This window comes from Pseudomonas sp. B21-019 (genome assembly GCF_024749225.1).
Lineage (GTDB): Bacteria > Pseudomonadota > Gammaproteobacteria > Pseudomonadales > Pseudomonadaceae > Aquipseudomonas.
In genome coordinates this window covers 751,611-809,281 of sequence record NZ_CP087193.1, presented here as the reverse complement: position 1 = coordinate 809,281, position 57,671 = coordinate 751,611, and the positions used below count along the sequence as shown (strand labels likewise).

The window sequence follows — 57,671 nt, the reverse complement described above, 5'->3', positions numbered from 1 at the left end:
CACCGCCATGCACGAAATGACAGCCACCGTGCAGGAAGTCGCGCGCAACGCCGAAGAAGCCTCCCAAGCCGCAGCCGCCGCTGACGGTGAAGCTCGCGAAGGTGACAAAGTGGTCAACGAAGCCATCGCCCAGATCGAGCGCCTGGCCAGCGAAGTGGTGCGTTCCACTGAAGCGATGAGCGTACTGCAGCAGGAAAGCGACAAGATCGGCAGCGTCATGGATGTGATCAAAGCCGTGGCCGAGCAGACCAATCTGCTGGCCCTCAACGCTGCCATCGAAGCGGCCCGTGCCGGTGAGGCTGGTCGTGGTTTTGCGGTGGTGGCTGACGAAGTTCGTGGCCTGGCCCAACGCACGCAAAAATCCACCGAGGAAATCGAAGGCCTGGTGGCCGGCTTGCAGAACGGCACTCAACAAGTGGCGGCGGTGATGAACAACAGCCGCACCCTGACCGACAGCAGCGTGGCGCTGACTCGCAAGGCCGGCGTATCACTGGAAAACATCACCCGCACGGTGTCCAACATTCAGTCAATGAACCAGCAGATCGCTGCCGCCGCCGAGCAACAAAGCGCCGTGGCCGAGGAGATCAGCCGCAGCATCATCAACGTACGCGACGTGTCCGAACAGACCGCCACCGCCAGCGACGAAACCGCTGCGTCCAGTGTCGAGCTGGCGCGGTTGGGCAATCAGTTGCAGATGATGGTGAGTCACTTCCGGGTTTGATATTCACTTTGCGGTGAATGAAAGATCCATTCGCGGGCAAGCCTCGCTCCTACAGGTTACTCACTGAACCTGTGGGAGCGGGCTTGCCCGCGAATGCTTTTGAACAGACACAAGTTATTTCGGGTTAGCCCTTGCTTCGCATTCACTGCCCACTCTTGCGATGTGGCAGATCCAACACGATCCCGCCACTAGTTTTGAATCGGTTGTTGATTCGTGTCCCCAATCCATGAGCACCATCCATCTGATCGAGAGCGCGCCTCAGAATCAAGCGAGCCTCTTCCTCCATGGACCTGCCATTGCTGCGCGCGTTGTTGCGCAATTGCTCATAAATCTGCGGGTCAAGATTGCCAATGGTAAGGCTGGCCATAAGCGCCCTCTGTGCTCGCTGAATTGATCGGACGACACTATCACGGGTTAAGCTTTTTCCTGCTGCCTCAAACACTAATCGCATTGGTAAACACCAACCGATTGCCAAACGGATCGGCCACGGTCATGTCCTGACTGCCCCATGGCATCGCCTGGATTTGTGGGTGCGCAAACTTATATTCCTTGGCCAGCAATTGCTGCTGGAACGCCTCCAGCTCATCGGTCTCGATGCGCAGGGCCGAGCCCGTTGTCGCGTCGCCATGGTGTTCGGAGAGGTGCAGCACGCATTCGCCACGGGAGATTTGCAGGTACAGCGGGAGGTTCGCCTCGAAGCGGTGCTGCCAATCAATCTTGAACCCCAGAAACTCGACGTAGAACTCCAAAGCCTTGGTTTCATCGAAAATCCGCAGGATCGGGGTGGTTTTGCCGAAACTCATGGGGGTAACTCCCTGACTGAATGAGCCCAGTGTGGCTGGGCTGGATGTCAGCGCTTCGGCTTGGCGACGGCTTTCTTTAACTGCAATGTGCCACCATGAGACCTGGGTCAAAAGATCGTCCGAACGCGGCCCGAACCTTTGGCAGCGTCTACGAAGGCGCGATCAATGAAACCCTTTACGCAAATCCCCCTCCCGCGCCAGAAATCGCCCTTCCCTTCTGCCGTTCGCCTGCCCGTCGCGATAACTCAAGACTCCGTTGATCCACACTCCATCAATCCCTTGCGCCGCCCGTTGCGGATCGTTGAAGTTGGCCACATCGCGAATCGTCGCCGGATCGAACAACACCAGATCCGCCCAATACCCTTCACGAATCTCGCCACGTTCCTTCAAGCCAAAGCGTGCCGCCGACAACCCGGTCATCTTGTGCACGGCGGTATGCAGCGGAAACAGGCCGACGTCGCGACTGAAATGTCCGAGCACTCGTGGGAATGCGCCCCACAAGCGTGGATGCGGAAACGGGTCTTCCGGCAAGCCGTCGGAGCCGATCATCGACAGCGGATGCGCGAGGATGCTTCGTACATCGGCCTCGTCCATGCCGTAATACACCGCCCCCGCCGGTTGCAGTCGGCGGGCGGCTTCAAGTAGCGCAGTGCCCCACTCGGCGACGATGTCCATCAGATCCCGCCCCCCCATTTCCGGGTGCGGCGTGGACCAGGTGATGGTGATGCGATGGGCGTCGGTGACTTGCTTGAGGTCCAGCGTCGAAGAACTCGCCGCGTAGGGATAACAATCGCAAGCTACCGGATGAGATTTCGCAGCCTCCTCAAGCGAGGCCAGCAGTTGCGGACTACGGCCCCAGTTACCGGCGCCGGCACATTTGAGGTGGGAAATGATCACCGGCGACTGTGCGTGACGTCCGATGCGGAACGCCTCGTCCATGGCCTCCAGCACCGGTTCGAATTCACTGCGTAAATGCGTGGTGTAAACCGCGCCGAATGCCGTCAACTCTTCGGTCAGTTGCATCACCTCTTCGGTGGAAGCCGAGAAGGCGCTGGCGTAGGCCAGGCCTGTGGATAAACCCAAGGCACCGGCCTCAAGGCTGTCGCGCAGTTGCTCGCGCATCGCGCTGATTTCATCGGCGGTCGCGGTGCGATACAGGTCGTCCAGGTGATTGCTGCGCAACGCGGTGTGCCCCACCAGCGCGGCCACGTTCAGCGTGGTATTGGCCGCTTCGACGGCGGCGCGATAGTCGCTGAAGCGCGGATACACAAACGCAGCGGCGGTGCCGAGCAGGTTCATCGGGTCCGGTGGATCACCGCGCAAACTCACCGGCGATGCGCTGATCCCGCAATTGCCGACGATCACCGTGGTCACGCCCTGGCTGAGTTTTGGCAGCATCTGTGGCTGGCGGATCACCACCGTATCGTCATGGGTGTGCACGTCGATGAAACCTGGGGCCAATACTCTTCCGGCAGCATCGATTTCGTCGGTGGCGCGAGCGTCGTGCAAGTTGCCGATTCGCTCGATGCGTCCATTCAGAATCGCCAAGTCAGCGGGGTAACCGGGGGTGTTGCTGCCATCGATAATCAGCGCATTGCGGATCAGCGTGTCGTACGTCATGTCAGTCTCCCAGCGGCAAGTGATCGTCGCCGCCGCGGTAGTCGTCCAGGGCCAGTTTGATCCGCCGCAGACGTTCTTGATTGTCTTCAGGACTGGCCAGCGCCAGCTCGGTGGCGAGCACGTCGATGGCCAGCAACATGCCGTAGCGCGCCGCCGTGGGTTTGTAGATAAACGAGGTCTCGGCGCTTTGCAGCGGCAACAGCACATCGGCCAGTTGCGCCAATGGCGAGTCGGCACGGGTGATGGCGAGAATTCGTGCGCCGTAGCTGCGCGCCAGCTCCACTGCTTCGAGCAGTTCGGGCGTGATACCGGTTAGCGAGCAGGCGATGAGCGCGTGTTCGGCGCCGAGGCTGGCGGCGGTGACGCGCATCATCACCGGGTCGTGGCACACCGCAATCGGGTAGCCGAGGCGCACCAGCCGCACTTGCAGTTCATCGCTGCACAGGGTCGAGCAGCCGCCCATGCCGAAGGCGTGAATCATCCGTGCCTTGCCCAACAGTTTCACCGCATCGGCGAAGCGCGACTCATCGAACGCCGCCAGGTGCTGGCGCAAGGTCGACTCGATATCGCCGACAATCTGCCCGTAGAACGCCGACTGTTCGGGCGTGCCCGCCGGGTCGAGAAAGCGGCTGCCGACACCGCTGGCCTGGGCCAGTTGCAGGCGCAAATCCCGCAAGTCGCGGCAACCGACTGTGCGGGCGAATCGCGACAATGTGGCGGTGCTGACTTCCGCTCGCTGCGCCAGTTCATCGAGGCTGGCGGATGCGGAAAATCCTACGTCGTCGAGCATCAGCCGAGCGATACGTCCTTCACCGGCACTGAAGGATTCCTGACGAGCGCGGATCTGATAGAGGATGTCCATGGCGGATGGCTCCGACTAAAGCAGGTGAGAAAGGCCAACGGTCAGGCCGAAGGCGACCACCGAGATCAGCGTCTCGAGCACTGTCCAGGTCTTGAAGGTCTGGGTGACGGTCATGTTGAAGTATTCCTTGATCAACCAGAAACCGCCGTCGTTGACGTGGGAAAAGATAACCGACCCCGCCCCCGTCGCCAGCACCAACAACTCCGGATGCGGATAACCCAGACCAATGGCCACCGGCGCGACAATCCCCGAAGCGGTGGTCATGGCCACGGTGGCGGAACCGGTGGCGATGCGCATCAACGCGGCGAACAGCCAACCCATCAACAGCGGCGACAACTGGAATTCATCGGCCAGGCTGACGATCTGATTGGTGACGCCAGCGTCCACCAGAATCCGATTCAAGCCACCACCGGCACCAACCAGCAAGGTGATGCTGGCGGTCGGCGCCAGGCATTCATTGGTGAACTTGAGGATCGACTCGCGATTGAAGCCCTGGGCCAGGCCGAGGGTCCAGAAACTCAGCAAGGTCGCCAGCAGCAAGGCGATCACCGAGTTGCCGATGAACAGCAGGAACTGATTGAAACCGCTACCCGGCGTGGAGATCAGGTTGGCCCAGCCGCCGATCAACATCAGCACCACCGGCAACAGAATGGTGGCCATGGTGACACCAAAACCCGGCAGGCTATCGCGCGGCTCACGCTCCAGGAACTGGCGTTCCAGGGGGTTATCGGCCGGCAGTTGAATGCGCGGCACGATGAATTTGGCGTATAGGGGACCGGCGATAATCGCGGTCGGAATACCGATCAGAATCGCGTAGAGCAAGGTCTGCCCCACCGACGCCTGATAGACCTGCACCGCCAGCATCGCCGCCGGGTGCGGCGGTACCAGCGCGTGGACCACCGAAAGCCCCGCAACCATCGGCAAACCGACCATCAGAATGGACACGCCCACCCGCCGCGCCACGGTAAACGCGATCGGCACCAGCAAGACAAAACCGACCTCGAAGAACAGCGGCAGCCCTACAAGAAAGGCGATACACACCATCGCCCAGTGGGCATTTTTCTCGCCGAAACGGTCGATCAAGGTGCGTGCCACCCGCTCCGCACCGCCGGACTCGGCCATCATCTTGCCGAGCATCGTGCCCAGCGCCACCACCAGCGCAATGTGCCCCAGCGTCTTGCCAACCCCGGCCTCATACGCCCCCACCACACCCGACGGCGGCATCCCCGCCAACAGCGCCAGGCCGATAGACACCAGGGTGATCACAATGAAGGGATTGATCCGGTAACGGGCGATCAGAACGATCAGCGCAATGATGGCGATGGCGGCGTAAACCAACAGCCAATAGCCGAAGGAAAGCGTCATGCGGTACTCCTCGAAAGGGTCACGTCGAATGGGTTGTGAAACTCATAAATCATTTCGACGAGATACTTTCAAACTAAGTGAAAGTAATTTTCGTGGAGGGGTAAGGGATGTCGTGCAGAGGTATGGGAGATCGCGGGTTATGAAAATCGGATAGCGGAATTTTCATCCCTCTGCGTGAGAACAATCGGCGTAGAGGGATGATAGTTCCACTATCGAGGCAGGCTTGACTCTGCTGTATCGAGATCAAGTCATCAGAGATTGCGCGATAGCGCCCTGCGTACGCTATCACTGTTCAGCCTAGGGCTTTCAGGCTCGGCAGGGGATTGCGTCGGTGCAGGACTTTCGACCTGGACAGAGATTTCGGTCTGGACCGGGCTTTCAACTTGAACAGGGCTTGGCGCCTGACCGCGACTGGCGACTCGATTGTCCAGGGTCTCGATGTAGGCGTTCAAATCGCTAATCAGCAGTTTCTTGCGCTGGGCGCCCCGATACCACGCGTAGAAAAAATAGCCCGCCGCCGCCAGGAAGCCTAGCCCGGCCGTAGCAAGACCGGCGATGCACAATCCAAGCACGATCAGCACTGTCTTCCAGTTAAAGGGCGACAGCTCCAGTTCGGTATTCAGTGCACTCGCGTCACGCAGTACCCAGCGTTTGGACGCTGTGTGGTTCTGCAAAATGGTGTGCAGAGGCGAACCATCCTTTTTCAAGGCACTGATCAAAGAGATTTCCTGACCTGTGCGCAAAGGAATGTCCATGCCGCGCAGCTTTACATCGTGCTCGATACCGTCCGGGGTTTTGACCCAGATCTCATGATTGATAATTGAAACAGAACTGATGCGCACAGGCGTCACATCACCGTCGTTACCGTTCACCTGAACGCCGCCCGTGGATGTCACACGGGTCTCGCTGATTTTTTCGCTGCTCACCACTTCACCGCTCAAGACAGTGAAAGAAACGGTTTTATCGCCATGGGTAAAGTTGTGCATTTCGATTCCTTGATAGACCCACGTCGATCGACGCGCAGGAGAAAGATCCGTATGCAGCGGATGCTACTAAGTAGCCATCACACTGTCCATAATTCGCCACCACTCGTGACACAGAGCACAGGAACGACCCCCATCGATGTCAGTCGTGATGCTCGCTGGCGCGTTTGAGCAGTTTCTTGCAGCGATCGGACAAGTGCAGTACGCGTAGCTGCTTGCCAGCCTTGGTGTAGCGCTCGCGCAACGTCTTCAGTGCGGCGATGGCCGAGTAATCAACGAAGCTCAAGTGGCGACAGTCGACGGTGACCACAGACGGATCATTGGCGGGATCGAACTGGTTGAGAAAAGGCGTCGTCGAGGCAAAGAACAACGTGCCGTGCAGGAGGTAGAGCTTGCTGCCGTCGGCTTCAACGTGACTGTCGGCATACAGCTCGCGAGCGTGTTGCCAGGCAAAGTTGAGCGCCGCAATGATGATCCCGCACAACACAGCGATGGCCAGATCGGTGAACACGGTAATCACCGTGACCGCGATGATCACCAAGACATCGTTCAGCGGCACCTTGTTCAGTACCCGCAATGAAGCCCAGGCGAACGTCTGCTGCGACACCACGAACATCACCCCAACCAATGCGGCCAGCGGAATGCGCTCGATCAGCGGCGAAAGGAACAGCACAAACAGCAGGATCATCCCCCCGGCCACCGCACCGGACAGCCGACCGCGACCGCCGGAGCTGAGGTTGATCACGGTTTGCCCGATCATCGCGCAGCCACCCATGCCGCCGAACACACCAGAAACCATGTTGGCAGCGCCCAAGGCCACGCACTCGCGATCCGGATAGCCACGGCTCTCGGTGATCTCGTCGGTGAGGTTCAGGGTCAGCAGGGTTTCCAGCAAGCCGACCACCGCCATCAATATCGCGTAAGGGACGATGATGCGCAGGGTTTCCGGGCTCCAGGAGATGTCTGGCAGCGCAAAACCCGGCAAGCCACCAGCAATGTGCGCCATGTCGCCCAGGGTGCGGGTCGGCAGGCCGAGCAGGTAAACCGCCAGCCCAACGCCCAGAATCGCCACCAGCGCCGGCGGCACGGCCCGCGTCAGGCGCGGCATCAGGTAAACGATGGCCATCGTCAGCGCCACCAGCCCGATCATCATGTACAGCGGCGCCCCACTCAACCAGGCCTCACCGCTCTTGAAGTGCTCCAACTGGGCCAGCGCAATGACAATCGCCAGACCGTTGACGAAGCCGAGCATCACCGGATGCGGCACCATGCGCACCAGCTTGCCCAACCTCAACAGACCAAACGCCAACATGATCAGCCCGCCCAGCAACACCGTCGCCAGCAAGTACTGGACACCGTGCTGCACCACCAGCGCGACGATCACCACCGCCATCGAGCCGGCGGCACCAGACACCATCCCCGGCCGTCCGCCGAAGAGCGCAGTCAGGGTGCAGATGATGAAAGCGCCGTAAAGCCCCATCAATGGATTGAGGTGGGCCACCAGCGCGAAAGCGATACATTCGGGGAGCAGGGCGAAAGAGGTGGTGAGTCCGGCCAGGACATCGGCGCGCAGACGTTTGGGTTTCATGGCTTACCTAAAAATACAGGCGGGAAAAGAGGGACGCGGATGTTACGGAATTGACGGCGGGCGGGCCAGTGAATGGGTGGCCTGCTCGCAATGAACGATCACGCGGTCTGCAAATCAGCCCCTGAAATCGGCAATCGCATAAGCCGCCAATTTGCCCTGAATAAAGTCCAGAAAGCACTGGATCCGTAGGGCCAGTTGCGAGTTGCGGTAGTACACCGCGTTGATGGGTTGGCGATAACCGCTGTTGAACTCCGCCAGCAGCACCTGCAAGCGACCGGCGCGGATGTCGTCGATGGTCATGAAGTGCGACAGGCAGGCAATGCCTTGACCGGCCAGCGCCAGGTGCCTGATCGTCTCGCCACTCGACGCACTGATCGACGCTTGAATCGGCCAGCGGTCACCATGGACATAGCGCAGTGGCCATTGGTTGAGACCTTCATTATGGGTAAAGCCCAGCAGCGTGTGCTCGCTCAAATCCTCGACAGCGCTCGGTACGCCGTGTTGTTCCAGATACGCTGTGCTTGCGACGATGTGCAGCGGGCTGCAACCCAGGGAGCGGGCGTGCAGGGTCGAGTCGGCCAGCGTGCCGATGCGGATGGCGATGTCGGTGCTTTGTTCGAGCAGGTCGATGATCAAATCGTTGCTGTTGAGTTCGAGCTGGATGTCCGGGTAGAGACGGCGGAACTCATCGATGTACGGCACGATGGCGTGCAGCATGAACGGCGACGCGGCGTTGATCCGCAGTCGCCCGGACGGGGTTTGCTGGCGTGAGGACAGACGCTCTTCGAGCTCGTCCATCTGATCGAGAATCAGCTTGGCGTGCTCGAAGAAATATTTGCCCTCTTCGGTCAGGTCCATGCGCCGGGTGGTGCGATTGATCAGCGTGGTATCGAGCTTGGCCTCCAGCCGCGACAGCGTGCGGCTGACCGCCGACGGCGTTTGCCCGACTTGCTCAGCCGCAGCCGAAATCGACCCGCACTCAATCACGCAGACGAAAATCTGCAACTCATCGGATCTGGCTTTCACGTGTGTCCCTTATCGATAGTCCTGCACCGTTCTACTGTGGAGGGGCTTGTGTGGCGAGGGGGCTTGCCCCCGTTGGGGCGCAAAGCGGACCTAAAACCTGCAAACGCGTTGACTCAGGCAGTCCGCGATTACCAATATTACGACGGCTTCGCCGCCGAACGGGGGCAAGCCCCCTCGCCACACAAGCTCCCTCGCCATAGGTTCAGACTTTCGATAGTAGCCGAGCGTCATGCCTTAAGGCCAAACACCTCGGTCAAGTGCTGCTCATAACGCGCCACATCCGCTTCGATATTCGGGCGCTTCATCACATCGACGCACAAAAAGGTCGGCAAACCGGTCATGCCGAGGAAGGTGTTGGCCTTGTGAAACGGCAGGTACACCGCGTCCACGCCCTTGGCTTCGAAGAAGTCGGTCGAGTCGTCGAAGGCTTGCTGCGGGGCGTTCCAGGTCACCGACAGCATGTACTTTTTACCGTGCAACAAGCCGCCGCTGCCGTACTTCTGCGACGCGTCGGAGCGCGTGCGACCGTCGCTGGCGTAGAGGCTGCCATGGCCTGCAGTGAAAACTTCATCGACGTACTTCTTGACCGTCCAGGGCGCGCCCATCCACCAGCCGGGCATCTGATAAATGATCACATCGGCCCAGAGGAATTTGGCGACTTCCTCGGCGACGTCGTAGCCCTCGTCGATGAACGTGGTTCTCACATCCACACCACCGCGATCCAGCACGCTCAACGCTGCTTCGTGCAGCGTCGTGTTGTAGCGACCATCGGAGTGGGCAAATTTTTTGCCGCCATTGAGCAACAGGACTTTTTTCATGAGAAATCTCGCAAGGTTGGAATCGATGGCGGCAGCCTAACGATCAGCCTCGCGCGGAATAAGCGCTCCATCCGCAAAATTCATTTGACCTATACGCACGAATCCACAAGCGATTGTTGCCATAAACTTGCGCCGATTCTGACTGTTTAGGAGATTCTGATGAGCGAGCTGCAAGGCTTCATCCTGCACGCCAAGACCCGCCCGGAAAAAGCCGAGGCCTTCGAAGCGTTCTTCCGTGCCTATGTCGAACCGAGTCGCGCCGAACCCGGTTGCATCGAGTACCACATGCTGCGCGACAAGCAGGACCCGACGCTGTTTATCTTCTACGAGATCTGGCAATCCCAGGCCCATCTGGACGTGCACTCGAACCTGCCCCATATGAAGCAGTTCCTCGACATGCGCATGGAATATCTGGAGCAGGATTTCGATATCCGCCCGATCGAGATGCTCAGCACATCGTCCGCTAGCCGCTGATCAGCAAGTGGCCGCCGAGCACGCCGAGGCCGATGAAGAACACGCGCTTGAACAACACGGCGCTGATCCGCAGGCGTAGCCATTGCCCCAGCAACATGCCGAGCACCGCCGGGATCAGCGTCAGCAGCGACGCGCTCAACTCGCCACCGCCGAGGGCACCGCGCCATGACAGGCCGGCGGCCAACGCGAGAGTCGAGACAGTGAACGACAGGCCCAGCGCCTGCACCAGTTCATCCTTGTTCAAGCCCAGCGCTTGCAGATAAGGCACCGCCGGAATCACGAAGACACCGGTGGCCGAGGTGATCACGCCCGTCAGCACACCGCAGAGCGGACCGAGCCAACGCTCGGTGCGACCGCCGACGCGCAAGGTCGGCAGGAACAACCCGCTCAAGGCGTAAATCAACAGCGCCGCCCCCAGCCCCCGTACCACCCAATGTCCACCGGCCATGCCGATCCACACTGTGCCGGCACCAGTGCCAATGAAAATCGCCAGCAGCATCGGCCATAACCGGTTGAGCAACCCGCGCAAATGACCGCCGAATGCCAGTTGCCAGACGTTGGTCAGCGTCGCGGGAATGATCAACAACGCCGCAGCCTGCGACGGCGCCATAGCCAGGCCGAGCAGGCCCATGGCAATGGTCGGCAGACCAAGGCCGATCACACCTTTGATCATCCCGGCCAGCAGGAAGGTGGCGATAACCAATAAAGACAGGGCCAAGCCCAGATTTTGATAAAACGCGGCAAGTGTATTCATGGGGCTATCGTGGCCCCTGAAGGGCGCCTTGAAAATCTGCCATATACTGAGGCTGCCTCTTGCTTACCAAGAGGCAATGATCGTTCCCACGCTCTACGTGGGAATGCAGCCCGTGACGCTCCGCGTCACTTGCCGAAGCGGACGCAGAGCGTCCAGCGAGGCATTCCCACGCAGAGCGTGGGAACGATCCGGGATTCTGTATGCACTTCGACCTCACCGACCTGCGCCTCTACTTGAATATCCTCGACACCGGCAACATCACCGCCGGTGCCGCCCGCAGCCATTTGTCGCTGGCGGCGGCGAGTGCACGAGTCCGCGCGATGGAAGCCTCACTGGGCATCGAGTTTCTTGAGCGAGGTCGCCGCGGTGTCAGCCCCACTCCGGCCGGCAAGGCGCTGGCGCAGCACGCCCGGGTCCTGCTGCAACAGGCCGAGCGCATGCAGCAGGACCTGGTCGAATACGCCAAAGGCGTCAAAGGCCAAGTGCGGTTGCTGTGCAATACCACTGCGATCACCGAGTACCTGCCGGAATTGCTGGCGGACTTTCTGCGCGACCATCCGAACCTCGACATCGACCTGCAGGAGCTGCCCAGTACACGCATCACCCACGCCTTGCGCCAGGGCGCAGCAGACCTGGGGATCGTGTCCGACGCCGTGGATACCGACGGCCTGCAAACCCGCTATTTCCGCGACGATCCGCTGGTGCTGATCCTGCCGCGTGATCACCCCTTGGCCGACACCGGACCGCTAAATTTCAGCGCTACTTTGCACCACGATTACGTCGGCCTGAACGCCAACAGCGCCTTGGCCATTTACCTGGAAGAACAGGCCCTGCACAGCGGCTTGCGGATGCAGGTCCGCATCCGCGCCGATGGTTTCGATGGCGTGATGCGCATGGTTGCCCGGGGGGCCGGGCTGGCGATCGTGCCCTTGGCGGCGGTGGAACGCTGGCCGGCTGAAACGCCGTTCAAAAACGTCGCACTGGAAGAGCCGTGGGCTCGCCGCAAACTATTGCTGTGCGCCCGGGACTTCACCGTACTGCCCGGTTATGCCCAGGCCTTGCTGAACGCCTTGACTCTCCCCTGAGGGGCAGACTTTACCCTTGAGGTTTCATCTTCAGGGACCGCTACGGTGAGCAAACGAATTCTGGTGATTCTCGGTCATCCTTCGAGCAACAGTTTCTGCGGCGCACTGGCCGAACGCTACGCACAATCGGCGCTGCGTGCCGGGCATGAGGTGCGCCAGCTATGGCTGGGCACTATGAGCTTCGACCCGGTGCTACGTGAAGGTTATCAACAGGTGCAGCCGCTGGAGGCCGACCTGCGCCGCGCTCAGGCGGACATTCTGTGGGCCGAACACCTGACCCTGGTCTACCCGATCTGGTGGGGAGGCGTACCGGCGTTGCTCAAGGGCTTTTTCGATCGGGTGTTCCTGCCGGGTTTCGCCTTCAAGTACCGCGAAGGCAAAGCCTTCCCCGACAAACTCCTGCGCGGTCGCAGCGCGCATCTGCTGGTGACCATGGACACGCCCCCCTGGTATTACCGCTGGATCTACCGCATGCCCGGGCTGCACCAGATACGTAAAACCACCCTCGCCTTCTGCGGCATCGAACCCCGTCGCACACTCACGTTCGGCCCGATTCTCGGCGCAAGCGAGGGTCAGCGTGAGGCCTGGTTACGGCAAGCCCAGGCTATCGCCAGTCACTGAGTGTGCCGATAATGCGCCGGGTGTTACCACCGCGAAAAGGGACTTTTCATGTACATCGGCCAAGCCGCACAACGCTCCGGGACGACAATCAAGAGCATCCGTCATTACGAGTCGATCGGCTTGCTGCCTGCCGCTCAGCGACAAGGCAAATACCGTGTCTATGACCAACAAAGCGTCGACCTGCTGATCCTCATCAAGTGCGCTCAACAGTTGGGTTTCAGGCTCAAGGAATTACAGGCGATCTTTACCGGGCATCAAGGCCGGGCGATGCCCTGGTCATTGGCGCAGCAGGCCATCGATGCCAAGAAGCGTGAAATCAGCGAGAAGATCGCTGCACTCAGGCACCAACACGAGCAATTGGTCGAGTTCGAGAGCACCTTCCTGCAGGCCCGAATCGATTGTCCGCTGGAAAGTCTTTGAGGGTAGCGCGCGTTTCTGGACAGCTCGATGTCGAATACAGACAACTGAGCGGAGCATGGGCGCTATAGGGTGCGACTTCAGTTCTTCAGTACCACTTTCTATATTCCAAGGCCCGGAGTCCACATGACCGCACCGATTACCGTTCTTCGCGACACTCACCCGTTGCCCGTACTCGACGCCTGCAAATGGGAAAAGCTCGAAGGCGATCCGCACACCGTCAACCTCAACGCGTACACCAGCGAAGATGGCAGCAAGATCATGGGCACCTGGATCTGCACGCCGGGCAAGTGGTATGTGGAATACGTGAAGTGGGAATACTGCCACTTCCAGGAAGGCTACTGCATCATCACCCCGGAAGGCATGGCGCCGATCCACCTGCGCGCCGGTGACATTTTCGTCATCGAACCGGGCATGAAAGGCACGTGGGAAGTGGTTGAAACCGTGCGTAAGTATTTCGTGTTTGCCTGATACAAAAAACCGAGCGACCACCCGACGTGGTCTCTCGGTAAAGAGGCATGCATGAATCCTGTGGCGAGGGAGCTTGCTCCCTCGCCACAAACGCTTATTGGGGTTTGCGATAGCTGTTGATGATCGCCGAGAAGTCCTTGCCCCCTTCCCCACGCAGGCTCATCGCCTGATACAACTGCTGGGCCACCGCGCCGAGCACGACCGGTTGGTGCGCCTGACGTGCCGCCTCAGTGGCCAGCCCCAGATCCTTGAGCATCAGTTCAGCACCGAAACCGCCGGTATAACCGCGCGAGGCCGGCGCCGTTTCGACGATGCCCGGCCACGGGTTGTACATCTCCGAACTCCAGCAGCGCCCGGTTGAACTGTTGATGACGCCCGCCAGCACCGTTGTGTCGATACCCAGGGCGCTGCCCAGCGCCATGGCTTCGCTGACACCAACCATGGAAATCCCCAGCAGCAGGTTGTTGCAGATCTTGGCGATTTGCCCGGTGCCGACTTCGCCGCAATGGACGATGTTGCGGCCCATCTGCGCCAGCACCGGTTGCAGAGTGGCGAACAGTTCAGGCGTGGCGCCGACCATGAAGGTCAGCGTCCCGGCCGCTGCACCGCCAGTGCCACCGGAAACCGGGGCATCGGCCATGGCCACGTCCTGCTTTGCGGCCGCCGCGGCAACATCTCGCGCCGTCTGCGGATCGATGGTGCTGCAATCCACCGCTGGCACGCCTTTGGCGATTCCCGCCAGCACGCCGTCTTCCCCCAGCCAGACGCTGCGCACATGGGCCGCGGCCGGCAGCATGGTGATCACCAGTTGCGCGTCTTTCGATGCTTCCTTCGGTGAAGTGCTGATGGTGCCGCCGAGTTGAGCCAGTTCGGCCAGCACGGTTTGATTGAGATCAAACAGGTTCAGCGAATGGCCGGCCTTGATCAGGTTGCGCGCCATCGGCGCGCCCATGTTGCCGAGACCGATAAAAGCAATTTTCATGTCCGGCTCCTTAACGCAAGTGGATGGTGGTGTTCACACCGTGGTTGATGCTGTCGTCATCGAACCAACGCGCGGTGACGGTCTTGGTTTGAGTGTAGAACTGCACCACTTGCTTGCCATACGGACCGAGGTCGCCAAGTTTGGAACCACGGGAACCGGTGAAGCTGAAGAACGGCACCGGCACCGGAATCGGGATGTTGATGCCGACCTGGCCAACGTCGATTTCCGTCTGGAATTTGCGCGCCGCCGCACCACTCTGGGTGAACAGACCCGTGCCGTTGCCGAACGGGTTGGCGTTGACCAGGGCGATGGCCTCATCGAGGGTGTCGACTTCCAGCACTACCAGCACTGGGCCAAAAATTTCCTGGGTGTAGATCTGCATCTCAGGGGTGACGCCAGAGAACAGGGTCGGGCCGACAAAGTTGCCCTGTTCGTAGCCCGGAACAGTGATGTCGCGACCGTCCAGTTCCAGCTTGGCGCCTTCCTTGATCCCGCTTTCGATCAGGTCGAGAATCCGCGCCTTGGCTCGTTTGGAAATCACCGGACCCACATCAGTGCCTGGCTCGCTGCCGGCATTGACCTTGAGTTTCTGCGCCAGCGCCTTGAGATCCGGCAGCCATTGTTTGGCCGCGCCCACCAGCACCACCACCGAGGTGGCCATGCAGCGCTGCCCGGCCGCACCGAAACCGGCGCCGACCAGTGCATTGAGCGCTTGCTCGCGATTGGCATCGGGCAGCACTACGGCGTGGTTCTTGGCGCCCATCATCGATTGCACGCGCTTGCCGTGTTTGCCGGCCAGATCGTAGACATGCGTGCCGACCGCGGTCGAGCCGACGAACGAAACAGCCTTGATGTCCTTGTGGGTGCAAAGCGCATCGACCACATCCTTGCCACCATGAACGACGTTGAGCACACCCGGCGGAATGCCGGCTTCAATCGCCAGTTCCACCAACAGCATGGTCGACATCGGATCCTGCTCGGAAGGCTTGAGCACGAAGGTGTTGCCGCAGGCGATGGCCATCGGGAACATCCACAGCGGAATCATCGCCGGGAAGTTGAACGGGGTAATACCGGCGCAGACGCCGATCGGCTGACGCAGGGTGTAGGTATCGACACCGCCAGCGACGTTCTCGGCGAACTCGCCCATTTGCAGGCTGCCAATGGAGCAAGCGTGCTCGACCACTTCCAGGCCACGGAAGATATCGCCTTCAGCATCGGCGATGGTTTTGCCCTGCTCATTGCTGAGTACCACGGCAATACGCTTGGAGTGCTCGCGAATCAGCGCTTGAAGCTTGAGCATGATGCGCATCCGCGCGCCGATTGGCGTCAGCTTCCAGGTCTGAAAGGCACGATGAGCAGCGCTGATGGCGGCATCGACTTCAGCAGCGGTCGCGAAGGGGACTTTGGCCAGCACTTGCTGGGTCGCCGGATTGACGATGTCGTGCCATTCGGTGGTCTGGGATTCGACCCACTCGCCATCGATCAATAACTTGACCTTTTGTACGGTGGTTTCTAGCGATGCGTTCATGTCGGGTCTCCGGGACGTTGTTCTTATTTAGAGAGCTATCTTGGGAGCCAAGGCGAGAAAGTCGCCTTGAGATGAGGCGTGTGTCGCGATTTGGTTGTCGGACTGTTTTTGGAGTATAGATGTGCAAACTTCTAATAAGAACGCACATAAAAGCCGGTCCATCATGCAAAAAAACATCACGTCTTTAGGCTCGTTGAACTGGGATGACCTCAAGTTTTTCCTCGAGGTTGCCCGCACACGCAAGGCCAGCACCGCGGCCAAACGCCTGGCGGTGGACTACACCACCGTGTCGCGGCGCATAAGTTCGCTCGAGGCCTCGTTGGGCACGCTGTTGTTCGAGAAGTCCCGCACCAGCGGTTTCGTCCTGACCGCTGAAGGCCAGCGTCTGCTGGGTTATGCCGAGTCGATCGAAAGCACCCTGCACATGGCCTGCGAGCAGGTTTCGGGCTCAGGCGTCGCGCTGTCCGGGCATGTGCGCATGGGCTGTACCGAAGGGTTCGGCAGCTTTTTCATCACCCCGCAATTGAGCCATTTCGTCGACGCCTACCCGGCGATCTCGGTGGACATCCTGCCACTGCCGCACTTCATCAGCCTGTCCAAGCGCGAGGCAGACATCGTCATTGCGCTGGAGCGACCCGAACACGGCCCTTATGTCTGCTGCAAACTCTGTGACTATCGATTGCAGCTGTACGCGACCCAGGATTATCTGGACAAGCACCCACCGATCCGCCGCCCGGCAGATTTGAGCAAGCATCAATTCATCAGTTATGTGGACGATCTGGCGTTCAGCTCGGAGCTGCTGTACCTGGCAAATGTGCTGCCCGGTGCCAGTGCCAATCTGCGCAGCACCAGTGTGATCGCGCAGTTCGTGGCGGCGCAGCAAGGACGGTCACTGGCGATTCTGCCGTGCTTCCTGGCGGCTCAGGACCCGCGGTTGCTGCCAGTGTTGCCGCAAGAAATCACCATCACCCGGCAGTTCTGGATGTACTGCCGGGAGGACCTGCGCAAGCTCAAGCGGATCACGTTGTTGTGGGACTACATCCGTACCGTCACCGAGCAGAATCATGCGCTGTTGATGGGGGAAAGCCGGGAGATGGTGTTCGCCGATTAATCGGCACTCACCACGATCGACACCCGGCGGTTCTCGGTGCGCCCGGCCGCGGTGGCGTTGGAGGCGACGGGCTTGCTGCTGCCCAGGCCGCGTAGCTGGATGTTTTGTTCTTTTATGCCGACAGCGGCCAAGACATCGCCGACGCTTTTCGCGCGACGCAGGGAAAGCTGTTCGTTATAGGACTCTTTGCCCGAGGCATCGGTGTGACCATCGACCCGCACGCGCTCGATTCCCACACTCAACAATGCCTTGCCAATACGCTCGACGATCTCGGTACTGCTGGGGTTGAGGTGTTCGACATCACTGCCGAACAGCACTTTGTCGGACAGGCCGAACGACCAGCCATCGTCAGTCATCTCGAAACCTTGCTGCTTGAGCACAGCGATCTGCTCCGGGGTCAGTCCTTTCTGCGGTGTCGTCTGGCAACCGGTCAATGCCAGCAGGGTCATGAATAAGGTCATCGTAAAAAATCGCAGAGAACGCTGAGTGAATGTGAACACAGAAATTAGCTCCTGGTTTGAACATCGGCGACAGAGTGCTCCGACCCTGCCGTGTGGTGAGCGCCTCGGGAAAGGCGTTTGGCCTGATACATCGCGGCATCTGCAGCATCGAGCAGCGCACCGGGCGTAAGCCCATGATCCGGGTACACGGCGATGCCGATGCTGAGTGAAGTCAACACCTGGGTACCGCCCGGCAACGGGATTGGCGCGTCCATACTGGCAATGATTTTGTCAGCAATCCGTTCGGCGTCTTCTATCTTGTGCAGCGGCGTCAACAGCACGGCAAACTCATCGCCGCCCAGACGCGCAACCAGATCCTCTTCACGCAACTGCGCACGAACCCGGGTCGCCACGGCGATGAGCACTGCATCACCGGCAGCGTGACCGAAGTTGTCGTTGATCTCCTTGAACCGGTCGCTGTCGAGAAACAGCACGGCCACTCCCTCATCCAGCTTGCCCGCATTGCGCAAGGCGCGCATCAGGCGGCCTTCGAAAAACGCCCGATTCGGCAACCCGGTAAGGCTGTCATGGCTGGCCTGGTGGGCCAGGGTTTCGTTTTCGCTTTGCAGATGGGTCTGCCAGGACTCGAGCTCGTCGAGCAAAGCATTGAAGTCGTTGCCCAGGTTGTCGAGTTCGGCAATGTCGGCGGGTGGTACGCGCCGGTCGAAGGCCCGTTCGCTACGGGCGGCGTGAGCCACGGCAGCCAGGCTGCGCAACGGGCCGGTGATCCCTCGCAATTGCCGACGCGCCAGATAAAGCGCTACCCAGGCACTGACAGCGGTACACAAGACGATTCCGACCAGACCGCTGAGCAAAAAGCGCATCAGGCTGCCGCCGTGACCGATGAGCAAGATGCTGCCGATTTCCCGACCTTGATGAGTGATCGGCATGCTGATGGGTTTTTCCAGAATCGTTCGGGCGATCTGCATTTCAAGATCGGAGAGCCACCCCGTTTCCGGTCGTTGCCAACGTGCGAGCAACTCGCCTTGCTCGTCCATCACTTGTGCATCAGCCACTTCTTCAGTGGACGCGATCAATGCCAGCGCTTCGGTGGCGGCGGCCTTGTCGTTGAACACCACCGCGGCTTCCACGGTGTAGTTGATCGAACGGGCAATCAGATGCAGGTTGTGATCGGCATAGACCCGCAAAGCCAGAACACCCAGCAGAGTCAATGAAACACTGGCCATGGCCACGCCCACCAGGGCGACGATCAAATGTCCACGGCCGATAACCGACCCCAGGGTCGGACGTATACGAGGTTTGAATAGACTCATGGCGCCGCCGGCTTGCGGCGCGACAGTTGCAGCACACTGGGGTGAATGCGTACACCGCTGCGAGCGACCGAGTCGAGGTTAACCTCGAAGGACACCTGTTCATCACCGACCCGCAGGCAGAACAGGCTGCCGACGGTGCACTGATCGCCGCCTTCGCTGATGCTCACCACCGGGCGTCCCATCAACGAGGCGAATAGCCGACTGCGTTCATCGCCTGTCAGCTTGCCGATGTACACCGCATCGCATTCACTGGCGATGGCCGGGTTATCGGCCAGCAACCGTCGTACAGTAACCGGTCGACCCGTGGCTTGTGTGGTGCCTTTGACCAGGTCGTCGGTGTATTCAGTGGGGCCGACCACGCACAGACGCAGTTGTTGAGGCTCAACAGGCCATCGGGCATAACTGAGGATCCCGAGTACCACCTGAGTGACCGACCTGGCACGTTGGTCGGCTTTGCTCACGATAGTTTCCGACTCAGCACAGGCAACGCCCGTCAACAAACAGAGGAGGCCGGCAAGCAGCACTTGTTTGCAGCCAACGACGCGCCCTGTCGCCCAGACAGCCAACTTCATGCAGGAATTCTCTACGATCGCAACAAAATGATGCCGCAACGATAGCACAGCACCGAAACACCAGCGAGGCGACGCACCGGCACATCGGACAGATTCCCGCGGCTGGCACCGCCCCTCAATGGCTCGGCCAGGCACCCTCTTCCAGCTCCAGCATTAACCCGCTCAAGCGCTTGACCTTGCGCCGCACGGCCTCTTCGAATACGCCGGCTCGAGGCTCAATCAGGGTGAACCAGTCTTTGGCCCGGGTTATCCCGGTATAGATCAGTTCCTTGGTAAGCACAGGATTCAAAGCATCCGGCAGAATCAACGCCGTATGGGCAAATTCCGAGCCTTGGGATTTGTGCACGGTCATGGCATACACCGTGTCGACATCGTTGAGTCGGCTTGGCAGGACAAAGCGCACACCGCCCTGCCCGTCATTACGCGGGAAGGCCACACGCAGCACGTGCCGTCCGGCCTCCGGGCCTTCACGCTCCGGCAGCTTGAGGGCAATGCCAATGTCTCCGTTCATCAAACCCAGGCCATAGTCGTTGCGGGTCATCAGCACGGGCCGACCTTCGTACCACTGATGGTCGCTGTCGATCAGCCGTGCCTTGAGCAGCGCATCGGTCACGCGCTGATTCAAACCTTCCACGCCCCAAGGCCCTTTGCGTACGGCACACAACAGCTGGAAAGCGTCAAAAGCCTGCAGCACCACGCGAGCCCAATCAGCCCAGCATGGATCGTCGAGCGGGCGGTCGAGCGCTGGTCGCTGACTGCGCAAAAGACTCAGGTAATGCCGATAACCTTGCGGCCCCCCGCCATGGCCTTCGAGCAGCAAGCGCTCCAGAGCACGGTCCTGCTCCCCCTTGAGGGGCAGGGAAAATACGTCGCCATGACTTGCAGCGGCCAATAACTTGCGCGCGTCCTCGGGATGCTGTTGGTTGACCCAACGGGCCAACTGACCAATGCCGCTACCCTCGCCGAAGCGCCGTGAGTGACGCAGCATCACGACTTGCTGGGCCAGTGGATGCGCACCGTGGGTGTCTTCCCGTAAACCGCTGGCATCGAGGCGTTCACCGCTGACCGCCTCCAGCCACTGGCGGGTCTGCGGGCTGTACCAACCGGCTTCGGCATCACGACACAGATCGCCCAAAACGGCACCAGCCTCTACCGACGCCAGTTGGTCCTTGTCACCGAGCAGCACCAGACGGGCATGTGGCGGCAACGCATCGAGCAGGTTGGCCATCATTTCCAGGTCGATCATCGAGGCTTCGTCCACCACCAATACATCCAGCGGCAAGCGATTACCCGCGTGGTGACGGAAATGCCGGGTACCGGGACGACTGCCGAGCAAACGGTGCACGGTGGTCACATCCGACGGGATCTTCTCGCGCACCGTTTCAGGCACTTTCAGGGTTTGAACCTGCTGGCTGATGGACTCGGTCAATCGTGCGGCAGCTTTGCCGGTGGGTGCCGCGAGACGAATACGCAGCGGTTTACCGGCCTCCACTGCGGGTGCCTGGAGCAATGCAAGCAAGCGCACAACCGTGGTGGTCTTGCCGGTTCCCGGGCCGCCGGTGACGATGCTGAATGCACTTCGGGTAGCCAGGGCACACGCGAGCTTCTGCCAGTCGATCACGTCATCAAGCCTGGCTGGACCGAACAGCCCGCTCAGGCGTTGGGGCAAATCACCCGGCGTTGCTTCGTGTGTCGCCAGACGCTGGCGCAGCGCGTGGTCGATGCGCCGTTCGTAAGCCCAGTAGCGGCGCAGGTACAGGCGCTTGCCCGACAGCACCAACGGCCGGTGTTGCGCAGCCTCACGCCCATCGACGGCCAGAGCCACCAGACGACTGGACGCCAGCACCTTGCACCAATGGGCGCCGTCCAGCGCCTCAAGCAATTGCGACGGCAGCAACATCGCACCGCTTTGCACATCGCCTTCCGGCGGCAGCGACAGGGCAAAGTCCGGCTCTTTCAGTGTTTCGAACAGATCCAGGCAGACATGACCGTGGCCCAGTTGGTGACTGATCAACGCGGCGGCCAGCAGCACCAGCGGATCATCGTCGGGAGCGAGCTCGTGGAGAAACACGACGAAGGCCTTGTCCAGCGCCCGCAGCCAGCCGCGTTCGACCCAGCGCGTGAGCAGCAGCAACAAGTCATCTGCGCGGCTCAACGGGGCCAGGTCCGCCAGACTTTCGGCCGCCAACGGCGTAGGCAGCAAATCGGCGAAAGTGCGACTCATAGCAATACTCCCTGTTCCCAGGCGGGTTCGGCCTTGGGCTCTGGCTTGCCCTGGAACAACCGGTCCAGGCGCTCGATCAGCTCCCGTGGCGGACGGGCAAAATACACACCCTGGCTGGCCGCTCGAGTACCGCGAAGAAATAGATACAACGCTCCACCGACATGTCGGTCGTAATCGTAATCGACCAGCCGAGCCTTAAGCTGGCGATGCAGGGCGAGCAGGTACAGTACGTATTGCAGGTCGTAACGGTTATCGAGAATCGACTGCTCCATGGCCTGCTCGGTATAGGCCGCGTCATCGACGCCCAGCCAGTTGGATTTGTAGTCAGCGACGTAGTAACGGCCTTCATGCTCGAACGTCAGGTCGATGAAGCCTTTGAACATGCCATTGAGCAGCACCGGTTCGGCGGCCACCCGGGCCACGCCGTGATGGGTGTATTGACGCACAAGCTCATCGAGCTTGAGTACATCGACTTTATGACTGGCGAACCAGAACTCCATCTCGACCCGGTATTGAGTCAGTTGCTCGAACACCACCGGCGCCTGCCCGCCACCGATGTGCAACGGGGATTTGAGCAAGTGCTGCAGCCAGCCGCTCAATGTGGTGATCCAGCCTTCCCAGCCACGGCGGTTGCAGCGACGGGCGATCGCGTCTTCCACGGTTTGCGGTGCAGCGGCAAATCCTTCGTCACCGGCCCATTCGAGCAATCCATGAAGAAAAGTGCCGGGGTTCGGCCCACGAGGGAATCGATGGATATCAGCGCCGCCAGCGGCGACTTCTCGTGGCGCTTCGGGATCAAGACGTTCGTCATCAAACAGCTTTTGTGCTTGCGCGCTCTCCGGTGCTTCGTCACTGCCCACGCTCAAACTGTCACCAATGCGTAAGGCACTGTAAGAGGCGATCCACCAGTTTTCGCTGGCCTTGCGCCTGGGTATCAGCGGGGCAAGCAAGGTCGCTTCATTGCGTGGCGGGTGGTAATGCTCGGCGGTCGCGTCAGGCATTTCACCGTAGCTCAGCGCCGCGCAGTCTTGCTGCAGGTCTTCCAGCCAACGACGCAGCCCTGCCGACTCAGCCAATGGCGCACCACCGCTCAGCAGATAGCCCAACGCCGAAAGGTGCAGGACCGAGCCATTGTTATTACCGCGTTTGAGATCAGTCACACCCAGCCAGCAGGCATGTTGTGCCCGGGTCAGGGCCACATAGAGCAGTCGAAGGTCTTCGGCCAAACGCTCATCATCAGCGAGGGCGATCAACTCGGCCGTCGGCTTCAAGCTCACCTGCGCCTTACCCGCGGCATCGTGGTAGTGCAGCGGCAGACGACTGCCATCCACCGGTTTTGCCGAGCAGATGAACGGCAGAAACACCAACGGATATTCAAGCCCTTTGGACTTGTGGATGGTCACGACCTTGACCAGTTGCTCGTCGCTTTCCAGGCGCAGGATCTGTTCTTCGCCAGCCTGACCAGACAACGCCAGATGCTCGGACAAATGACGGATCAGTGCTTGCTCGCCATCGAGTTCGGCGGCGGCCTGCTGCAGCAACTCGGACAAATGCAGCAGGTTGGTCAATATCCGTTCACCATCGCTGCGCGCGATCAACGCCTGGGGCAGCTGAAAATCATGTAGCAATCGCCGCAACATGGGCAGCACGCCCTGCTTGCGCCAGAGCTCGCGATAACCGCGGAACTGCATGACCCGTGCTTCCCAGGCCAGTTCGTCCTGATTCAGTCGCTCCAGTTCAGCCAGTGAAAGGTTCAGCGTGATGCAGGCCAGCGCGGCACGCAGGGGACGTTCGACATCCGGTTCGGCACAGGCCTTGAGCCACGTCAGCAGATCATGGGCCTCCTGCGCGGCGAATACCGAGTCCTTGTCTGACAGGTAAACACTGCGCACACCGCGAGCGGAAAGTTCGCCGCGCACGGCCTGGGCCTCTTTGCCGTCGCGCACCAGAATCGCGATATCCGCCGGCAGCAGGCCTTTGAGATCCTTACCATCCTGGATGAAGCCCGCACGGCCTTGCTGACCGCCATTGAGCAGCGCAGTAATTTCACTGGCGCAGGCGGCGGCCAATTGTTGTCGATACACCACGCCGGACAGTGGCTGGTCAGAGGACAAATGCCAGATGTTCAGGGCAGGCACAACCTGACCCTTAATGTGCAGGACTTCTTTGCGCCCTTGGGACTCCACGGGCAGAAACGGTACCGGGTTCTCGCCACTCCTCTCACGGAACAGGAACGCGCCGCGCCCCTGCTCACGAGATTCGGCGCGCTCGAACACATGGTTCACCGCGTTGACCATGCCATGACTGGAACGGAAATTTGTACCCAGGGTATGCAGGCGGCCGGTGGTGGCTTGCCGGGCGCGCAGATAGGTATAGATATCGGCACCGCGAAAGGCATAGATCGCCTGCTTCGGGTCGCCGATCAGGAACAGGCCGGATTCAGGGTTGTTGTCTTCGATGCGATAAATGCTCTCGAAGATTCGGTACTGCACCGGGTCGGTGTCCTGAAACTCGTCGATCAGCGCAACCGGGAACTGCTCGCGGATCAAGGTCGCCAGACGCTCACCGCCATCGGACTGCAACGCCGCATCGAGACGCAGCAGCATGTCATCGAAACCCATTTCCGCGCGACGACGCTTTTCTTCCTCGAACCGAGCACCGACCCAGTGGGCGGCATGTTGCAGCACGGCGGCGTCGGGGGTCGGCAAGCCATCGAGACTGGCCTTGAGGCCGGGCATCGCATCGAGACCGGGATGACGGGGAGCGTCACCTTTCCAGGCTTCAGCCATGCCATCGGGAGTCAGGCGAGTGAAGCCGGTGCCAATGTCCAGTTGCTCCAGAGATTCGTCTTCGGCCCAGGCCCGGAGCTTTTCGAACCAGGGTTCGAAATAGCGCGCCTGCATCTTGCGACCATCGACGCTTTTGCTCGCGACGCCCTGATGACAGATGGCAAGCAGCTCATCGGCCCATTGGCGCCAGGGCATCTTGAGCTCGAGCAACGCGGCCCGTCGTTCCTCCAGGCACTCGGCGATCAACTCGGCAGGTTCTTTACCTTCAACGCTGTCACGCTCGCTGGCGAACAACCCACGCACTCGCGGCAACAACGCTGCCGGCCCCCCCCAGTTGCCGCGAACCCAATTCAGCGCATCGCCTTGCATCGGATAGCAGAACAGTCGCCAGTAGTCGCGCAGGACTTCGCCAAGCAAATCACTGTGATCGGTTTCCAGGGTCTGGGTGAACAGGCTGCCACTGTCGAATGCATGTTCGCGCAGCATGCGCTGGCACCAACTGTGGATGGTCGATACCGCCGCTTCATCCATCCACTGGGCGGCAATGTCCAGACGGTTTGCACAACCAGGCCACTGTTCAGGGAGGTATTGCTCACGCAACTCGGCGATGAGGCCATCCGGCGCCGGTGTCTCATCGCGGAAAAACCGCGCAGCTTCAGCCAGCCGTGTGCGAATACGTTCGCGTAGTTCTTTGGTTGCGGCATCGGTGAAGGTCACCACGAGGATTTGCGGCGGCAGCAATTCACGGCCAAAACCACTCGACTCGTCGCCATGACCAAGGACCAGGCGCAAGTACAGCGCAGAAATGGTGAAGGTCTTGCCCGTCCCGGCGCTGGCTTCGATCAGTTGGCTTCCACGCAGGGGGAATGCCAGGGCCAGCGGTGTTTTCGTGGTCATGAGCGCGCCTCCTCGCTGGTCAATGAACGCCAGGGAGCCTCAAGCAGCGGCCGATACAAAGCGTCGCACCAATCGGGGAAGGTCTCGTCGGCAATCAAAACATCGTAGTCGGCGTATTGCCGAGCGAGTGCCGGGCTTTCGCGGCGCTCACCATCAGTGGTCTGGCCATCGCCTTCATAGGCCTTGCGGGCGGCGGCGTCAGCCTTGACCGGATCGGTTTGAGCCAGCCAGGCGAAGGCTGTTTTTACGGCAATCGGCAACGGCTGGCGCATGCCCGTTTGCCAGGCCAGCAACAGATTACCCAAGGCATCAAGTGCTGCATCCTTCGCCAAGGGAGCCAGTAACAGACTGTCGTCACTGGCCACCAACGCGGTGGTCATCGGCATCCCGCTGGCACAGGCAACCAGGTGATTGATCCATGGTCGTGTCAGACGATGCCATTTGCGGGTCTTGAGCGAGCCGATGCTGTTGGGAATCGTGGTGACCGATAGCAAACCACCGTCCGCACGTTGATGCAGGCCACTGAGCCAGCCCTCCAGGCGCAGCCCATGCAGTTCCAGACTCACGGGCAACGCGCTGGCAAGTGGGGAAGGCCATAACGCCAGGAGCTGTCGATAGCGCTGCAACAGATCCGGCAACGGCTCGATCAACTCTCGCTGCAGACATTCGCCGAAACCGGCCATGGGCAAGAGCCCGCTGTTCTGCAGACGTTTCGCCTGTGCTTCCAGTACCTGATCGATTTGGTCCAATTGCCCGAGCGCTGCTTCGAGCAAGCTGTCGCTGAGGCTATAGCGTTGCAGCGCGTCGAGTACAAATGGCTCTTCATCCGCCAGAGGCGCTTCGGCAGCCTCGAAGAACACTTTGAGTCGCTGACTGAAGAAATGCCGTACCGGATTGCGCAGAAAATCCAGCAACTGACCCAGGCTCAGCGGCTCGTCCTGAATATAGGGCTCAAGAACCTCGATGGCAGGCGTCAAACCGCTGGACTGATGAAGTACCTGCCACTCGCTGGCGTAGCTGAACAAATCATCGCCTTCATGGAAGTAGCGTGCACTGAAGGGTTGCAGCGGATGTTCCTGAGTCATGGACTCAAGCAGATCAGCCTTGTCATCATGCAATCGCCAACCGCTGGCGAGATGATCACGTAGCTGTCCTATCAATACCGAAGCCGGGCGCTCACTGTTGTCCCGAATACTGCGGCCGACCCAGCTGATATAGAGTTGGTCCCGCGCCGACAACAAGGCTTCCAGCAACAGATAGCGATCATCTTCACGCCGGGAACGATCGCCGGGCCGGTAGTCGCTGCCCATCAGGTCGAAGTCCAGTGGCGGCTGCGCGCGAGGGTAATCGCCGTCATTCATGCCCAGCAGGCAGACCAGTTTGAACGGGATCGCTCGCATGGGCATCAAGGTACAGAAATTGACGGCACCGGCGAGAAAGCGCTGAGACAAGCGACCTTGGTCGAGGCCAGCCAGCCAGGCTTCACGGACTACGGTCAGCGGTAACTCGTCCTGCAAGCCTACCGACTCGCAGGTCTCAAGCCAGGTCTCACGCAGCTCTTCGAGCTGGGCCAATAAATAGTCGTCATGCTCATTACTGGCCTGGAAAAACAACTGCACCAGTGCTTGCAAGCGGATGCCCCAGAGTTTGGGCGACGCAGGTTGGGTGAGCTCCTGGTGGGCAATCTCCAGTGCATCCAGCAGTGCGACCAAAGGACCTATGAGCGCAGCATCCAGGCCACCGATCTCGTCGTAGGGTTCAATACCCTCGCAGGCACTGGCGCTGCCCACGGCATAACCAAGCAACATCCGTCGCAAGCCGAAACGCCAACTGTTTTGCTCCAGTTCTTCCGGCAGGCCCAGACCCGCACGCTGCTCGGCATTCATCCCCCAACGGATACCTGCGCCTTCGATCCAGCGGTGCAAGGTCGGCAGGTCACGTTCCTCTACGCCAAAGCGAGCGCGTAATGCCGGAACGTCCAGCAGATCGAGAATCTCACTGACGGGGAAACGACTGTCGGGCAGCTTGAGCAGATGCTCGACAGCGATCAGTAGCGGGTCCCTGCCGCGCTGGCCTTGATCCGCGAGCGTAAAGGGAATGAAGCGTGGATCGTGGCGATCAAGCTGACCAAAGACAGCGCGGATGTGGGGGGCGTAACTGTCGATGTCTGGAACCATCACGATCACGTCGCGAGGCCTTAAGTCTGGATCAGCACTGAATCGTGCGAGCAGCTGATCGTGGAGAATCTCCACTTCGCGTTGAGCACTATGGGCGATGTGAAAACGGATCGATTCGTCCTTTGTCAGATCGACTGCAGGCCAACTCTCGCGAGTTTCGCTCAGGGGGCGCAATTCCAGGATGTCGTCCTGCAACTGATTGAGCATGCTCTGAGGCTGGTTATCGCTGAAAAGGTCGATGCGCCCATCGCGAAATGCCGAGCGATAGCTGTTGGGATCGTCGTAACTGTCGAGCAGATTGATGTAGTCCCGCCCCTGCTTGCCCCACGCCGCCAATAGCGGGTGGGCATGCTGATGGAGCGTTTGCGGATCAAGCACAACCGGCATGCCGCGCTTGCGAGCCTGGCGCTTGTATTGATGCCGCAACAGGTCTTTATCGGCGACGATGTCCGCCCAATGGTGGCGACATGGGTTGTGTACGCACAGCAAGACCTGACTGAATCGAGCCAGCCCGGCAAGCGCTTCCAAGGCTTGAGCTGGCAGTGAAGAAATCCCGAAAACAATCACCCTGGACGGCAACCCACTGGGCGCCCTGTCGAGACTATTGATACGCTCGATAAAGCGTTGGTGGACACCCGCGCGGCTTTGCGCCATGCCTTGTGCACCGACATCCAGCAACAGCGCACGCCACAGCTCTGCTTGCCAGCAGTTGGCCGGAGTCAGAGCTTTGGCTTCGCCTCTACCATTTCGTAATTGGTGACGGCCTTCTGCCCAGTCTTCGAGCCAGTCCGCCCTGTACACCTGATATTGGTCGAATAGATCCGCCAGTCGCTCCGCCAATTGATAGCGTTTGCGTAAGTCGGTGTCATTCGTAAGGAAGCGCTGCAGGGGTTCGAAGTGCGGTTGGTTGATCAACTGTGGCAGCAGACGCATCAGGCGCCAGGTCAGAGGGGCTTTATCGAGCAGGGACTTGGCCGGGATTTCGTCACGTCCCAGCACCATGCGATAGAGCTGCCACATGAAGCTGCCTGGCAACTGCACATCGATGGCGGCAGCGATTCCGCAGCCGCCCATGTCGTCATCTTCAGGGTCTTCGGCCAGTGCCAGCTTCAGCCATTGGGCGATGCCGTTGCTCTGCACCAGGGCGATTTCATTTTCCAAGGGAGCCAGCGGGTAGCGCCGCATCCAACTGACCACCAGGCTGCGCAGCTCGTCCAGGCGGTTGCCGTGAACCACCATAAAACCAGCACTGAGGGACGTAGCGTCCGGCATAAAGGCTTCCTTGGGAAAATACAAAAGCTAGGGCCGAACCTTAGCACTGTCGGCAGACCGTGACAGCCGGGACCGTTCCGATGTTGCTGTACGAACTTTCCTGCGGACAAAACAAAACCCCTACCTGCATACGCAGATAGGGGTTTCGGAATTTAATCTTGACGATGACCTACTCTCACATGGGGAAACCCCACACTACCATCGGCGATGCATCGTTTCACTTCTGAGTTCGGGATGGGATCAGGTGGTTCCAATGCTCTATGGTCGTCAAGAAATTCGGGTACCGAACCGTCTTTCGACGCTTCAGCAAATTGGGTATGCGATAGTTTGTGCGGCTTTTGTGAATGGTTGCGAACTTTCGGTTCATTGCGTCTTCACACACCGCAATCTGGCTCTTAAGCGCAAATTGCTTGGGTGTTATATGGTCAAGCCTCACGGGCAATTAGTATTGGTTAGCTCAACGCCTCACAGCGCTTACACACCCAACCTATCAACGTCGTAGTCTTCGACGGCCCTTCAGGGGACTCAAGGTCCCAGTGAGATCTCATCTTGAGGCTAGTTTCCCGCTTAGATGCTTTCAGCGGTTATCTATTCCGAACATAGCTACCCGGCAATGCCACTGGCGTGACAACCGGAACACCAGAGGTTCGTCCACTCCGGTCCTCTCGTACTAGGAGCAGCCCCTCTCAAATCTCAAACGTCCACGGCAGATAGGGACCGAACTGTCTCACGACGTTCTAAACCCAGCTCGCGTACCACTTTAAATGGCGAACAGCCATACCCTTGGGACCGGCTTCAGCCCCAGGATGTGATGAGCCGACATCGAGGTGCCAAACACCGCCGTCGATATGAACTCTTGGGCGGTATCAGCCTGTTATCCCCGGAGTACCTTTTATCCGTTGAGCGATGGCCCTTCCATACAGAACCACCGGATCACTAAGACCTACTTTCGTACCTGCTCGACGTGTCTGTCTCGCAGTCAAGCGCGCTTTTGCCTTTATACTCTACGACCGATTTCCGACCGGTCTGAGCGCACCTTCGTACTCCTCCGTTACTCTTTAGGAGGAGACCGCCCCAGTCAAACTACCCACCATACACTGTCCTCGATCCGGATAACGGACCTGAGTTAGAACCTCAAAGTTGCCAGGGTGGTATTTCAAGGATGGCTCCACGCGAACTGGCGTCCACGCTTCAAAGCCTCCCACCTATCCTACACAAGCAAATTCAAAGTCCAGTGCAAAGCTATAGTAAAGGTTCACGGGGTCTTTCCGTCTAGCCGCGGATACACTGCATCTTCACAGCGATTTCAATTTCACTGAGTCTCGGGTGGAGACAGCGCCGCCATCGTTACGCCATTCGTGCAGGTCGGAACTTACCCGACAAGGAATTTCGCTACCTTAGGACCGTTATAGTTACGGCCGCCGTTTACCGGGGCTTCGATCAAGAGCTTCGCGTTAGCTAACCCCATCAATTAACCTTCCGGCACCGGGCAGGCGTCACACCCTATACGTCCACTTTCGTGTTTGCAGAGTGCTGTGTTTTTAATAAACAGTCGCAGCGGCCTGGTATCTTCGACCGGCGTGGGCTTACGCAGCAAGTGCTTCACCCTCACCGGCGCACCTTCTCCCGAAGTTACGGTGCCATTTTGCCTAGTTCCTTCACCCGAGTTCTCTCAAGCGCCTTGGTATTCTCTACCCAACCACCTGTGTCGGTTTGGGGTACGGTTCCTGGTTACCTGAAGCTTAGAAGCTTTTCTTGGAAGCATGGCATCAACCACTTCGTGTTCTAAAAGAACACTCGTCATCAGCTCTCGGCCTTGGAATCCCGGATTTACCTAAGATTCCAGCCTACCACCTTAAACTTGGACAACCAACGCCAAGCTGGCCTAGCCTTCTCCGTCCCTCCATCGCAATAACCAGAAGTACAGGAATATTAACCTGTTTTCCATCGACTACGCTTTTCAGCCTCGCCTTAGGGACCGACTAACCCTGCGTCGATTAACGTTGCGCAGGAAACCTTGGTCTTTCGGCGTGGGTGTTTTTCACACCCATTGTCGTTACTCATGTCAGCATTCGCACTTCTGATACCTCCAGCAAGCTTCTCAACTCACCTTCACAGGCTTACAGAACGCTCCTCTACCGCATCACCTAAGTGATACCCGTAGCTTCGGTGTATGGTTTGAGCCCCGTTACATCTTCCGCGCAGGCCGACTCGACTAGTGAGCTATTACGCTTTCTTTAAAGGGTGGCTGCTTCTAAGCCAACCTCCTAGCTGTCTAAGCCTTCCCACATCGTTTCCCACTTAACCATAACTTTGGGACCTTAGCTGACGGTCTGGGTTGTTTCCCTTTTCACGACGGACGTTAGCACCCGCCGTGTGTCTCCCATGCTCGGCACTTGTAGGTATTCGGAGTTTGCATCGGTTTGGTAAGTCGGGATGACCCCCTAGCCGAAACAGTGCTCTACCCCCTACAGTGATACATGAGGCGCTACCTAAATAGCTTTCGAGGAGAACCAGCTATCTCCGAGCTTGATTAGCCTTTCACTCCGATCCACAGGTCATCCGCTAACTTTTCAACGGTAGTCGGTTCGGTCCTCCAGTCAGTGTTACCTAACCTTCAACCTGCCCATGGATAGATCGCCCGGTTTCGGGTCTATTCCCAGCGACTAGACGCCCTATTAAGACTCGCTTTCGCTACGCCTCCCCTATTCGGTTAAGCTCGCCACTGAAAATAAGTCGCTGACCCATTATACAAAAGGTACGCAGTCACCCAACAAAGTGGGCTCCCACTGCTTGTACGCATACGGTTTCAGGATCTATTTCACTCCCCTCTCCGGGGTTCTTTTCGCCTTTCCCTCACGGTACTAGTTCACTATCGGTCAGTCAGTAGTATTTAGCCTTGGAGGATGGTCCCCCCATATTCAGACAAAGTTTCTCGTGCTCCGTCCTACTCGATTTCATGACTAAGAGATTTTCGCGTACAGGGCTATCACCCACTATGGCCGCACTTTCCAGAGCGTTCCGCTAATCTCAAAGCCACTTAAGGGCTAGTCCCCGTTCGCTCGCCACTACTAAGGGAATCTCGGTTGATTTCTTTTCCTCAGGGTACTTAGATGTTTCAGTTCCCCTGGTTCGCCTCTTGCACCTATGTATTCAGTACAAGATAACCATCTTATGATGGCTGGGTTCCCCCATTCAGACATCTCCGGATCAAAGTCTGTTTGCCGACTCCCCGAAGCTTTTCGCAGGCTACCACGTCTTTCATCGCCTCTGACTGCCAAGGCATCCACCGTATGCGCTTCTTCACTTGACCATATAACCCCAAGCAATCTGGTTATACTGTGAAGACGACATTCGCCGAAAATTCGCACTTGCTCAAAGAGCAACTCACAAATTTTACCTTAGCCTGATCCGTTACCAGTGAAAGTAACGTTCAGTCTATCTTTCTATCACATACCCAAATTTTTAAAGAACGATCTAGCCAAAGACTAGAAATCAACATTCACCATCATCACGATGGAATGCTCATTTCTAAGCTTTCAACAACAGAAGCAGTAGTGGTGGAGCCAAACGGGATCGAACCGTTGACCTCCTGCGTGCAAGGCAGGCGCTCTCCCAGCTGAGCTATGGCCCCGTATTTCTACAGGTATTCCCACACAAAATTGGTGGGTCTGGGCAGATTCGAACTGCCGACCTCACCCTTATCAGGGGTGCGCTCTAACCAACTGAGCTACAGACCCAATTTCGGGCTGCTTCGTATCGTCTTCTTCAATGAATCAAGCAATTCGTGTGGGAACTTATGGAGCAGCTGATGTCGTCGATTAAGGAGGTGATCCAGCCGCAGGTTCCCCTACGGCTACCTTGTTACGACTTCACCCCAGTCATGAATCACACCGTGGTAACCGTCCCCCCGAAGGTTAGACTAGCTACTTCTGGTGCAACCCACTCCCATGGTGTGACGGGCGGTGTGTACAAGGCCCGGGAACGTATTCACCGCGACATTCTGATTCGCGATTACTAGCGATTCCGACTTCACGCAGTCGAGTTGCAGACTGCGATCCGGACTACGATCGGTTTTGTGGGATTAGCTCCACCTCGCGGCTTGGCAACCCTCTGTACCGACCATTGTAGCACGTGTGTAGCCCAGGCCGTAAGGGCCATGATGACTTGACGTCATCCCCACCTTCCTCCGGTTTGTCACCGGCAGTCTCCTTAGAGTGCCCACCATTACGTGCTGGTAACTAAGGACAAGGGTTGCGCTCGTTACGGGACTTAACCCAACATCTCACGACACGAGCTGACGACAGCCATGCAGCACCTGTCTCAATGTTCCCGAAGGCACCAATCCATCTCTGGAAAGTTCATTGGATGTCAAGGCCTGGTAAGGTTCTTCGCGTTGCTTCGAATTAAACCACATGCTCCACCGCTTGTGCGGGCCCCCGTCAATTCATTTGAGTTTTAACCTTGCGGCCGTACTCCCCAGGCGGTCAACTTAATGCGTTAGCTGCGCCACTAAGAGCTCAAGGCTCCCAACGGCTAGTTGACATCGTTTACGGCGTGGACTACCAGGGTATCTAATCCTGTTTGCTCCCCACGCTTTCGCACCTCAGTGTCAGTATCAGTCCAGGTGGTCGCCTTCGCCACTGGTGTTCCTTCCTATATCTACGCATTTCACCGCTACACAGGAAATTCCACCACCCTCTACCATACTCTAGCTCGACAGTTTTGAATGCAGTTCCCAGGTTGAGCCCGGGGATTTCACATCCAACTTAACGAACCACCTACGCGCGCTTTACGCCCAGTAATTCCGATTAACGCTTGCACCCTCTGTATTACCGCGGCTGCTGGCACAGAGTTAGCCGGTGCTTATTCTGTCGGTAACGTCAAAACAATTACGTATTAGGCAACTGCCCTTCCTCCCAACTTAAAGTGCTTTACAATCCGAAGACCTTCTTCACACACGCGGCATGGCTGGATCAGGCTTTCGCCCATTGTCCAATATTCCCCACTGCTGCCTCCCGTAGGAGTCTGGACCGTGTCTCAGTTCCAGTGTGACTGATCATCCTCTCAGACCAGTTACGGATCGTCGCCTTGGTGAGCCATTACCTCACCAACTAGCTAATCCGACCTAGGCTCATCTGATAGCGCAAGGCCCGAAGGTCCCCTGCTTTCTCCCGTAGGACGTATGCGGTATTAGCGTTCGTTTCCGAACGTTATCCCCCACTACCAGGCAGATTCCTAGGCATTACTCACCCGTCCGCCGCTCGCCACCAGGTACAAGTACCCGTGCTGCCGCTCGACTTGCATGTGTTAGGCCTGCCGCCAGCGTTCAATCTGAGCCATGATCAAACTCTTCAGTTCAAACATCTTTGGGTTTTTAAGAAACCCTAAACTTGGCTCAGCAATCGTTGGTTACATCTTTGATTTCTCGCGGAGTAACTTGTGATGCTGATAATCTTGTTGACTATCAGTCTGACTCCACAAGCACCCACACGAATTGCTTGATTCAGTTGTTAAAGAGCGGTTGGTTAAGATCTTTCGTCTCAACCGAGGCGCGCATTCTACAGCAGCCTCTGTTGCTGTCAAGCGGTTATTTTCAGAAGTTTTCAAAGTTTCCCGTAAGAAACATCAGCAACTTCAACCACTTGCGCTTCCGATCTCTCGTTAGCGGGAGGCGAATTCTACAGCGTTAGTCGCTGCTGTCAACACCTCTTTTTCTCCGCTTTCGACCGAGAGGATCGAACCGTCAATAAGGCGACAACACCCTGCCTTACCAACTCCTTCTGGCTTCGATGAACTGAAGCGTAACCGCTGCCGAAAACTGCGTAACTCGTTGTTTACCAAGGAGTTTTACGTTTCGACTGCGCCGGAAGTGGGGCGAATTATAGACGTCCAGGATCTGCCGTCAACCTCTAATTTCACATTTCTGTCATATCGGTCAAAACAGCCCGAAAACACAAAGGCCGACCTCAAGAGGTCGGCCTTCTGCCCTTCTACTTACAAGCTAGGGAATGCGAATTGCGAAGCTTCATGGCTTGCCCGTTGCGGCCAGCGCTGGGTAATAGCCTTGCGACGCGTATAGAACCGCACGCCATCCGGGCCATAAGCATGCAGATCGCCGAACAGCGAACGCTTCCAGCCGCCAAAGCTGTGATACGCCACTGGCACCGGCAACGGTACGTTGACGCCGACCATACCCACTTCGATCTCATCGCAGAACAACCGCGCCGCTTCCCCATCACGGGTAAAGATGCAGGTGCCATTGCCATACTCGTGATCATTGATCAGTTGCATCGCCTCTTCCAGGCTGTTGACCCGGACGACGCACAGCACCGGCCCGAAGATCTCTTCTTTATAGATGCGCATCTCTGGCGTGACGTTATCGAACAGGCAGCCACCCAGGAAGAAGCCGTCCTCATGACCGGCCACGCTCAGACCACGACCGTCCACCACCAGCTTCGCACCGGCGGCTACGCCGTCTTCAACATAACCGCTGACCTTGTCCCGCGCCTGACCGGTGACCAGAGGCCCCATGTCCAGGCCACAAGTTGTACCAGCGCCGATTTTCAGTGCCTTGATCTGCGGTGTCAGTTTGGCCACCAACGCATCCGCCACCTGGTCACCGACACACACGGCCACCGAAATCGCCATGCAGCGCTCACCGCACGAACCGTAAGCGGCGCCCATCAACGCGCTGACCGCGTTATCCAGATCCGCATCCGGCATCAATACCGCATGGTTCTTCGCCCCGCCCAGCGCCTGGACGCGTTTGCCGCGCTTGGTGCCTTCGGCGTAGATGTATTCGGCAATCGGCGTCGAACCGACGAAGCTCAACGCTTTGACTTCCGGCGCTTCAATCAGTGCGTCCACTGCGGCCTTGTCGCCATGCACCACACTCAGCACGCCTTTCGGCAGGCCGGCTTCCAGTAACAATTGAGCGATCAGCAGCGTGGAGCTTGGATCGCGCTCGGACGGCTTGAGGATAAAGCAGTTGCCACAGACGATCGCCAACGGATACATCCACAGCGGCACCATGGCCGGGAAGTTGAACGGGGTAATGCCGGCCACTACGCCCAATGGCTGGAAATCCGACCAGGCATCGATGTTCGGCCCGACATTACGGCTGTACTCACCCTTGAGGATTTCTGGTGCCGCGCACGCGAACTCGACGTTCTCGATCCCGCGCTTCAATTCACCGGCAGCATCTTCCAGGGTCTTGCCGTGTTCTTCGCTGATCAGTTGTGCGATGCGGGATTCGTTCTGTTCCAGCAGTTGCTTGAAACGGAACATCACCTGAGCGCGCTTGGCCGCTGGCGTATTGCGCCAGGCCGGGAACGCAGCCTTGGCAGAGTCGATGGCTTTCTGAATGGTTTCGCGGCTGGCCAACGGCAGCTTGTGGATAACCTGGCCGGTGGACGGGTTGAACACATCGGCCGTGCGACCGTCTTCGGTCACCAGTTCGCCATTGATCAAATGCGGGATGAGGCTCATGCGGGGCTCCTGAAATTGTCCACAGGCGTCCTTTGAAAGGACGCCTTTATATAGAAGAGGGAATCAGTCGATCTTGTTCAGCACTTCGCCGACTGCATCGAACAGACGATCAAGGTCCTGCGGCTTGCTGTTGAAGGTTGGGCCGAACTGCAGGGTGTCGCCGCCGAAGCGCACGTAGAACCCGGCTTTCCACAGCGCCATGCCAGCTTCGAACGGACGCACGATGGCATCGCCGTCGCGAGGTGCAATCTGGATCGCACCGGCCAACCCGTAGTTGCGAATGTCGATGACGTTCTTGCTGCCCTTCACACCGTGCAGTGCGTTTTCGAAATGCGGTGCGACTTCGGCCACGCTCTGCACCAGGTTTTCCTTTTGCAGCAGGTCGAGTGCCGCCAGGCCTGCGGCGCAAGCCACCGGGTGCGCGGAATAGGTGTAGCCGTGCGGGAATTCCACCGCGTACTCAGGCGTCGCCTGGTTCATGAAGGTCTGGTAGATCTCGGAGCTGGCAATCACCGCGCCCATCGGGATCGCGCCGTTGGTGACTTGCTTGGCAATACACATCAGGTCCGGAGTGACACCAAAGCTGTCGGCACCGAACATCGAACCGGTACGACCGAAACCGGTGATCACTTCGTCGAACACCAGCAGGATGTTGTGCTGATCGCAGATCTCGCGCAGACGTTTGAGGTAACCCTGCGGCGGAACCAGCACGCCAGCGGAGCCGGCCAATGGCTCGACGAATACCGCTGCGATGTTCGAGGCATCGTGCAGTTCGATCAACTTGAGCAATTCATCCGCCAGCGCGATACCACCCTGCTCCGGCATGCCACGAGTGAAAGCATTGCTCGCCAACAAGGTGTGCGGCAGATGATCGACATCCATCATCGCCTGACCGAACAGTTTGCGGTTGCCATTCACGCCGCCGAGGCTGGTGCCGGCGATGTTCACGCCGTGATAACCACGAGCGCGGCCGATCATCTTGGTCTTGGTCGCCTGGCCTTTCAGGCGCCAGTAGGCACGCACCATTTTCACCGCGGTATCTGCACATTCGGAACCCGAATCGGTGAAGAACACGTGATTCAGATTGCCCGGGGTCAGGTCGGTGATTTTCTCGGCCAACTGGAACGACAGCGGGTGACCGTACTGGAAGCCCGGCGAGTAATCGAGAGTGCCCAATTGCTTGGCCACCGCCTCCTGGATTTCCTTGCGGGTGTGCCCGGCGCCGCAGGTCCACAGGCCCGAGAGCGAATCGTAGACCTTGCGGCCCTTGTCGTCTGTCAGCCAACTGCCCTCGGCCGCCACGATCAGGCGCGGGTCACGCTGGAAATTGCGGTTCGCGGTGTAGGGCATCCAGTGAGCGTCAAGCTTGAGCTGGCTGGCCAGGGAAGTCGGGGCGTTTTCAGGCACGTTCATGGGCAAAACCTCGCAGAGCAAATAAGCGGCGTGGAGATCAAAAGCGTTCTTGCAGCTAAATTGCCACGGGGATAAAGTCGGTGAAATCCAACTTTTCTAACCTTCAGTCAGTCATAGACTAAACTTTGAGCAAATAAAGCATGAGTACCCGTCGCCCCGATCCGCTGGCGCAAGTCAGTGACTTTGATATCCGCCTGCTACGGATTTTTCGTAGCGTGGTGGAGTGTGGCGGCTTCTCCGCGGCGGAATCGGTGCTGGGTATCGGTCGCTCGGCCATCAGCCAGCAAATGAGCGATCTGGAGCAACGCCTGGGGCTGCGCCTGTGCCAGCGAGGTCGCGCGGGGTTTTCCCTGACCGAAGAAGGCCGTGAGGTCTACCAATCTGCGTTGCAGCTATTAAGTGCGCTGGAAAGTTTCCGCACCGAGGTCAACGGCCTGCACCAACACTTGCGCGGCGAATTAACCATCGGCCTGACCGACAACCTGGTCACCCTGCCCCACATGCGCATCACCCACGCCCTGGCCCAACTGAAGGAACGCGGCCCCGACGTGCAGATCCAGATCCGCATGATCGCGCCCAATGAAGTCGAACAGGGCGTGCTCGACGGTCGCTTGCATGTTGGCGTGGTGCCGCAAGCCAGCGCGTTGTCGGGGCTGGAGTATCAGCCGCTCTACAGCGAACGCTCGCTGCTGTATTGCGCGGTCGGCCATCCGCTGTTCTATGTCGACGACAAACAACTGGACGATGAGCGCCTCAACAGCCAGGACGCCATCGCCCCGACCTTCCGTTTGCCCGCCGAGATTCAGGCCCATTACCAGGCGCTCAATTGCACCGCCAGTGCGTCGGATCGCGAGGGCATGGCCTTTCTGATCCTGACCGGGCGCTACATTGGTTACCTGCCGGATCACTACGCCAGCCTCTGGGTGCAGCAAGGCCGTTTGCGTGCACTGAAACCCAAGGCACGTTTTTATGACCTGAGCCTGGCATCGGTTACACGCAAGGGCCGTCGCCCGCATCTGGTTCTGGAGAGTTTTTTGGAAAGTCTGGCGGCGACTCGCTGAAAGCTTGCGGGAGCGGTGCCCAAGGTTTTATCGCCATAGGACTTGTCTGAGGCCCGTGGGTGCGTTATCAACGCATCTGGTTGCACCCATCTACCTGTTCGGAAGTGCCTATGACCTTTGAAGTCCCAGCCCACGGCGGCAAACCCGCCAGCCGCATTCGTCAGAAGAACGAAGAGACCATCATCAAAGCCGCCGAAGACGAGTTCGCCCGTCACGGGTTCAAAGGCACCAGCATGAACACCATTGCGCAGAAAGCCGGGTTGCCCAAAGCGAATCTGCATTACTACTTCACCAACAAACTCGGTTTGTACGTGGCAGTGCTGAGTAACATCCTCGAGTTGTGGGACAGCACCTTCAATACCCTGACCGTCGAGGACGATCCGGCAGAAGCATTGACGCGATACATTCGCGCAAAAATGGAATTCTCCCGGCGCCAGCCACAAGCTTCGCGAGTCTTCGCGATGGAGGTCATCAGCGGCGGTGATTGCCTGACTGAGCATTTCAACCAGGACTACCGCACCTGGTTTCAGGGGCGGGCCGCGGTGTTCCAGGCGTGGATCGACGCCGGCAAAATGGACCCGATCGACCCGGTGCACCTGATTTTCCTGCTGTGGGGCAGCACCCAGCATTACGCCGACTTTGCCACGCAGATCTGCCGTGTCACCGGGCGCACCAAGTTGACCAAGCAAGACATGGAAGACGCCGGCAGCAACCTGATTCGCATCATTCTCAAAGGCTGCGGCCTGACGCCGGCTATTTAAGACACCCATGCCTTTTACCCTCAGCGGTTTTTGCGAATACCGCGAAGAGATTCGCAAAAGCCGCTTCATCGCCCTCGCCGCGCCAATCACCAGCGCAGCCGATGCCCAGGCGTTCATCGAGCAACACAGTGATTTGAACGCCTCGCACAATTGCTGGGCCTGGAAGCTCGGCGATCAATACCGCAGCAGTGACGATGGCGAACCCGGAGGCACCGCCGGCCGGCCGATCCTTGCGGCGATTGAAGCGCAGGATTGCGATCAGGTCGCGGTCGTGGTGATCCGCTGGTATGGCGGCATCCAGCTGGGCACCGGCGGCCTCGCCCGAGCGTATGGCGGCAGTGCCAACAAATGCCTGCAAGGGGCACCGAAAGTCGAGTTGATCAGTCGGGTGCCGGTCCGTTGTGCCTGTGCATTTGGCGAGTTGGCGCTAGTGAAACTTCGGGTGGCGGAGCTGGGTGGTTTGGTGGTGGAGGAAACCTTCACGGCCAATGGTGTGGAACTGCAATTGGCGATTGGCGACGGGCAGATCGATACCCTGCAAACGCAGCTGGCGGATTTGAGTCGCGGGCGTATTTTGTTGCAGCGTTGAAGATCAAAAGATCGCAGCCTTCGGCAGCTCCTACGCCGACCGTGTCCCCCCGTAATACCGGATAAACGCAAATCTCGTAGGAGCTGCCGAAGGCTGCGATCTTTTGGGGCACCCGGATTTTCTTTGCTCTCGACACTTGCCCACATCTGCTGTGCACCCGGCTGTGGATAACCTGAGCACATTCTGCTGTAACCCTTCTGTCATGCGGCTTTGCGGGCTTTGCTCATTTTTCGTCCAACTCGCCATCCGCGACGTTTATTCCATGTAAAAACAATCAGTTAGAGTGGTTTATCGCCATTAGAAGAAAGCCCCTCAGTGCTTATGCCTATGCGCTCGGCTTGCGCACAGATACTGTGGAACAAGCTGTGGATAACCCGTTCATGGCTGGCGCAGCCCCATGCCTGACAATGCCTGCAGCCTATTGCTCGTTTTTTGACCAATTGATCGCGCGCAAAACCGGAGCCTGATCAAAAACCTTGCCCTCAAGTGGTGCCTCTCCAGGAGTTGGAATAGGTCGAGGCAGCGTCCGCAACGCCTGTGCCAACAGGCTTTTGTTGATTTCCTGACTCAATGGCCAGGAAATTGCTTTATCCACAGGCATATCTTTTTGCGACCCGAGCCTGTCATGTCCAACCCTACGCCTCCCCCCGATCAAACACCCCGCCTGCAATTGCGCAGAATCAGCAAACGTTACCCCGGTTGCCTGGCCAACGATGCCATCGACTTGAGCATTGCGCCCGGTGAAATCCACGCCCTGCTCGGCGAAAACGGTGCGGGCAAAAGTACCCTGATGAAGATCATCTACGGCGTCACACACGCAGACTCAGGGGAGATGATCTGGCAGGGCCAGCGCGTGAGCATGCGCAATCCGGCCCAGGCCCGCGGCCTCGGGATCGGCATGGTGTTCCAGCATTTTTCGCTGTTCGAAACCCTGAGCGTGGCGCAGAACATCGCCTTGGCGATGGGCGCTGCGGCCGGTACGCCGAAGCAGCTTGAACCGAAAATTCGCGAGGTGTCCCAACGCTATGGCATGGCCCTGGAACCGGAGCGACTGGTCCACAGTCTGTCCATCGGCGAGCGTCAGCGGGTGGAAATCATTCGCTGCCTGATGCAGGACATCCGCCTGCTGATTCTCGATGAACCGACGTCGGTACTGACCCCGCAAGAGGCCGACGAATTGTTCATCACGTTGCGTCGACTGGCCGCCGAGGGCTGCAGCATTCTGTTCATCAGCCACAAGCTCGGCGAAGTGCGCGCGCTGTGCCACAGCGCCACGGTGTTGCGCGGCGGACGAGTGGCCGGGCATTGCGTGCCGGCCGAGTGTTCGGACCGGCAACTGGCGCAGTTGATGGTCGGTGAAGCCGCTGAGCTGATTACTGACTATCCGAAGGTCAGGGGGGCTGACGCGTTTCTGAACGTGACTGGATTGTCCTGGCACAACCCGGACCCGTTCGGCTGCTCGCTCAAGGACATTGATCTCGAGGTTCGCAGCGGCGAAATCGTCGGTGTCGCCGGGGTGGCCGGCAATGGCCAGGATGAGTTGCTGGCCTTGCTGAGTGGGGAAGAACAACTTCCGGAAAATGACGGGGCGAAGATCAGTTTCGGCGGGCAACCGGTAGCGCACCTGAGACCGGATGCACGACGCAAATTGGGCCTGGCCTTCGTCCCCGCCGAGCGTCTGGGCCATGGCGCAGTGCCGGAACTGAGTCTGGCGGATAACGCCCTGCTCACCGCCTTTCAACAGGGGCTGGTCAGCAACGGGCTGATCCAGCGCGGCAAGGTCGAGGCACTGGCCGAAGAGATCATCCGCCGCTTCGGGGTCAAGACACCCGATGCCCAGGCACCGGCTCGCAGCCTGTCCGGCGGCAACTTGCAGAAATTCATCCTCGGCCGGGAAATCCTTCAGCAACCCCGGCTGTTGGTGGCCGCGCACCCGACCTGGGGCGTGGATGTCGGCGCCGCCGCGACCATTCACCGAGCGCTGATTGCCTTGCGCGACGCTGGCGCGGCGATCCTGGTGATCTCCGAAGACCTCGACGAACTGTTCCAGATCAGCGATCGCCTCGGCGCCCTGTGCGGCGGCCGGCTGTCGGCACTGCAAGCCACCGTCGACACCCGCCTGATCGATGTCGGTGGCTGGATGGCCGGCCAGTTCGATGCACCTCAATCACCTGCACCCGTAACGCTTTAACGGAGTTTCACATGCTGCTTTCTCTAGAACCCCGTGGCCAGCAATCGCGCCTGATGTTGTGGTGCTCGCCGTTGCTGGCGGCTGTGTTGACCCTGGGCTGTGGCTCATTGTTGTTTATTGCGCTGGGCCACGACCCATTGCTGACCTTGCACACCCTGTTGATTGCACCGATCAGCGACCTGTATGGCGTCTCCGAACTGTTGGTCAAAGCGTTGCCGATTCTGCTCTGTGCATTGGGCCTGGCAGTGGCGTATCAGGCAAGGATCTGGAACATCGGCGCCGAAGGTCAGTTGCTGCTCGGCGCCTTGGCCGGCAGTGCGTTGGCGGTGAACATCATCGGCCTGCAAAGCCGTTGGGCGCTGGTGTTGATCCTGCTCACCGGGACCCTGGCCGGTGCCGCGTGGGCCGGGCTGACCGCATGGTTGCGCACACGCTTCAACGCCAATGAAATCCTGACCAGCATCATGCTCAATTACATCGCTTTGAACCTGCTGCTGTTCTGTGTCCACGGACCGCTGAAGGACCCGGCCGGGTTCAACTTTCCGGAGTCGGCGATGTTTGGCGATGCCAGTCGTTTGCCGTTGTTGATGGAGGACGGTCGGGTTCATGCGGGCGTGTATTTCGCCTTGCTCGCGCTGGTCGCGGTATGGGTGTTGTTGCAAAAGAGCTTTGTCGGTTTCCAGATCAAAGTGCTCGGGCTGGACAAGCGCGCGGCGGGTTTCGTCGGCTTTCGCGAGAAGCGGCTGATCTGGCTGGCGCTGCTGATCAGTGGCGGCCTGGCGGGGCTGGCCGGGGTTTGCGAAGTCACCGGGCCCATCGGCCAACTGGTGCCGCAGGTTTCGCCGGGTTATGGCTATGCGGCGATCACCGTGGCGTTTCTCGGGCGGTTGAATCCCATCGGCATTCTGTTTTCCAGCCTGTTGATGGCGCTGCTGTACATCGGTGGCGAAAGCGCGCAGATGAGCATGAACCTGCCGCAAGCCATCACTCAATTGTTCCAGGGGATGATGCTGTTTTTCCTGCTGGCCAGTGACGTGCTGATTCTCTACCGACCACGTTTGAACCTGCGCTGGGTACGGCGCACCTCGACCACCGCCGTACAAGCAGGAGCCTTGTGATGGATATCGATCTGCTGAGCAATATTTTCTATGCCATGGTTCGCTGTGGCACACCGCTGTTGTTGGTGGCGTTGGGCGAGTTGATCTGCGAGAAGAGCGGCGTCCTCAATCTTGGGCAGGAAGGCATGATGCTGTTTGGGGCGGTGATCGGTTTTATCGTCGCCCTGAACAGCGGCCACCTCTGGCTCGGCGTGTTGCTGGCGATGTTCGCCGGGATGCTGTTGTCGTCGCTGTTCGCCCTGGTGGCGCTGGTGTTCAACGCCAACCAGGTGGCGACAGGGTTGGCGTTGACGATCTTCGGCGTGGGCCTGTCGACCTTCGTTGGCGCTGCGTGGGTCGGCAAACCGTTGGCGGGTTTCGAGCCGCTGGCGATTCCTTATCTGAGTGAAATTCCGCTGATCGGGCGGATGCTGTTTGCCCAGGACCTGCTGGTGTATCTGTCGTTTGCCCTGTTTGCGCTGGTGGCCTGGGTGATTGTGAAAAGTCGCGTCGGGTTGATTATTCAGGCGGTCGGCGAAAGCCCGGACGCTGCCAGTGCGATGGGCTTGCCGGTGTTGCGCGTACGCACGCTGGCGGTGCTGTTTGGCGGGGCGATGGCGGGGTTGGCTGGGGCATATTTGTCCTTGGCCTACACGCCGATGTGGGCAGAGAACATGAGCGCCGGTCGCGGCTGGATTGCCCTGGCGCTGGTGGTGTTTGCCAGTTGGCGAGTGTGGCGGTTGCTGCTTGGAGCGTATCTGTTCGGTCTCGCCAGCATCCTGCATTTGGTGGCGCAGGGCTTGGGGCTGGCGATCCCGTCGAGTTTGCTGGCAATGCTGCCGTATGTCGCGACCATTGTGGTGTTGGTGCTGCTGTCCCGGGATGCTGTGCGCACACGATTGTATGCGCCGGTGTCGTTGGGGCAGCCGTGGCGGGCGGGGCATTAAATGGTGGCCCGTGAAGGCGTCCGAACCGGCAACACCTGAGCCACGCCCCACGCCAATTCAAAGAACAGGAAAATCGCCAATAGCGAACTCGCCCCATGGGCCAGCGCATAAGCCTGCCAGGCCGAAAACAGAAACCTCCCCACCGCGTCATATCGCCCAAACATCTGCTGCGGATCGCGAATCCGCAGCACGGCCCATACGCACACAATCGAGCCCAACAGATTCGCCATCAACATGTGCACCGGCTCGAACGGCGGTAGCTCGCCGGGCAGATTGAAAGTCTGACTCAGGTTTAACAGCACGCCATGCAACGCCGTAAAACTCCACGGCGTGGCAAATGCCGCCGTGACGATCAGGTCGTACCACGCGCTGCCACGCACCAGTTGACGATATTGCGTTGAAGTCCACATTGGCATTGCTCCATACATTCAGGGAGCAACAAGGCTAAAGCCTGGAGTATGCTCCAAGGTCAAGCCCTCTCGAGACATCAAGGAAGCCATTCATGTCCACGGCAAAAACCGCACTCATCATCGGCGCCTCCCGGGGCCTGGGCCTCGGGCTGGTGAAAACCCTGCTGGCCGACGGTTGGCAAGTCACCGCCACCGTGCGCAACCCGCAGAGCGCCGAAGCCTTGCAGACGTTGGGCAAGGTACGGATCGAAAAACTCGACATGGACGATCAGCAAGCGGTCATCGCCCTCAGCCAACAGCTCAAGGGCGAAGTGTTCGACCTGTTGTTCGTGAATGCCGGGGTCAAGGGGCCGGAGGTCCAGACACCGGGTGGCGCAACCCTGGCCGAAGTCGGTCAACTGTTCTTCACCAACGCCGTGGCGCCGATCAACCTGGCCCAGCGCTTCGTCGCGCAGATTCGTGAAGGCAGTGGCGTGCTGGCGTTCATGAGTTCGGTGCTGGGCAGCGTGACCATGCCCGACGCGCCGGAGCTGGCGCTGTACAAGGCCAGCAAAGCGGCGCTGAACTCGATGACCAACAGCTTCGTCACGCAATTGGGCGAACAGAAACTCACCGTGCTGTCGCTGCACCCGGGCTGGGTGAAGACCGACATGGGTGGCGAAGGTGCCGACATCGATGTGGAAACCAGCACCCGCGGGTTGATCGATCAGGTGAATGCGTATGCTGGCAAAGGCGGGCATCATTTTGTGAACTACCGGGGTGAAACCATTCCCTGGTAACACTACCTCCCTGTGGGAGCTGGCTTGCCCGGCTCCCACAGGTTTTTGCATCGTCTGGTCGCGTGAGGCTTGCCCGTAACACGGTTTTGTTCGAAACTCCGCACCTCGCCCCCCGCGGCGACCCTGGATCAGCAGACAGGGCAACACTGAGCTGGCAACCCTGAACCCCACTTTCAGAGGAGCCGGCCACTATGCCTGCGACCCGTACCTGGTTAAAAAATCCCCTCGCCATTTTCACGGCCAACGCGCTCGATGCCCGTGGCGGCCTGGTGCTGCAAGACGGTTTGATCGTCGAAGTGCTCGGCGCCGGCCAGCAACCGTCCGCCCCCTGTGGACAAGTCTTCGATGCCCGCGAACACGTGATCTTGCCGGGGCTGATCAACACCCATCACCACTTCTATCAAACCCTGACCCGCGCCTGGGCGCCGGTGGTCAATCAGCCGTTGTTCCCGTGGCTGAAAACCCTCTACCCGGTCTGGGCGCGACTCACACCGGAAAAACTCGCCCTCGCCACCAAAGTCGCGTTGGCCGAGTTGCTGTTGTCCGGCTGCACCACCGCGGCCGATCACCATTACCTGTTTCCTGAAGGCCTGGAAAATGCGATCGACGTGCAGGTCGAGAGTGTCCGCGAACTGGGCATGCGCGCCATGCTCACTCGCGGTTCAATGAGCCTTGGTGAAAAAGACGGGGGGCTGCCGCCGCAGCAGACTGTCCAGGAAGGCGAAGTGATTCTCGCCGACAGCCAACGCTTGATTGCCGAGTACCACGAACGGGGTGACGGCGCGCAAATCCAGATCGCTTTGGCGCCCTGCTCGCCATTTTCAGTCACCCCGCAAATCATGTCCGCCAGCGCCGAACTGGCAAACACCCTCGACGTACGCCTGCACACTCACCTGGCCGAAACCCTCGACGAAGAAGACTTCTGCCTGCAACGCTTCGGCCTGCGTACCGTGGATTATCTGGACAGCGTCGGCTGGCTCGGCCCACGCACCTGGCTGGCCCACGGCATTCATTTCAACCCCGACGAAATCGCCCGCCTCGGCGCGGCCGGCACCGGTATTTGCCATTGCCCGAGTTCGAACATGCGCCTGGCTTCAGGGATTTGCCCAACCATCGAGTTGACCGACGCTGGCGCGTTGCTGGGCCTGGGCGTGGACGGCTCAGCGTCCAACGATGCCTCGAACATGATGCTCGAAACCCGACAGGCGCTGTACATCCAGCGCCTGCGTTATGGCGCAGAGAAGATCACCCCGGAACGCGTATTGGGCTGGGCCACCAAGGGTTCGGCGCAGTTGCTCGGGCGCAGCGACATCGGCGAACTGGCGGTGGGCAAGCAAGCGGATCTGGCGCTGTTCAAACTGGATGAACTGCGCTTCTCCGGCAGCCATGATCCGGTGTCGGCGCTGTTGCTGTGCGGCGCGGACCGGGCAGACCGGGTGATGATCGGCGGCAAGTGGCGAGTGATCGATGGGCAGGTTGAGGGGCTGGATCTGAAAGGGTTGATCGCCGATCACAGTCAAGCGGCTCGGCAGTTGATCGCCGGCACCTGACACACTCCCCCGCTCCCACAGTTTGAGTGAGCTGTCCGCACCAGCGGATGGCATGAGTTGGAGCCTCTGCACCGGGTTGGCTCCGGTGATGATTGAACATCAAAAGATCGCAGTCTTCGGCAGCGCCTACAGGGGCGTGAGCTGCCGAAGGCTGCGATCTTTTTATTTTGTTGTCCTGTTGGTCAGTAATTTGCATTGACCCGGTACACCTCACAACAAAATGGAGTTCCAGTTCATGCACAAACGTCCGTTGAAGCAGCTGCTTTGCGCTGTCGCCGCAGCCATCGGTCTGAGCGCCAGCCTGACCGCCAGTGCTGCCGCCCCGCTGAAAGTCGGCTTCGTCTATATCGGCCCGATCGGTGATCACGGCTGGACGTATCAGCATGAACAGGGACGCAAGGCACTGGCAGAGAAGTTCGGCGACCAGATCACCACCAACTACGTGGAGAACGTCGCCGAAGGCGCCGATGCCGAGCGGGTGATCCGCAACATGGCCAAGGACCAGTACGACCTGATCTTCACCACGTCTTTCGGCTACATGAACCCGACCCTGAAAGTTGCCAAGCAATTTCCCAAGGTGACCTTCGAACACGCCACCGGCTACAAGCAGGACAAGAACCTCGGCACTTACCTGGCACGCACTTACGAGGGCCGCTACGTCGGCGGTTTCCTTGCGGCGAAGATGACCAAGACCAAGAAAATCGGCTACGTCGCTTCCTTCCCGATTCCAGAAGTGATCCGCGACATCAACGCCATCCAGCTGGCCCTGAACAAGTACAACCCGGGCACCGAGATCAAAGTGGTGTGGGTCAATTCCTGGTTCGATCCGGGCAAGGAAGCCGACGCCGCCAATGCGCTGATCGATCAGGGCGTGGACGTGGTGTTCCAGCACACCGACAGCCCGGCGCCGATCCAGGCGGCAGAACGGCGTGGCGTGTATGCCGTCGGCTATGCATCGGACATGGCGCACTTCGGGCCGAAAGCGGTGTTGACGTCTATCGTCAACGACTGGGGCCCGCACTACATTCAGGCGACCCAAAGTGTGCTCGACCATGCATGGAAACCCCAGGATTACTGGGGCGGTTTGCAGGAAGGCACGGTTGAGCTGCCAATCAGCGACCTGGTGCCGGCCGCAGTGAAAACCGAAGCCGAGCAGATCATTGCCGACATCAAGAGCGGCGCGTTGCATCCGTTCACCGGGCCGATCAAGGATCAGGCCGGCGTGGAGAAAATCCCGGCGGGCGTGAGCGCGACCAATGCGCAACTGGCGTCGATGAACTACTACGTGGAAGGCATGAAGGCCGAGATGCCGAAGTAAATTTCCGTCAGTGGGACCGCCAGGATCGCAGCCTTCGGCAGCTCCTACAGGATTTCGCATTCCCCTGTAGGAGCTGTCGAGCAAAGCGAGGCTGCGATCTTTTGGCCCCAGCACAAAACCTCGCCTGGAACCGTCAATGAACCAACTCCCGATCATCGACATCGCCCCGCTCTACAACGATGACGCTCTAGCCTGGCAATCGGTCGCCACAGAAATCGACCACGCCTGCCGCGAATGGGGCTTTTTCTACATCAAAGGCCACCCGATTTCGGCAGAGCGCATCGGTGCCGTGCTCGACCATGCCCAACGCTTCTTCTCCCTGCCCGCCGCCGAAAAACTCAAGATCGACATCACCCAGACCCGCCACCACCGCGGCTATGGCGCCATCGCCACCGAACAACTCGACCCGAGCAAACCCAGCGACCTGAAAGAAACCTTCGACATGGGCCTGCACCTGCCCGCCGATCATCCCGAGGTGCTGGCGGACAAACCCCTGCGCGGACCCAACCGTCATCCGTCGATGCCCGGTTGGGAATCGCTGATGGAGCAACACTACGTCGACATGCAAGCACTCGCGCAAACCCTGCTGCGAGCCATGACCCTGGCATTGGGTATCGAGCGTGACTTCTTCGATAGCCGTTTCAAAGAGCCGGTCAGCGTGCTGCGGATGATTCATTACCCGCCACGTCACACGGCCAGCTCCTGCGATCAGCAAGGCGCCGGCGCCCATACCGATTACGGCTGCATCACCCTGCTCTACCAGGATGCCGCCGGCGGCTTGCAAGTGCGCAACGTAAAAGGTGAATGGATCGATGCGCCGCCGATTGAGGGCACGTTCGTGGTCAACCTCGGCGACATGATGGCGCGCTGGAGCAACGACCGTTACCTGTCGACGCCACATCGGGTGATCAGCCCGCTGGGAGTGGATCGGTACTCGATGCCGTTCTTTGCCGAGCCACATCCCGACACCCCCATCGAATGCCTGCCCGGTTGCCAGGACGAACAGCATCCGGCGAAGTATCCGGCCACCACCTGCGCCGAATTCCTGCTCTCGCGCTTCGCCGACACCTATGCTTATCGACGGGAACAGGAAGCCGTGTAATGAACCGGCTGGTCAGGTTTTACTCATTGTTTCGGCGGGCATCTGTAGAATGCCCCCATTGCACTTGATGAGATTTCAAAAATGTACGACTGGCTGAACGCTCTGCCCAAGGCAGAATTGCACTTGCACCTGGAAGGTTCGCTGGAGCCTGAGCTGCTGTTCGCCCTGGCCGAACGCAACAAGATCGCCCTGCCGTGGAGCGACGTCGACACCCTGCGCAAGGCCTACGCCTTCAACAACCTGCAAGAGTTTCTCGACCTGTATTACCAGGGCGCCGATGTGCTGCGCACCTCCCAGGATTTCTACGACCTGACCTGGGCCTACCTGTTGCGCTGCAAGGAACAGAACGTGATTCACACCGAACCGTTCTTCGACCCGCAAACCCACACCGACCGTGGCATCCCGTTCGAAGTGGTGCTCAACGGCATCGCCGCCGCATTGAAAGATGGCGAACAGCAACTGGGGATCACCAGCGGTTTGATCCTCAGCTTCCTGCGCCACTTGAGCGAAGACGAAGCGCAGAAAACCCTCGACCAGGCGCTGCCGTTCCGTGATGCATTCGTGGCCGTGGGCCTGGACAGCTCTGAAATGGGCCACCCGCCGAGCAAGTTCCAGCGCGTGTTTGACCGTGCCCGCCACGAAGGCTTCCTGACCGTGGCCCACGCCGGTGAAGAAGGCCCGCCCGAGTACATCTGGGAAGCCCTCGACCTGCTGAAAATCCAGCGCATCGACCACGGCGTGCGCGCCATCGAAGACGAGCGCTTGATGCAGCGGATCATCGACGAGCAGATCCCGCTGACGGTGTGCCCGTTGTCGAACACCAAGCTTTGCGTGTTCGATCACATGTCCCAGCACAACATTCTCGAGATGCTTGAGCGCGGTGTGAAGGTTACGGTGAACTCCGATGACCCGGCGTACTTCGGCGGCTACGTCACCGAGAACTTCCACGCGCTGTACACCGATCTGGGCATGACCCAGGATCAGGCCAAGCGTCTGGCGCAGAACAGCCTGGATGCGCGGTTGGTGAAACCTTAAAGGTCACCCGATAAACCTGTGGGAGCGGGCCAGCCCGCTCCCACAGGTTGGGTGATTAATTGATGATCACCGGCTCGCTCAATTCTTCCAATGTCTTGCCCCGGGTCTCCATCCCGAAGATCCACACCACTGCCGCCGCAATCGCAAAACACATCGCCCCCAGCGCAAACACCCCACCCTGCCCCGTCATCGGGAACACCAGCCCGGTCACCAATGGCCCGAGCAGCGAACCCACGCGGCCGATGGCCGAAGCGAACCCCGAGCCCGTAGCCCGTGCCGACGTCGGGTACAACTCCGGGGTGTAGGTGTAGAGCACCGCCCACATGCCGAACAGGAAGAACTGCATCAGCAGTCCCGATGAGATCAACAGGCTGACGTTGCCGCCGAACACCGCGCTCTGACCATAAAGAAACGCCATCACCCCGCCGCCGAGCAAGGTCACGACGCACACCGGTTTGCGCCCCCAACGCTCCACCAGCCAGGCGGCCATGAGGAACCCGGGAATCCCGCCGAGGGAAATCAGCACCGTGTAATACACCGACTGGGTCACGGCGAAACCCGACTGTTGCAGCAGCGCACTGAGCCAGGACGTCAGGCCATAGAAACCCAGCAAGGCGAAGAACCACACGCTCCAGATCATCATCGTGCGCCGGCGATACTGCACCGACCAGATTTCCCGCAGCGCGGAGAAGAAGTTGCCCGGTTGACTCGCCACCCGTGGCAGGCGAATCGGCTCAGGCAGATCCGAACGGCCCAATGAAGCCCGAACCCGTTCTTCGATGCGGTGTAAAACCGTGTCCGCGGCATCATGATGCCCGGCCTGCTCCAGCCAGCGCGGCGACTCGGGAATGAAAAAACGAATCGCCAGGACGAACACCGCCGGCACCGCCAACACCAGAAAGATGTCGCGCCAGCCAATCACCGGCAACAGGAAGTACGACAGCACCCCGGCCGCGACGAAACCGAGCGGCCAAAAGCCGTCCATCAATGCGATGTAACGCCCACGCCGCTTGGCCGGAATCAGCTCCGACAGCATCGACTGCGCAATTGGAAACTCCATGCCCATGCCGATCCCCAAGAGGATTCGGAACAATGTCAGCGTTTCGACATTCTGCGCCGTGGAGCACAGATAGCTGGCGATGCCCCACAACACAATGCTCCACTGGAACACCGGTTTGCGCCCGAAGCGGTCGGCCAGCATGCCGGACAGCGAGGCACCCACCACCATGCCGAAGAAACTCGAACTGGCCAGCAACCCGGCCTGCGCCGTGCTCAGGCCGAACTCGGTTTTGATTGAGCCGAGCAGGAAGGTCATCATCGCCAGGTCCATGGAGTCGAAGAAAAACGCCAAGGCAATGATGATGAAAATGATGCGGTGATAACCACTGATGGGCAGCCGTTCCAGTCGTTCCGCCGCGCTGAAGCTTCGTGTTTCCATGCCACATTCCCCCAATCCGAAAGTCCCCGGATCGAGTGTGCGCGATAGTGACTGGGGGTTATTGCTGGATACGACCTGCCCACAGCTCTGAACGACGCCTGAAGCCCAGAATCCCGGACATCGCCCCCCAATGGCTCTAAAGCGCCATTTCCAGCTCGGTTTCCTTGGCGAAACGATGGATTTCACGTTGCCCCGTGGCCGTGATCTGCAAGGCTCGCGAATCGCTGGGCAGGCTCAACCAGCCGGACTGCATGAACAGTTGCAACAAGGCCGCTCCCAAGGAACCCCCCATGTGCGGGCGTCTTTCGCTCCAGTCCGGGCACGCGCAGGCGACTCTGCCGTTGCGATGGGCCAGCGCCTGGATGAACACACCGCGTGCTGCCAATTGCGTGGAACCCTTGTGAGTGATCATGACACGCTGATCGAGCTGCTCGATCCAGCCGGCATCCAGCAGACGCTGGTAAAGATCGGCGGCCAGGGTACCGCCCAGATGGTCGTCACAAAGCCTGGCCCGTAGCAGTGACGAAGGCGCCGACTGAGGTTTGGCGATAGGGCTCGTGCGCTTGAACACCTCTGGAATATCCCGAGGCGCGCTGGCCAGGGTAGCGCTGGCCAAGGCTTCTATCGCGGCGCCGACTTCGGGCGCGGCAAGCCGGAAAAACCGTTTGCGCCCACGGGTTTCGACTTTCAACAGACCGCCGGTGGACAAGCGCCCCAGATGCGCACTGGCCGAAGACGGCGACAGGCCCGCCAGCAACGCCAGCTCCTCAGTGTGCCGTGCCGTGCCGTCCATCAAGGCCCACATCATTGCGCTGCGCTTTGGGTCAGCCAGCAACGTGGCAATCTGGCTGATGCAAGGTGCAAGTTCCATGTATTCACTCCCTGTTGAATCGTTTCGTCTACTGCTCAGAGTCATCATGACCAGTAATGTGTCTTCGGCCAAGACGCGTAAACCGCCATAAGCCGGGCAAAGCCACCCACTCACCCAGGCCATTGCTTCGCGGGTGCAGCGAAGGTCCGGTGATGACCGTAGGGTCTGACCGACTCGAACGTGGACTCGCCATTGCGAGGTCGACGGCGCGTACATGAGGCGGGCGCTAGTATAAGCGGGTTAACCGCCGGTTCCTGCCCTCGGGAATCCATTGGTGGTGATAGTTCCTGACAGAAATTTCGCTATTTGCCTGCGACTAATGATCGACACCCGATATCGTCGGAAATTGACTGCTTATCCGAGCGCATCGGCTGGCAAGCATTTCCCGCAAAAGGTTCACCGGCTTACTCAATTGTGCGCGATGGGCGCACAGTAAATTCAGCGGTGCGCGCTCACAGAGCAATTCAGGCATCAGCACTTTCAAGCGACCGGCGAGCACATCGGTGGCGACATCGAGCCAGGACTTATACGCAATCCCCGCTCCCGCCACGGCCCACAGCCGCACCACATCGGCATCGTCACTGAAGCGATCGCCGCTGACGGTCAGGCTCACCTCACGTTTGCCGTCGTGAAAACTCCAGTGATCGTGGACCCGGCTACCGAGCATAAACAGCAGGCAATTGTGCTGCGCCAATTGCTCCAGCTGCCGTGGTTCGCCATGTCGGGCCAGATAACTCGGCGCAGCACACAGCACGCGACGGTTCTGCGGCGCGATGGGCAACGCCACCAGGCTCGAGTCTTCCGGCTCGCCGTAACGCAGGGCGATGTCCACCGGTTGGCGGAACAGGTCGGCGATGCGGTCGCCCAACAGCAACCGTACGGTGAGTTTCGGATGCTCGCGCTGAAACTCGTCGAGCCATGGCAACAGCAGGTTGCGCCCGAAATCCGAAGGCGCCGACAGCTGCAAAATCCCACTGACCTGATCCTGCCCACTGGCCAGCAAACGGCGGCCCTCATCGAGATTGCTCAAGGCGGCCCGGGCGTACTCCAGAAAGCCCTCGCCTTCGGCCGTCAGGCGCAGGCTACGGGTAGAGCGGGTGAGCAAGCGTGCGCCAAGTTGTTGTTCGATGCGCTTCAACGCCGCGCTGGCCACCGCCGCCGACATATCCATCCCCCGAGCCGCCGCCGACAGACTGCCCAGGTCCGCCGCCCGAACGAACAACTGCAAGTCATCGAAACGCAACATCTTCAGCCCCGATTATCAAAAAAATGTTGAAAGAGACTGCTCTTTTAGCGGGTTTTATCTTGCAGAGAAATAACCAATCATCTGTGCCATCGAAATCCTCTCTCTCCCAGGATCCCACTATGAAAGCCATTGCCTACTACGCCTCCCTGCCGATCAGCGACGAAAAATCCCTGCAAGATATCGAACTGCCAGAACCGGTCGCCGGCCCGCGCGACCTGTTGGTGGAGGTCAAAGCCATTTCGGTCAACCCGGTGGACACCAAGATTCGCCAGAACGTACAGCCTGAAGGTGGCGCGGCCAAAGTGCTGGGCTGGGACGTGGCGGGTGTGGTCAAGGCTGTTGGCAGCGAAGTGACCTTGTTCAAGGCCGGCGACAAGGTGTTCTACGCCGGCTCCATCGTCCGTGCCGGCGGCAACAGCGAGCTGCATGTGGTGGATGAGCGCATCGTCGGCCATATGCCCAAGACCCTTGGTTTCGCCGAAGCCGCCGCCCTGCCGCTGACCGCCATAACCGCGTGGGAACTGTTGTTCGAACGCCTGCAAATACGCGAAGGCAAAACCGATGAGGGTCAGAGCCTGCTGATCGTCGGTGCCGCCGGGGGCGTTGGTTCAATCCTCACGCAATTTGCCAGCCAGCTCACCGGGTTGAAAGTCATCGGCACCGCGTCCCGTGCCCAAACCCAGAGTTGGGTACGTGACCTGGGTGCCGATCAGGTGATCGATCACACTCAGCCGCTGAGTGAAGCACTCAAACGTGCCGGGTTCGAGCATGTGACCCACGTCGCCAGCCTGACCCAGACTGACCAACACCTGGATCAATTGGTGGAGGCATTGGCGCCGCAAGGCAAACTGGCGCTGATCGATGATCCGAAGGCGCTGGACGTGACCAAGCTCAAACGCAAGAGCCTGTCGCTGCACTGGGAGTTCATGTACACCCGCTCGCTGTTCGAAACCGCCGACATGATCGAGCAACACAAACTGCTCAACCGCGTCGCCGGGCTGATCGATGCCGGCACACTGAAAACCACGGTCGGTGAGCACTTCGGAACCATCAACGCCGCCAACCTGCGTCGCGCCCATGAACTGCTGGAAAGCGGCAAGTCCAAGGGCAAGATTGTGCTTGAAGGGTTCTGACCCGAAGATCAAAAGATCGCTGCGCCAGCGATCTTTTGCCGTCAGTCAGAGAGTTGATCGTTGTCACAATTGCGATCGTATTCAGGTCTACAATCGAAAACTCTGCGAACAATCTTTTACGTGATGTCTTTTGCGAGACGTCTTTCACAAGAGGAACTCAGCAATGAAGATCCTGATAAAAGAATTGGCAACATCCCGCTGGCAGGTTCGCCTGGATCAACACGCTGTGACGTTCCGCAGTGAAGCCGAAGCCCTGGCCTTCACTAAAACGCTTGAAGCGCGCTTGCTCGCGCCCCATCAGATTCCCGGCCGTCAGCAGCGCACTGCTGGCTGAGTCCGTCCTCAGGCCTGGGCTTGTTCCAACGCCCGGGCATTCTGCAAACGCCGGGTGAGCATCGCCACGCTCACCACCACAATTGCGCACAGGCTGATGACCATGGCCATCGGCATGGCACTGCCATCGTGCAAAACACCCACCAGCGCTGCGGCCCCGGCGGCGACGCTGAATTGCAGGCAGCCGAGCATCGCCGAGGCACTGCCCGCCCGTGCGCCCTGCCCGCTCATCGCACAGGCCGAGGCGTTGGGCACGATACAACCCAGGCTGGCGATGCAGACAAAAAGCGGAATCAGCAACGGCCACAAGTGCGCAGTGTGCAGCGAGCTGACCGCCAACAGGGCCAGGCCACCCGCCAGGTAGAGCCAGACAGTACGCGCCAGCAAGAAGGCCGGACCGCGTCTCGCCAGCAACCGGGCATTGACCTGGGCCACCAGAATGAACCCCGCCGCGTTGATCCCGAACAGCCAGCCGAAATGCTCAGCCGGCACACCATAGAGTTTGATGAAGACGAACGGCGAGCCCGCGATGTAGGCAAACATCCCGGCGATGGCGACACCACCGGTCAGGGCATGACCGAGGAATATCGGGTCCGCCAGCAATCGACCGTACTGGCGCAGCGCACCTGACAACGGTTGGCGCGGCACATGGGCCGGCAGACTTTCCGGCAGCCCGAGGGCCACCGCCAACCCGGCCAATGCACTGAAACCGGTCAGCGCGAGAAAGATCGACTGCCAACCCGACGTGTTGACCAACAACCCGCCCAGCATCGGCGCAAGAATCGGCGCCAGGCCCATCACCAGCATCAACTGCGAAAAGACCTTCGCCGAACCCACCGCATCACATTTGTCGCTGACCACTGCCCGGGCGATCACCATGCCCGCGCAACCGCCCAGCGCCTGGACGAAGCGTGCGCCGATCAGCCACTCCAGACTCGGCGCGTAAGCACAGGCCAATGAGGCCACGGTGAACAGGCCGACGCCGGTCAGCAAGGGAAGCCGTCGCCCAAAGCGATCCGCCACCGGGCCGTACGCCAGTTGGCCGATGGAAAGCCCAAGAAAATAGGCCGCCAGGGTCAGTTGAACGTGTTTTTCGTCGGTACCGAAAGCGAGCGCCATCGCCGGGAAGGCCGGCAGGTAGAAATCGATCGCCAGCGGACCGAAAGCGCTCAAGGCGCCGAGAATCAGGATTGTGCGCAGGTTCATCAGGCGTCCAGGTTGGGCAGACAGGTTAGCCATGGATCGGCAGGCTGACAGTCTAGCCGGACGTGGACGCCTTGAACATTCCGTTAGGTCGCTAACTATTAAAAATAGCTTTATTAAAAATAGCTCAGACCAGTTTTACCCCGTAACCCTCTTCAGTGATGGCGGCGATCACCTGATCGGCTGTTAGCGCACTTTCTACGCCGACTTCTTTTGCCGCCAGATCGATGCGCACACTGGCTGCCGGATCCTTGGCTTGCAGCGCCTCAGTAATGGCCTTGACGCAGTGACCGCAGGACATACCTTCAACGTTGAACACTTGCATGGGACATCTCCTTTAATGAAGCCCTTTCATGAAGCCCTTATATGAGGGTTGCGCGCAGTCTCGAGCTTGCCACCATGGCAAGGTCAAGTTCTGAAACAAGCTGCCGGGCTGGCAATCGGCGTCGCGCTCGGCCAAGCTGCGCCCATCAATGACTCGACATCAGGAGATTCAGCCATGCGCTGGTCAGCTCTCAGCCTGTTTGGCTTCCTCAGCCTCTTTGCCGCGACACCTTCGGTTCAAGCCGCCGGGGAGGACTACGGCGTGCTGATCATTTCCCGCGAGCGCCTGGAAGTATCGACTTCCTGCGAGATCGGCGTGTACATCCAGGATCAGTTGGCCGGGCGGCTGTTCCAGGAACAGAGCACCTCGTTCAACCTGCCGCCGGGCAATGTGTCCCTGCGCCTCAAACTGCTGCCGGGCCAGGCGCCGGGCTGCAACCCGGGC

The 57,671-nt window shown here is 59.4% G+C and carries 48 protein-coding genes, 2 tRNA genes and 3 rRNA genes (2 of these 53 cut by a window edge); 21 read left to right on the top strand and 32 right to left on the bottom strand.

Annotated elements, in window-relative coordinates; genetic code table 11:
- Positions 1 to 721 carry the 3' portion of a methyl-accepting chemotaxis protein gene (locus LOY36_RS29065; protein ID WP_404942596.1) on the top strand. Its footprint begins 143 nt before the window's first position, so only the last 721 of its 864 coding nucleotides appear in the window; its start codon lies beyond the left edge, outside the window; the stop codon is at positions 719 to 721.
- A gap of 142 nt (positions 722 to 863) precedes the next feature.
- Here LOY36_RS29065 and LOY36_RS03515 read toward each other — a convergent pair whose 3' ends face one another.
- The 9 genes from LOY36_RS03515 to LOY36_RS03475 form a co-directional block, all read right to left on the bottom strand.
- Entirely contained in the window at positions 864 to 1,088 is a 225-nt protein-coding gene (locus tag LOY36_RS03515) for a FitA-like ribbon-helix-helix domain-containing protein (protein ID WP_258672321.1), read from the bottom strand.
- 67 nt (positions 1,089 to 1,155) lie between these two features.
- Positions 1,156 to 1,554 (bottom strand): VOC family protein, encoded by a 399-nt coding sequence (locus LOY36_RS03510; RefSeq protein ID WP_258674133.1) that lies wholly within the window; start codon positions 1,552 to 1,554, stop codon positions 1,156 to 1,158.
- Positions 1,555 to 1,686: 132 nt separating this feature from the next.
- Positions 1,687 to 3,144: an amidohydrolase family protein gene (locus tag LOY36_RS03505; protein WP_258672320.1), complete on the bottom strand. Its 1,458-nt coding sequence runs from the start codon at positions 3,142 to 3,144 to the stop codon at positions 1,687 to 1,689.
- Position 3,145: 1 nt separating this feature from the next.
- Positions 3,146 to 4,006 (bottom strand): MurR/RpiR family transcriptional regulator, encoded by an 861-nt coding sequence (locus LOY36_RS03500; RefSeq protein WP_258672319.1) that lies wholly within the window; start codon positions 4,004 to 4,006, stop codon positions 3,146 to 3,148.
- A 15-nt stretch (positions 4,007 to 4,021) separates the two neighbouring features.
- Positions 4,022 to 5,371, bottom strand: a complete 1,350-nt coding sequence (locus LOY36_RS03495) for a GntP family permease (protein ID WP_258672318.1) — start codon at positions 5,369 to 5,371, stop codon at positions 4,022 to 4,024.
- 251 nt (positions 5,372 to 5,622) lie between these two features.
- Complete coding sequence (locus LOY36_RS03490; protein WP_258672317.1) at positions 5,623 to 6,297, bottom strand: hypothetical protein; 675 nt, start codon at positions 6,295 to 6,297, stop codon at positions 5,623 to 5,625.
- A gap of 199 nt (positions 6,298 to 6,496) precedes the next feature.
- Positions 6,497 to 7,942: a SulP family inorganic anion transporter gene (locus LOY36_RS03485; protein WP_258672315.1), complete on the bottom strand. Its 1,446-nt coding sequence runs from the start codon at positions 7,940 to 7,942 to the stop codon at positions 6,497 to 6,499.
- A 114-nt stretch (positions 7,943 to 8,056) separates the two neighbouring features.
- Complete coding sequence (locus tag LOY36_RS03480; protein ID WP_018929425.1) at positions 8,057 to 8,968, bottom strand: LysR family transcriptional regulator; 912 nt, start codon at positions 8,966 to 8,968, stop codon at positions 8,057 to 8,059.
- 227 nt (positions 8,969 to 9,195) lie between these two features.
- Positions 9,196 to 9,786, bottom strand: coding sequence for an NAD(P)H-dependent oxidoreductase (locus LOY36_RS03475; RefSeq protein WP_019651022.1), 591 nt, complete (start codon positions 9,784 to 9,786; stop codon positions 9,196 to 9,198).
- Between the two features lie 159 nt (positions 9,787 to 9,945).
- On the opposite strand from LOY36_RS03475, the gene LOY36_RS03470 reads away from it, so the two are divergent.
- Positions 9,946 to 10,260 (top strand): putative quinol monooxygenase, encoded by a 315-nt coding sequence (locus tag LOY36_RS03470; protein ID WP_018929423.1) that lies wholly within the window; start codon positions 9,946 to 9,948, stop codon positions 10,258 to 10,260.
- Here LOY36_RS03470 and LOY36_RS03465 read toward each other — a convergent pair.
- Entirely contained in the window at positions 10,250 to 11,014 is a 765-nt protein-coding gene (locus LOY36_RS03465; protein WP_258672314.1) for a sulfite exporter TauE/SafE family protein, read from the bottom strand. The two genes, LOY36_RS03470 and LOY36_RS03465, sit on opposite strands and share 11 nt — an antisense overlap.
- 200 nt (positions 11,015 to 11,214) lie before the next feature.
- Here LOY36_RS03465 and LOY36_RS03460 point away from each other — a divergent pair, with 200 nt between their 5' ends.
- The 4 genes from LOY36_RS03460 (at position 11,215) to LOY36_RS03445 (ending at position 13,608) form a co-directional block, all read left to right on the top strand.
- Entirely contained in the window at positions 11,215 to 12,099 is an 885-nt protein-coding gene (locus LOY36_RS03460; protein WP_258672313.1) for a LysR substrate-binding domain-containing protein, read from the top strand.
- A 45-nt stretch (positions 12,100 to 12,144) separates the two neighbouring features.
- A complete protein-coding gene (locus LOY36_RS03455; protein ID WP_258672312.1) occupies positions 12,145 to 12,720 on the top strand; it encodes an NAD(P)H-dependent oxidoreductase in 576 nt (191 codons plus the stop codon).
- Positions 12,721 to 12,768: 48 nt separating this feature from the next.
- A complete protein-coding gene (locus tag LOY36_RS03450) occupies positions 12,769 to 13,140 on the top strand; it encodes a MerR family transcriptional regulator (protein ID WP_258672311.1) in 372 nt (123 codons plus the stop codon).
- A 123-nt stretch (positions 13,141 to 13,263) separates the two neighbouring features.
- Positions 13,264 to 13,608 (top strand): cupin domain-containing protein, encoded by a 345-nt coding sequence (locus tag LOY36_RS03445; protein WP_007900627.1) that lies wholly within the window; start codon positions 13,264 to 13,266, stop codon positions 13,606 to 13,608.
- 94 nt (positions 13,609 to 13,702) lie between these two features.
- Here LOY36_RS03445 and mmsB read toward each other — a convergent pair whose 3' ends face one another.
- Positions 13,703 to 14,590 carry a 3-hydroxyisobutyrate dehydrogenase gene (gene mmsB / locus LOY36_RS03440; RefSeq protein WP_019582621.1) on the bottom strand — a complete coding sequence of 296 codons (888 nt, stop codon included), beginning with the start codon at positions 14,588 to 14,590 and terminating at the stop codon, positions 13,703 to 13,705.
- A gap of 10 nt (positions 14,591 to 14,600) precedes the next feature.
- A complete protein-coding gene (locus LOY36_RS03435) occupies positions 14,601 to 16,118 on the bottom strand; it encodes a CoA-acylating methylmalonate-semialdehyde dehydrogenase (protein ID WP_007933394.1) in 1,518 nt (505 codons plus the stop codon).
- A 163-nt stretch (positions 16,119 to 16,281) separates the two neighbouring features.
- Here LOY36_RS03435 and LOY36_RS03430 point away from each other — a divergent pair, with 163 nt between their 5' ends.
- Positions 16,282 to 17,229, top strand: coding sequence for a LysR family transcriptional regulator (locus LOY36_RS03430; RefSeq protein WP_258672309.1), 948 nt, complete (start codon positions 16,282 to 16,284; stop codon positions 17,227 to 17,229).
- Here the strand turns inward: LOY36_RS03430 and LOY36_RS03425 are convergent.
- The 13 genes from LOY36_RS03425 to LOY36_RS03365 form a co-directional block, all read right to left on the bottom strand.
- Complete coding sequence (locus tag LOY36_RS03425) at positions 17,226 to 17,729, bottom strand: OmpA family protein (protein WP_258672307.1); 504 nt, start codon at positions 17,727 to 17,729, stop codon at positions 17,226 to 17,228. The two genes, LOY36_RS03430 and LOY36_RS03425, sit on opposite strands and share 4 nt — an antisense overlap.
- A 5-nt stretch (positions 17,730 to 17,734) precedes the next feature.
- The gene (locus LOY36_RS03420) at positions 17,735 to 19,003 is read right to left on the bottom strand and encodes a diguanylate cyclase domain-containing protein (protein WP_258672305.1); all 1,269 of its coding nucleotides are present in this window, start codon (positions 19,001 to 19,003) and stop codon (positions 17,735 to 17,737) included.
- On the bottom strand, positions 19,000 to 19,575 hold the full coding sequence (locus LOY36_RS03415) for a YfiR family protein (protein ID WP_019651014.1): 576 nt from the start codon (positions 19,573 to 19,575) through the stop codon (positions 19,000 to 19,002). Before LOY36_RS03415 ends, LOY36_RS03420 begins: the two co-directional genes overlap by 4 nt.
- A gap of 115 nt (positions 19,576 to 19,690) precedes the next feature.
- Positions 19,691 to 21,799, bottom strand: a complete 2,109-nt coding sequence (recD, locus tag LOY36_RS03410) for an exodeoxyribonuclease V subunit alpha (RefSeq protein WP_258672304.1) — start codon at positions 21,797 to 21,799, stop codon at positions 19,691 to 19,693.
- Positions 21,796 to 25,485 carry an exodeoxyribonuclease V subunit beta gene (recB, locus tag LOY36_RS03405; RefSeq protein WP_258672302.1) on the bottom strand — a complete coding sequence of 1,230 codons (3,690 nt, stop codon included), beginning with the start codon at positions 25,483 to 25,485 and terminating at the stop codon, positions 21,796 to 21,798. The genes recD and recB overlap by 4 nt, the downstream gene beginning before the upstream one ends.
- Entirely contained in the window at positions 25,482 to 28,934 is a 3,453-nt protein-coding gene (gene recC / locus LOY36_RS03400; RefSeq protein WP_258672301.1) for an exodeoxyribonuclease V subunit gamma, read from the bottom strand. Before recC ends, recB begins: the two co-directional genes overlap by 4 nt.
- A 156-nt stretch (positions 28,935 to 29,090) precedes the next feature.
- Positions 29,091 to 29,206 (bottom strand): 5S ribosomal RNA (gene rrf, locus LOY36_RS03395).
- Positions 29,207 to 29,355: 149 nt separating this feature from the next.
- Positions 29,356 to 32,247 (bottom strand): 23S ribosomal RNA (locus LOY36_RS03390).
- Positions 32,248 to 32,492: 245 nt separating this feature from the next.
- Positions 32,493 to 32,568 (bottom strand) — tRNA-Ala (locus LOY36_RS03385).
- A gap of 29 nt (positions 32,569 to 32,597) precedes the next feature.
- Positions 32,598 to 32,674 (bottom strand) — tRNA-Ile (locus LOY36_RS03380).
- 82 nt (positions 32,675 to 32,756) lie between these two features.
- Positions 32,757 to 34,295 (bottom strand): 16S ribosomal RNA (locus LOY36_RS03375).
- Together the 16S, 23S and 5S rRNA genes with 2 tRNA genes alongside form the textbook arrangement of a ribosomal RNA operon.
- Positions 34,296 to 34,931: 636 nt before the next feature.
- Complete coding sequence (locus tag LOY36_RS03370) at positions 34,932 to 36,425, bottom strand: CoA-acylating methylmalonate-semialdehyde dehydrogenase (protein ID WP_019582319.1); 1,494 nt, start codon at positions 36,423 to 36,425, stop codon at positions 34,932 to 34,934.
- Positions 36,426 to 36,488: 63 nt separating this feature from the next.
- Positions 36,489 to 37,838, bottom strand: a complete 1,350-nt coding sequence (locus LOY36_RS03365) for an aspartate aminotransferase family protein (protein ID WP_018928366.1) — start codon at positions 37,836 to 37,838, stop codon at positions 36,489 to 36,491.
- A gap of 140 nt (positions 37,839 to 37,978) precedes the next feature.
- Between LOY36_RS03365 and LOY36_RS03360 the strand changes: the two genes are divergently transcribed.
- From LOY36_RS03360 to LOY36_RS03350, 3 genes are all read left to right on the top strand, one after another.
- Positions 37,979 to 38,899, top strand: a complete 921-nt coding sequence (locus LOY36_RS03360) for a LysR family transcriptional regulator (protein ID WP_007940170.1) — start codon at positions 37,979 to 37,981, stop codon at positions 38,897 to 38,899.
- A 110-nt stretch (positions 38,900 to 39,009) separates the two neighbouring features.
- Positions 39,010 to 39,660, top strand: coding sequence for a TetR/AcrR family transcriptional regulator (locus tag LOY36_RS03355; protein WP_007940169.1), 651 nt, complete (start codon positions 39,010 to 39,012; stop codon positions 39,658 to 39,660).
- A gap of 7 nt (positions 39,661 to 39,667) precedes the next feature.
- Positions 39,668 to 40,249, top strand: a complete 582-nt coding sequence (locus LOY36_RS03350) for a YigZ family protein (RefSeq protein WP_258672300.1) — start codon at positions 39,668 to 39,670, stop codon at positions 40,247 to 40,249.
- A 418-nt stretch (positions 40,250 to 40,667) separates the two neighbouring features.
- Here LOY36_RS03350 and LOY36_RS03345 read toward each other — a convergent pair whose 3' ends face one another.
- Complete coding sequence (locus tag LOY36_RS03345; RefSeq protein WP_258672299.1) at positions 40,668 to 40,844, bottom strand: hypothetical protein; 177 nt, start codon at positions 40,842 to 40,844, stop codon at positions 40,668 to 40,670.
- Positions 40,845 to 40,874: 30 nt separating this feature from the next.
- On the opposite strand from LOY36_RS03345, the gene LOY36_RS03340 reads away from it, so the two are divergent.
- The 3 genes from LOY36_RS03340 to LOY36_RS03330 are packed head-to-tail and all read left to right on the top strand — an operon-like array spanning position 40,875 to position 44,484.
- Positions 40,875 to 42,440 carry an ABC transporter ATP-binding protein gene (locus LOY36_RS03340; protein WP_258672298.1) on the top strand — a complete coding sequence of 522 codons (1,566 nt, stop codon included), beginning with the start codon at positions 40,875 to 40,877 and terminating at the stop codon, positions 42,438 to 42,440.
- 11 nt (positions 42,441 to 42,451) lie between these two features.
- A complete protein-coding gene (locus tag LOY36_RS03335) occupies positions 42,452 to 43,558 on the top strand; it encodes an ABC transporter permease (protein ID WP_105340358.1) in 1,107 nt (368 codons plus the stop codon).
- Complete coding sequence (locus LOY36_RS03330; protein WP_258672297.1) at positions 43,558 to 44,484, top strand: ABC transporter permease; 927 nt, start codon at positions 43,558 to 43,560, stop codon at positions 44,482 to 44,484. The genes LOY36_RS03335 and LOY36_RS03330 overlap by 1 nt, the downstream gene beginning before the upstream one ends.
- On the opposite strand, the gene LOY36_RS03325 is transcribed toward LOY36_RS03330, so the two are convergent.
- Positions 44,481 to 44,894 (bottom strand): hypothetical protein, encoded by a 414-nt coding sequence (locus LOY36_RS03325; RefSeq protein ID WP_258672296.1) that lies wholly within the window; start codon positions 44,892 to 44,894, stop codon positions 44,481 to 44,483. The genes LOY36_RS03330 and LOY36_RS03325 overlap by 4 nt on opposite strands.
- 92 nt (positions 44,895 to 44,986) lie before the next feature.
- Between LOY36_RS03325 and LOY36_RS03320 the strand changes: the two genes are divergently transcribed.
- From LOY36_RS03320 to LOY36_RS03300, 5 genes are all read left to right on the top strand, one after another.
- Entirely contained in the window at positions 44,987 to 45,673 is a 687-nt protein-coding gene (locus LOY36_RS03320) for an SDR family oxidoreductase (RefSeq protein WP_258672295.1), read from the top strand.
- 191 nt (positions 45,674 to 45,864) lie between these two features.
- The gene (locus tag LOY36_RS03315; protein WP_258672294.1) at positions 45,865 to 47,223 is read left to right on the top strand and encodes an 8-oxoguanine deaminase; all 1,359 of its coding nucleotides are present in this window, start codon (positions 45,865 to 45,867) and stop codon (positions 47,221 to 47,223) included.
- A gap of 235 nt (positions 47,224 to 47,458) precedes the next feature.
- Positions 47,459 to 48,541 (top strand): BMP family ABC transporter substrate-binding protein, encoded by a 1,083-nt coding sequence (locus LOY36_RS03310; protein WP_258672292.1) that lies wholly within the window; start codon positions 47,459 to 47,461, stop codon positions 48,539 to 48,541.
- Between the two features lie 136 nt (positions 48,542 to 48,677).
- Positions 48,678 to 49,643 carry a 2-oxoglutarate and iron-dependent oxygenase domain-containing protein gene (locus LOY36_RS03305; protein WP_258672291.1) on the top strand — a complete coding sequence of 322 codons (966 nt, stop codon included), beginning with the start codon at positions 48,678 to 48,680 and terminating at the stop codon, positions 49,641 to 49,643.
- An 81-nt stretch (positions 49,644 to 49,724) separates the two neighbouring features.
- A complete protein-coding gene (locus LOY36_RS03300) occupies positions 49,725 to 50,678 on the top strand; it encodes an adenosine deaminase (RefSeq protein WP_007940157.1) in 954 nt (317 codons plus the stop codon).
- A 55-nt stretch (positions 50,679 to 50,733) separates the two neighbouring features.
- Here LOY36_RS03300 and LOY36_RS03295 read toward each other — a convergent pair whose 3' ends face one another.
- The 3 genes from LOY36_RS03295 to LOY36_RS03285 form a co-directional block, all read right to left on the bottom strand.
- Entirely contained in the window at positions 50,734 to 52,116 is a 1,383-nt protein-coding gene (locus LOY36_RS03295; protein ID WP_258672290.1) for an MFS transporter, read from the bottom strand.
- 136 nt (positions 52,117 to 52,252) lie between these two features.
- On the bottom strand, positions 52,253 to 52,987 hold the full coding sequence (locus LOY36_RS03290; protein ID WP_258672288.1) for a helix-turn-helix transcriptional regulator: 735 nt from the start codon (positions 52,985 to 52,987) through the stop codon (positions 52,253 to 52,255).
- A gap of 316 nt (positions 52,988 to 53,303) precedes the next feature.
- A complete protein-coding gene (locus LOY36_RS03285) occupies positions 53,304 to 54,233 on the bottom strand; it encodes a LysR family transcriptional regulator (protein WP_019651868.1) in 930 nt (309 codons plus the stop codon).
- Between the two features lie 119 nt (positions 54,234 to 54,352).
- Here LOY36_RS03285 and LOY36_RS03280 point away from each other — a divergent pair, with 119 nt between their 5' ends.
- Positions 54,353 to 55,366: a zinc-binding alcohol dehydrogenase family protein gene (locus tag LOY36_RS03280; RefSeq protein WP_258672285.1), complete on the top strand. Its 1,014-nt coding sequence runs from the start codon at positions 54,353 to 54,355 to the stop codon at positions 55,364 to 55,366.
- Between the two features lie 163 nt (positions 55,367 to 55,529).
- The gene (locus LOY36_RS03275) at positions 55,530 to 55,700 is read left to right on the top strand and encodes a hypothetical protein (RefSeq protein ID WP_018928382.1); all 171 of its coding nucleotides are present in this window, start codon (positions 55,530 to 55,532) and stop codon (positions 55,698 to 55,700) included.
- 8 nt (positions 55,701 to 55,708) lie between these two features.
- On the opposite strand, the gene LOY36_RS03270 is transcribed toward LOY36_RS03275, so the two are convergent.
- A complete protein-coding gene (locus tag LOY36_RS03270) occupies positions 55,709 to 56,905 on the bottom strand; it encodes a multidrug effflux MFS transporter (protein WP_258672283.1) in 1,197 nt (398 codons plus the stop codon).
- Positions 56,906 to 57,029: 124 nt separating this feature from the next.
- Positions 57,030 to 57,227, bottom strand: coding sequence for a heavy-metal-associated domain-containing protein (locus LOY36_RS03265; RefSeq protein WP_096481214.1), 198 nt, complete (start codon positions 57,225 to 57,227; stop codon positions 57,030 to 57,032).
- Positions 57,228 to 57,401: 174 nt separating this feature from the next.
- On the opposite strand from LOY36_RS03265, the gene LOY36_RS03260 reads away from it, so the two are divergent.
- Positions 57,402 to 57,671, top strand: the 5' portion of a protein-coding gene (locus tag LOY36_RS03260) for a hypothetical protein (RefSeq protein WP_018928385.1). 114 nt of this gene lie beyond the right edge of the window; 270 of the gene's 384 nt are visible here — the first part of the coding sequence; its start codon is at positions 57,402 to 57,404; the stop codon falls past the right edge of the window.

Bases quoted from the DNA above. Each gene is read 5' to 3' on its own strand.
- LOY36_RS03315 (WP_258672294.1), top strand. From the start codon at position 45,865: ATGCCTGCGACCCGTACCTGGTTAAAAAATCCCCTCGCCATTTTCACG.
- LOY36_RS03430 (WP_258672309.1), top strand. From the start codon at position 16,282: ATGCAAAAAAACATCACGTCTTTAGGCTCGTTGAACTGGGATGACCTC.
- LOY36_RS03295 (WP_258672290.1), bottom strand. From the start codon at position 52,116: ATGGAAACACGAAGCTTCAGCGCGGCGGAACGACTGGAACGGCTGCCC.
- recB (WP_258672302.1), bottom strand. From the start codon at position 25,485: ATGACCACGAAAACACCGCTGGCCCTGGCATTCCCCCTGCGTGGAAGC.
- LOY36_RS03275 (WP_018928382.1), top strand. From the start codon at position 55,530: ATGAAGATCCTGATAAAAGAATTGGCAACATCCCGCTGGCAGGTTCGC.
- LOY36_RS03495 (WP_258672318.1), bottom strand. From the start codon at position 5,371: ATGACGCTTTCCTTCGGCTATTGGCTGTTGGTTTACGCCGCCATCGCC.
- LOY36_RS03270 (WP_258672283.1), bottom strand. From the start codon at position 56,905: ATGAACCTGCGCACAATCCTGATTCTCGGCGCCTTGAGCGCTTTCGGT.
- LOY36_RS03370 (WP_019582319.1), bottom strand. From the start codon at position 36,425: ATGAGCCTCATCCCGCATTTGATCAATGGCGAACTGGTGACCGAAGAC.
- LOY36_RS03360 (WP_007940170.1), top strand. From the start codon at position 37,979: ATGAGTACCCGTCGCCCCGATCCGCTGGCGCAAGTCAGTGACTTTGAT.
- LOY36_RS03280 (WP_258672285.1), top strand. From the start codon at position 54,353: ATGAAAGCCATTGCCTACTACGCCTCCCTGCCGATCAGCGACGAAAAA.
- LOY36_RS03415 (WP_019651014.1), bottom strand. From the start codon at position 19,575: ATGAAGTTGGCTGTCTGGGCGACAGGGCGCGTCGTTGGCTGCAAACAA.
- LOY36_RS03420 (WP_258672305.1), bottom strand. From the start codon at position 19,003: ATGAGTCTATTCAAACCTCGTATACGTCCGACCCTGGGGTCGGTTATC.
- LOY36_RS03465 (WP_258672314.1), bottom strand. From the start codon at position 11,014: ATGAATACACTTGCCGCGTTTTATCAAAATCTGGGCTTGGCCCTGTCT.
- LOY36_RS03340 (WP_258672298.1), top strand. From the start codon at position 40,875: ATGTCCAACCCTACGCCTCCCCCCGATCAAACACCCCGCCTGCAATTG.
- LOY36_RS03320 (WP_258672295.1), top strand. From the start codon at position 44,987: ATGTCCACGGCAAAAACCGCACTCATCATCGGCGCCTCCCGGGGCCTG.
- LOY36_RS03350 (WP_258672300.1), top strand. From the start codon at position 39,668: ATGCCTTTTACCCTCAGCGGTTTTTGCGAATACCGCGAAGAGATTCGC.
- LOY36_RS03310 (WP_258672292.1), top strand. From the start codon at position 47,459: ATGCACAAACGTCCGTTGAAGCAGCTGCTTTGCGCTGTCGCCGCAGCC.
- mmsB (WP_019582621.1), bottom strand. From the start codon at position 14,590: ATGAAAATTGCTTTTATCGGTCTCGGCAACATGGGCGCGCCGATGGCG.
- LOY36_RS03305 (WP_258672291.1), top strand. From the start codon at position 48,678: ATGAACCAACTCCCGATCATCGACATCGCCCCGCTCTACAACGATGAC.
- LOY36_RS03460 (WP_258672313.1), top strand. From the start codon at position 11,215: ATGCACTTCGACCTCACCGACCTGCGCCTCTACTTGAATATCCTCGAC.
- recD (WP_258672304.1), bottom strand. From the start codon at position 21,799: ATGAGTCGCACTTTCGCCGATTTGCTGCCTACGCCGTTGGCGGCCGAA.
- LOY36_RS03435 (WP_007933394.1), bottom strand. From the start codon at position 16,118: ATGAACGCATCGCTAGAAACCACCGTACAAAAGGTCAAGTTATTGATC.
- LOY36_RS03485 (WP_258672315.1), bottom strand. From the start codon at position 7,942: ATGAAACCCAAACGTCTGCGCGCCGATGTCCTGGCCGGACTCACCACC.
- LOY36_RS03300 (WP_007940157.1), top strand. From the start codon at position 49,725: ATGTACGACTGGCTGAACGCTCTGCCCAAGGCAGAATTGCACTTGCAC.
- LOY36_RS03355 (WP_007940169.1), top strand. From the start codon at position 39,010: ATGACCTTTGAAGTCCCAGCCCACGGCGGCAAACCCGCCAGCCGCATT.
- LOY36_RS03445 (WP_007900627.1), top strand. From the start codon at position 13,264: ATGACCGCACCGATTACCGTTCTTCGCGACACTCACCCGTTGCCCGTA.
- LOY36_RS03325 (WP_258672296.1), bottom strand. From the start codon at position 44,894: ATGTGGACTTCAACGCAATATCGTCAACTGGTGCGTGGCAGCGCGTGG.
- LOY36_RS03470 (WP_018929423.1), top strand. From the start codon at position 9,946: ATGAGCGAGCTGCAAGGCTTCATCCTGCACGCCAAGACCCGCCCGGAA.
- LOY36_RS03265 (WP_096481214.1), bottom strand. From the start codon at position 57,227: ATGCAAGTGTTCAACGTTGAAGGTATGTCCTGCGGTCACTGCGTCAAG.
- LOY36_RS03450 (WP_258672311.1), top strand. From the start codon at position 12,769: ATGTACATCGGCCAAGCCGCACAACGCTCCGGGACGACAATCAAGAGC.
- LOY36_RS03515 (WP_258672321.1), bottom strand. From the start codon at position 1,088: ATGGCCAGCCTTACCATTGGCAATCTTGACCCGCAGATTTATGAGCAA.
- LOY36_RS03365 (WP_018928366.1), bottom strand. From the start codon at position 37,838: ATGAACGTGCCTGAAAACGCCCCGACTTCCCTGGCCAGCCAGCTCAAG.
- LOY36_RS03500 (WP_258672319.1), bottom strand. From the start codon at position 4,006: ATGGACATCCTCTATCAGATCCGCGCTCGTCAGGAATCCTTCAGTGCC.
- LOY36_RS03505 (WP_258672320.1), bottom strand. From the start codon at position 3,144: ATGACGTACGACACGCTGATCCGCAATGCGCTGATTATCGATGGCAGC.
- LOY36_RS03330 (WP_258672297.1), top strand. From the start codon at position 43,558: ATGGATATCGATCTGCTGAGCAATATTTTCTATGCCATGGTTCGCTGT.
- LOY36_RS03290 (WP_258672288.1), bottom strand. From the start codon at position 52,987: ATGGAACTTGCACCTTGCATCAGCCAGATTGCCACGTTGCTGGCTGAC.
- LOY36_RS03475 (WP_019651022.1), bottom strand. From the start codon at position 9,786: ATGAAAAAAGTCCTGTTGCTCAATGGCGGCAAAAAATTTGCCCACTCC.
- recC (WP_258672301.1), bottom strand. From the start codon at position 28,934: ATGCCGGACGCTACGTCCCTCAGTGCTGGTTTTATGGTGGTTCACGGC.
- LOY36_RS03285 (WP_019651868.1), bottom strand. From the start codon at position 54,233: ATGTTGCGTTTCGATGACTTGCAGTTGTTCGTTCGGGCGGCGGACCTG.
- LOY36_RS03335 (WP_105340358.1), top strand. From the start codon at position 42,452: ATGCTGCTTTCTCTAGAACCCCGTGGCCAGCAATCGCGCCTGATGTTG.